Raw genomic sequence first — 55,521 nt, 5'->3', positions numbered from 1 at the left:
CCCGGACCACCGGGTGGTCGTGGCCCAGGATCATGGGACCCCAGGAGCAGACGTAGTCAATATAGGACCTGCCGTCGGCGTCGTAGATGTAAGCGCCCTGGGCCTTGGTGATAAACCGGGGGCACAGGTCCACCGCCCGGAAGGCCCGGACCGGAGAGTTGACCCCGCCGGGGAGGACCTTTTGGGCCCGGTCAAAGAGTATTTCAGAGCGTTCCATCAGCCGATGTCCCCCTTCTTCATGGCCTGGGCCAGTTCCTTGGCATAATAGGTAATGAGCATATCGGCCCCCGCCCGGAAGACGGAGAGGGCGCTTTCGCACATGACCCGGTACTCATCGATGAGCCCTGCCGCCCCGGCGGCCTTTATCATGGCGTACTCCCCGGAGACGGAGTAGGCGCACATGGGCAGGTCGAAGGCGTCGGAGCACTCCCGGATCACATCCAGGTAGCTGAGGGCCGGCTTCACCATGAGGATGTCGGCCCCCTCCTCTACGTCCAGGGCGCACTCCTTCAGGGCTTCCCGGCGGTTGTGGGGGTCCATCTGGTAGCCCTTCCGGTCTCCGAAGGAGGGGGCGGAGCCGGCGGCGGCCCGGAAGGGGCCGTAGAAGGCGGAGGCGTACTTGGCCGAGTAGGACATGATGGGTACGTTCTGAAGGCCGTGCTCGTCCAGGGCGGCCCGGATGGCGGCGATGCGTCCGTCCATCATATCGGAGGGCGCCACCATATCGGCCCCCGCCTGGGCATGGGAGAGGGCGGTTCTGGCCAGGACCTCCAGGGTCTTGTCGTTGTCCACCTCATGGCCGCAGAGGATGCCGCAGTGGCCGTGGTCGGTGTACTCACACATACACACGTCGGTGATGACATAGAAGTCGGGGTACTTGGCCTTGATGGCCCGAATGGCCTCCTGGACCACGCCGTGCTCGTCCCAGGCAGAGGAGCCCACGGCGTCCTTGTGGGCGGGCAGGCCGAAGAGGATACACCGGCCCACCCCCGCCTGGATACATTCCTCCACCGCCTCGCACACGGCGTCCAGCCCGTAGTGGAACTGCCCTTCCAGGGCGTCGATGGGCCGCTTGCCCGTCAGGGTCTCATCCACGAAGATGGGGTAGATAAGGCTGTCCGGGGAGAGGCGGGTCTCCCGGCACAGCCGCCGGATGGAGTCGTTCTGCCGCAGTCTGCGGGGCCGGTTAATGAGTTCCATTTGTCTGACCTTCTTTGACGATGATGTTGACCAGAGCGTCCATGGTGGCCCGCTCCGCCACGACGGTGGGGATGCCGTGCTTTGCCGCCTCGGCGGCCGTCTGCTCCCCGATACACGCCCCGGTGATTTTGGAGAAGTCCATCTCCCCCACCGAGGAGACAAAGCCCTTCACCGTGGAGGCGCTGGTAAAGGTGACCAGGTCCACCTGCCCCGCCCGGACCAGGTCCCGGAGGGCGGCGGCGTGCTCGCTCTCATAGGCGGTGGTATAGCAGGGGATGTCGTCATAGGGAATGTTACTCCCTTCCAGGGCCTCCGTCAAGGCGGGAGAACCCCACTCCGCCCGGAGGAGGAGCACCCTTCCCTTGGCCAAGGCGGCCAGCCCCGCCCCCAGGTGGGCGGCGTCATAGACCTCCGGGATGTAGTCGGCCCGGAGCCCGTGTTCCCGGAGGGCCCGGTCTGTGCCGGCGCCGATGGCGGCCAGCCTGACCCCAGCCAGCACCCGGGCGTCCCAGTTTTTGGCCTGGACCATCCCCCAGAAAGCCTCCACACCGGCGGGGCTTGTAAAGGCCAGCCACTCATAGTCGGCCAGGCGTTCCACCGCCTGCTCCATGGCGGGACAGGGGGCGATGGGCTCTGTCCGGATACAGGGGTACTCAAAGACGTCGGCCCCCAGCTTCCGCAGGCGGTCTGTCAGGGTGCCCACCCGCTCCCTGGGCCGGGTGACCACGATGCGCTTTCCCTTTAGAGGAAGGGCGTCGAACCAGTCAAACTCTCCGGCCAGAGAACAGACCCGGCCCACGATGCTGATGGCCGGGCTCTCCACCTTCCCCTCCGCCGCCGTCTTGGCCAGGGTGGCCACAGTGGCGTCCAGCCGCCGCTGGGCGGGGGTGGTCCCCCGCTCCACGATGGCGGCGGGGGTGTCCGGGTCCATGCCCGCTTTCAGCAGTCCCTCGCAGATGTCGGGGAGACTGCTCACCCCCATGAGGAAGACCAGGGTCCCTTTCGTCCGGACCAGGGCCTCGAAGTCGATGTCCAGGTCCTTGCCCGCCCGGGCGTGGCCGGTGACGATATGGAGGGAGGAGGTAAAGTCCCGGTGGGTCACCGGGATGCCGCCATAGGCGGGCACGGCGATGGCCGAGGTGATGCCGGGCACCTCCTCAAAGGGGACGCCGTGCTCCCGCAGAAGCTCCAGCTCCTCGCCGCCCCTGCCGAAGAGGAAGGGGTCGCCCCCCTTGAGCCGGACCACGTTCTTGCCCTCCAGGGCCTTTTCCAGCAGGATGCGGTTGATCTGCTCCTGGGGGACGGGGTGGCGGCTGGCCTCCTTACCCACATTGATCTGCTCCGCCTCCTCCGGCATCAGCGCCAGGATGGCGGGGCTCACCAGGCGGTCGTAGACCACCACCTGAGCCGCCAGCAGGGCCTCCCGGCCCTTGACGGTGAGGAGTCCCGGGTCTCCGGGCCCCGCCCCCACCAGCGTTACCTTGCCGTACATGCCGTTCCCTCCCTGATCCGGTCAGCCAGCGCAATGCCCAGGGTCTCTCCCTGACTGCGCGGGCCGGTGATGGTGTCAAAAATGGGCTCCCCCGCCGACGTGATGTCCATACCCCGAAGGGTCAGGGTGTCCCCCTCCACCGTGGCGAAGGCCGCCACCGGCGAGGAACAGCCGCCGTCCAGCCGCCGGACGAAGGCCCGCTCCGCCATGGCACAGTCGGCGCCGTCCCGGTCCAGGAAGGCGGAGAGATAGGAGGTGTCCTCCCCCGCCCGCACCTGGACAGCCAGGATGCCCTGACCGGCAGCGGGGATCATCTCATCGGTGGAGAAATAGCGGGTGATCCGCCCCTCCAGGTCCAACCGCTTGAGCCCAGCGGCAGCCAGGACCAGGGCGGCATACTGGCCGCTGTCCAGCTTGGCCAGCCGGGTGAGCACGTTGCCTCGGACCGGAGCCACAGGCTGGCCCGGAAAGAGCGTTTTCAGCTGGAGGGCCCGGCGGGCGCTGGCGCAGCCGATGGGCTTTTGAGGGTCCAGCTCGGTGACCCCCTCGGGCAGCACCAGCACGTCCCGGGGGTCGGCCCGGCGGGAAAAGCCCGCCAGGGGGAGCCGGGGGTCCAGGTCCATGGGCAGGTCCTTGCAGCTGTGGACGGTGAAGTCCACCCGTCCGTCCAGCAGGGCGGCGTCCAGCTCCTTGACAAAGAGCCCCTTGCCCCCCACCTTGTCCAGGGTGCGGTCCAGGATCTTGTCCCCGGTGGTCTTCATGGTGACCAGTTCTATCTCACGCTGGGGGTCCTGGGCCCGGATGGCCGCCATGACCAGTTCGGTCTGGATGACGGCCAGCCAACTCTCCCGGCTCCCTGCTCTCAGCTTCTTCAATCCAATCCCTCCAATGCCTGACGCACCGCCCTGGCGGCCTCCGCCGCCCGGTGGTGATCGGCGCCATTCCGCGAGACAAGCCCCGCGGTCACGCCGCCGCCCTCGCAGACGGCGGGAAAAAAGAAGGTACACTCCTCCCGGCGGTCGGCCACGGTGACTGGGATGCCCAATGCACGGGCCTCCTCCCCCACCTGCCGGTTCACCAACCGGTCATTCGTTGCAGCCACCGCCAGAAAGGCCCCCTTCAGATCGCCAGGGGCATAGGGCCGGGCCTGCCAGTCCACACTGGGGACATCCCCGGTCCAGGCTGGGGCGACGATGGTGACCGCCGCCCCGAAGCGGGCGAGCACCGCCGCCCGGCGCGCGGCGATGGCCCCGCCTCCCACGATGACGCAGCGCCGGCCCGTGAGATCAACAAATAGCGGGAAACGGGATGCGTTTTCGGTCATGACTGCCCTCCCTCTCCCGGCTCTTGACGGCGGTGTGGACCCTGATCTTGCCCACACACCGCTCCAGATCCTCCGGGCTGATGTGTTCCTTGAGCCCGCCAGTGAGCAGGTCCACCGCCCGGCCCACCGCCAGCTCGATGAGCTCCTCCGCATCCAGGTCCTCCCCCACCTCCGGGTAGGTGAGGACCCGCTCGGTGATGGCCGCTTTCAGCTCCTCAATGGCGGGCAGACATTTGCGGTAGTTGTTCCACTCGTAGAACCGGCCCATATAATCGTCCAGGATGTCCAGGGCCTCGGCGGGGATCTCCCCCTGGTGCCGCTCGGCCCCCAGGGTATCCACGTTGTAAAGCCTGACCTCCGGCAGCTCCCCCACGGCGGCGTCCACATCCCGGGGCATGGCCAGGTCCACCACATAGGACGGACGACGGCCCAGGCGGCTCACCTGCTCCGCCGTCACAGTGTAGTGTGGGCTGGTGGTGGCGGAGAGGACAATATCCACCCCTTCCATGGCGGAGAGGCGGTCATCATAGGACACCACGCCGCAGCCGGCGGGGACCACGGTCTCCCCATGGCGGTAGGTCCGCAGGGTGACGGTGACGGCGCAGCCGGCCTCCCGGAGGAGGGTGGCCGACAACCGCCCCATCTCCCCGTTGCCGATGACCAGCACCCGCTTCCCCGCCAGGGAACCCATCTGGCTCGTCAGCACCTCCACCGCCCTGGCGGCGGCAGAGGTGGCCACGCCGGTAAGACGGACCTTGGTCTTGACCTCCTTCCCGGCGGCCACGGCATTGCGGAAGAGGGTCTCCAGCACCGGGTCGGCAGCGCCCTCCTCCCGTGCGATGGCAATGGCCCCCTTGACCTGGGAGAGGATCTGGTCCTCTCCCCAAATCTGGGACTGGAGCCCGCCGGAGACCTCCATGAGGTGGCGGGCGGCATCGCTGCCCCGGCGGGTGACAAAGGCCCGGGCGAAGGGGGCATAGCTCAGGCCCACGGCGGCGCAGAGCACCTCCCCGGGCTGGAGCTCCGCCCCCTTCTCACAGGAGAGGTAGAGCTCGGTCCGGTTGCAGGTGGAGAGGAGGACGCAGCCCAGCACCCCCTCCGTCTCCGCCCGGATGCGCTCCACCAGCGCCCCCACCTGGGCCTTGGTGAAGGAGAGCTGCTCCCGGAGCTCGATGGGGGCCAGACTGTGGTCCAGCCCTGACATCATGATGACCATTGGTCTCACCTCCTTTTTATGGGTCTTATTCCTTGACCAGAACAATGGAGAAGTAGCCGGCGCCGTCGGTCATATCGGCAAAATGGGGACAGACCAGCTCCCCCTCCATGCCGCAGTTGGCCACCAGCGCGGCCCCGTCCAGCATATCCCGCTCCGCCAGCTGCTCCCGGAGCTCTCCGATGGCCTTTCCCGCCTTCATGAAGACCTTGTTGGCCCGGATGTCCAGGCAGTCTGCGGCATCGTGGGAGGCCGGAACAATCAGCAGCCGCTCCGCTCCCTCACACAGGGAGGTGTTGAGCCGCGCAGCCACCGCACAGAAGGAGGGCACCCCAGGGATGAGCTCGGCGGCGTAGCCCCGGGCGAGGACCTTCTTGTGGACATAAATATAGGTGGAGTAGACCGTGGGGTCCCCCAGGGTGATGAAGGCCACATTTTTCCCTTCGTCCAGCCGGGCGCAGATCTCCCCGGCGATCTGCTCATAGCAGCTCTCCAGCACCGTCCGGTCCCGCACCATGGGGGTGGGACAGTAGAGCAGCTCCTTCCCTGCCACGATGTCGGACACGATATGGAGGGCAGTCTTCTCCCCTACCCCCTTGTCGGGCACCGCCACAATGTCGGCCTCCCGCAGGATGCGCTCCGCCTTTTTGGTCACCAGCTCCGGGTCTCCGGGGCCCACGCCCACGCCGTACAGCTTTCCTCGCTCCATATTCTCACTTCTCCTGTAACAGTCGATTGATCTCCCGCCGGGCCGCGCTGATGGTGGCGGCGGTGGGGGTGGTGTCCAGCCCGTCCTGCTCCCGCAGGATCTCCATGAGATGGGCGATCCGCGGCAGACGCAGGTGGTTTTTCCGCAGCTCCTCCGGCTGGGAGAAGAGCTCCTCCGGCGCCCCCTCCAGGATCACCCTGCCCCCGCTGAGGAGGTAGGCATAATCGCAGTAGAGGGGGACGATGTCCATATCGTGGGTGGCGATGAGGATGGTCATGCCCAGGCCGTCCCGCAGCTCCGCCAGCAGGTGCATGATGTCGCTGACTCCCTGGGGGTCCAGACCGGCGGTGGGCTCATCCAAAATCATCACGTCGGGCTCCATCACCAGCACGCCGGCGATGGCCACCCGCTTTTTCTGTCCGAAGGAAAGGGCGTGGGTGGGCTTGTCCCGCAGGGCGCTCACGCCGGTGCGCTCCATGGCCGCCTCCACCCGGCGGCGGACCTCCTCCTCGGGCAGGCCCAGGTTCATCCCGCCGAAGGAGATGTCCCGGTAGACGTCGGCAGAGAAGAGCTGATCGTCCGGGTCCTGGAAGACGATACCCACCTGGCGGCGGATCTCCCGGATGCCCTTGCGGTCATAGACCGCGGGCTTCCCCTTCACCATCACCGTTCCCTCTTTGGGGGTGAGGACGCCGTTGAGGTTGAGGAACAATGTGGATTTCCCCGCCCCATTGGCCCCTAGAATACCGGTGATCTTCCCCGCCCCGGCCCGCAGAGAGATGTGGTCCAGGGCCACCGTCCCGTCCTCATAGGTATAGTAGAGATCCTGGGTCTCTATGGCATAGCTCATGTAAGGAGCCTCCTTTCCACCAGCAGGGCCGCCGCCTGGAGGGCAATGGCCGCCGCACCCCAGGCATACACCCGAGCGCCGCCGGTGTAGGCGGCGGACAGGGTGGTGAGACTGCCGTCATAGCCCCGGGATTCCAGGGCAGTGTAGACCTTGTCCCCCTTCCGCCAGGCCCGGAGAAAGACCAGGGAGACCAGATCCCCCATATGGTCCAGACTCTTGCGGAAGCTGCCGTATCCCAGCCGGGACTCCTGGGCCACCCGGATACGCCCGGCGGCGTCCATCAGGACAAAAATAAAACGATAGATGAGCTCCATGAGCTCCACCAGCAGCTTGGGGACGTGGAGCCGCTCCAGGGCCAGGACGAGGTCGGTCATGGGCGTATTGAGGGCCAGGAAATACATGGCCGAGATGGCCCCCATGGCCTTGCAGAAGACCATCAGGCCCATGCGCAGATACGCCCCGGAGATCCCCCAGCGGAACCGCCCGAAGAGCCAGACCGCCCACAGCGCCGGCTCCTCCGCCCCCAGCGGACGGAGGACGATGGTGAGGCAGCCGATGACCAGGAAGGCCAGAGGCACCTTCATAAAGTGGAGGACGGTCCCGGGCCGCTGCCCGCCCAGGGCCATATTGAGGACACCCATGACCACCAGCGTCACCAGTCCCACGGCGATGCTCTCACTGAAAAGACACAGCAGCAGCACCGCCAGGGCGGTCCACACCTTGGCCACCGGGTCCACCCGCCTCAGGCGGGAGAGATAGGCATACCGGTCCGTCCCCATGGTCACACCTTCTTCTCTCCCTCCGGCTTTTTGGCGGTCAGCCTGCCCAGCACGAAGCAGACGACGCCGGAGCCGATGGCCGCCTGGAGGGCAAAGAGAAGGGATTCCACCTCGCCGCTGGCCGGCTCAAAAATCGGCTGGAACCAGGGCTCATAGTCCGGGTTGGTCTCCTCGATGAGCTCCCCCGCCATACCGTCCGCGCCGCCGAACTCGGCATCCCGGCAGTACCACAGCGGGAAGGCCGCCAACAGGACCACAAGAGCAATGAGAATCAGGTTTTTCTGCCATACCTTCATGTCTGTCCCTCCCTTACAGCACGGAGAGCTCGCGGAGCTCGGCGGCGGAATACTTCTCCAGCACATTGAAGACCACCACGGTGAGCAGACCCTCGGCAATGGCCAGGGGGATCTGGGTCACGGCGAAGATGGTCAGATACTCCGTGATGTTTCCATAGACCACGCCCAGCTGGAAGGAGGTGGTCACATAGGTCAGCAGGTCGCCCAGGGCGGCGGCGCAGAACACGGCCACCGCCGGCTTGGCCCCCGCCTTCTTCAGCCCCCGGTAGACCCCCCAGGAGACCAGAGGGCCCACGATGGCCATGGAGAAGAGGTTGGCGCCCAGGGTGGTGAGACCGCCGTGGGCCAGGAGCAAGGCCTGGAACAGCAGCACAATGAGCCCCAGAACCGTGGTGGCGGTGGGCCCGAAGAGGATGGCGCCCAGGCCCACGCCGGTGGGGTGGGAGCAGGAACCGCTGATCGACGGGAGCTTCAGGGCCGATAGGACGAAGGCGAAGGCCCCGCACATGGCCAGGAGGACCTTGGCCTTGGGGCTGCGCTCCACCTTTTTCCGGATGGACAGGAAGCCGGCTGCCACAAAGGGGATGCACACGGCCATCCAGCCAAAGGCCCAGACCTTGGGCAGATAGCCCTCGGCGATGTGCATGGCCGAGGCGCTGACGGTGCTCAGCCCCAGCACGGCCAGGATGGCCGCCGGGAGCCGGACATGGTTGTGTCTGTTTTGTTTCATATACTTTCTCCTTTTCCCTGTCACTCGCAGGTTGGACTCTGTCAGGGCAGGTCTTCCGGCTCAAGGCTCATGGCCTCCGCGCGCCTTCCCGGACCTCCTTTCTCAGCTCCAGTGGCGTGCTTGCGCGGACGCTCCCCTCTTACGGCAGCGGGACTGCGCGGGATTTTCACCCAGCTTCCCTGTTAGGTCCCGTGGGACACCCTGATCTATCTGAGAACGGGCACAGGCCCGGACTCAACCGTTTTCTTCTGCCGCCGCCAGGGCATGGCGGACAAAGAGGGCCCGGATCTGGGGGTATTCCCCCAGGCCCCGGAGGGAACAGGACACCTGGTAGCCCCGTTCCGTCAGCTGGCTCCTCCAGCTCTCCGGCTCGTCACCGGCCAGGTCGTTTTTGGCATGGTCCCCGGCCACCACCATCAGGGGGTAGAGAACCACGTTTTTCACCGCCTGCCGCTCATCCAGCCGGCGGAGGACCTCCTCCAGGCCGGGATAGCCCTCCACCGTGCCCAGCAGCACGTCGGTCCGGCCCCCGTCGTGGAGCATATACTCCAGCTGGCAGTAGGCGGCGTTGGCATAGTGCTCCGTCCCGTGGCCCATGAAGACATGGGCGGTCCCCGCCTCCGCCTCGGGCAGGAGCTCCGTGAGGGCGGCGGAGAGCGCCCGGTAGTCCTCCAGGGTGGTAAGGAGGGGGCGGCCAAGGGCCATGCGGTCAAACCGCGCCCGCCAGGGCTCGGCCTGGGCACAGAGCTTGTCGAACTCATCCCCGTTCATGATGTGGGTGGGCTGGAGCACCACGTCGGTGCAGCCCTCCTCCGCCAGCCGCTCCAGGGCTTTGGGGACATCGTCGATATCCAGGCCCCGCTCCGACAGCCGGCGCAGGATCATGCCGCTGGTAAAGGCCCGCCGCTGGACCCGTCCGGGCATCTGGCCGGCGATGTCCCACTCAATGGGCTGGATGGTCTTTTCCAGCGTATCCAGATGGGTGGTGCCGAAGGAAACCACCAAAACTGCTTTTTCAGGCATGGCTTCTCCCCTCCTCACTCCCGGACGTTGCCGGAGGCCAGGTACAGCATGGCGTTGCAGATGGCGGCGGCCACGTTGCTGCCGCCCTTCCGCCCACGGGCCACGATGTAGGGCACATCCTCCGTAAGAAGGAGCTCCTTGCTCTCCACCACGTTCACAAAGCCCACCGGGGCGCCGATGATGAGGGCGGGCTTCATGGCCCCCTCCTCCAGCAGCTCGCAGGCCCGGACCAGGGCGGTGGGGGCGTTGCCCAGGGCCAGGATGAGGGCGCCTTCCAGCCCGGCGGCCCGCTCCATGGAGACCGCCGCCCGGGTGACGCCCCGGTCCTTGGCCTCGGCGGCCACGTCAGGGTCGGACATGAAGCACACCGCCTCCCCGCCGAACTTCTCCAGCACCCGCTTGTTGATGCCAGACCGGGCCATCTGGGTATCGGTGACGATGGTGCAGCCCGCCTTTATGGCGGCGATCCCCCGCTCCACCGCGCCGGGAGAGAACACCAGATTGTCGGCGTAGTCAAAATCCGCCGTGGTGTGGATGACCCGCTTCACCACCGGCAGCACCTCCGCCGGGAAGGTCCGGTCCCCCAGCTCCGACTGGATGATCTCCATGCTCCGGGCCTCGATCTCCGCCGGGGCCACCCGCTGCAACTCTACTTTCATATGCTCATTCCTCGCCATTCAAGATCCGGTACACCCGGTCCATATCCAGGCTGGCCCGGACGCCCGCGGCCAGCTTGTCGTACTGCTCCTCCTGATAGGTCGCCCAGTCCACCGCCGCAGCGTCCGGGGTGAGCCCCTTGGCCGACAACAGAACATTGACCAGCCCCTGGGCAAAGGCCCCGGAGTCGAAAATCCCGTGGACGTAGCTGCCCCACACGTTCCCCCGGGCGGCGCCGTCCGGCTTCTCGGCCCCGTCCAGGCAGGTAAGCCGGGAGAGGGGGGCGGCGTCCTCCAGATAGGTGGTCTCCCCCATATGGATCTCATAGCCCTGGAAGGGCACATCATTGAGTTCTGCGAAGAGCCCTTCGCCGCGCCGGAACGCGCCGCTGACCCGGGTTCGCGTCTTCTCGCCCAGGAAGACGGTCTCGGTGGGCAGCAGCCCCATACCCGCCATGGAGCCGCCCCCCTCCACTCCGTCGGGGTCGGAGAGGGTCCGCCCCAGCATCTGGTAGCCGCCGCAGATGCCCAGCACCGCGCCGCCACGGGCGGCGTGCTTGAGCACCAGGGCCTCCAGGCCGTTCTGACGCATCCATTTGAGGTCGTCCATGGTGCTCTTGGTGCCGGGCAGGATGATGAGGTCGGGGCGGCCCAGCTCGCCGGGGGCGGAGACATACCGCACCGTCACTCCCTCCATCCGCTCCAGGGGATTGAAGTCGGTGAAGTTGGAGAGCCGGGGCAGACGGATGACAGCGATGTCCAGTCGTCCCACCCGGTCCCCGCCGGTGAGCCTGGTGGAGAGAGAGTCCTCATCGTCGATGTCCACGTCCAGCATGGGCACCACTCCCAGCACCGGCTTGCCGGTGAGCTCCTCCAGGGTGGCAAGGCCGGGGCGGAGGATCTCCACGTCGCCCCGGAACTTGTTGATGATGAGGCCCTTGATCCTGGCCTGCTCCTCGGGCTCCAGCAGCTTTACCGTGCCGTAAAGGGAGGCGAAGACGCCGCCCCGGTCGATGTCGCCCGCCAGCAGCACCGGAGCGCCCGCCAGCCTGGCCATACCCATATTGACGAAATCGTCCTGCTTCAGGTTGATCTCCGCCGGGCTCCCCGCCCCCTCGATGACGATGACGTCATACTCCGCCGAAAGCCCCTCAAAGGCCGCCATGATGTCGGGGATGAGGGCCTTTTTGTAGCGGAAGTACTCCACCGCCCCCATGGTGCCCCGGGGGACGCCGTTGACGATGACCTGACTTCCGGTGTCGTTGGTGGGCTTTAAGAGGATGGGGTTCATCCGCACATCGGGGGCCACCCCGGCGCAGCCGGCCTGGACCACCTGGGCCCGGCCCATCTCGAAGCCGTCGGCGGTGATAAAGGAATTGAGCGCCATATTCTGGGACTTGAAGGGGGCCACCTTCAGCCCGTCCTGCCGGAAGACCCGGCACAGCCCCGCCGCCAGCAGACTTTTGCCCGCGTTGGAGGCGGTGCCCTGGATCATAATGGCCTTGGTCACTTACAGCACCTCCCGCATGACTTTCACAAGTCGTTCGTTCTCCGGGCGCAGCCGCACCGCCACCCGGTAATAGTCCTCGCCCAGCCCCACATAGTTGGTGCAGGAGCGGATGAGGGCCCCCCGCTCCAGAAGCCGCGCCTTCAGGTCGCCCCGCCCCGGAGCCTGGAAAAGGATGTAATTTGCCAGGCTGGGGAAGGGCCGCAGGCCCATGTCCCGGAGCTGCCCGGTGAGCCAGGCCCGCTCCACGGCGATGAGCTCCCGGGCCAGGACGGGGTGAAGGGGCTCCCGCAGAGCGGCCAGTCCCGCCGCCTGGGCGGGCCCGGAGACGCTCCAGGGCTGGGCGCAGCAGGAGAGCTGGTCCATCAAGGTCTCATCTCCGCTCAGGCAGTAGCCCAGCCGCAAGCCGGGCATGGCGTAGCTCTTGGTAAAGGCCCGCAGCAGCAACAGGTTTGGAAACTCCGCCAGCTTTCCGGCAAAACCGGCCCCCTCCCCTGGGTCGGCCAGGGAGAGAAAGCACTCGTCCACCACCACCCGGATCTTCTTCTCCCGGCAGCGGGACAGGATGCCTTCCATGAGCGTCGGGTCGATGATGCGTCCCGTGGGGTTGTTGGGGGTGCAAAAAAAGGCCATGTCCACCCCCTCATCCAGGTCATCTAGCACGTCCTCGGTGAGGTCAAACTGGTTTTCCGGCGACAGGCGGTGGTAGACCACCTCGCCGCCGGCGGCCTGCACCGCATCCTGGTACTCGGAAAAGGTGGGCGCGGTGACCAGCGCCCGGCGGGGACGCTGGGAAAATGCCAGACGGAAAATCAGGTCGGCAGCGCCGTTGCCGCAGAGGACCTGTTCCGGCGTCACGCCATCACGCCGGGCGATGGCGGCGCTCAGTTCCCGGCACAGTGAATCGGGGTAGTGGACGGCCTCCCGAACCGCCTCCGCCGCCGCCCTCCGCACCGACTCCGGCATGCCCAGGGGGTTGAGGTTGGCGGAAAAGTCCAGCAGCTCCCCCTGCCACACTGCACGGGCGCCCACAAGGTCGCCGCCATGGGTATACGTTTTCAAATGGTCCTCCTCCTTTTCCTGGGGATCACAGCGCCAGGCTCAGCACCAGGGGCAGCCCGCAGAAGAGCAGCATGGCCAGGAAGGTCCCGGCATACATGAGCCGGTTGCACCGCAGGATGTCCGCCGGCTCCACCGGGCGCAGCGGGTCGCCGATGGTGGGTTTCTCCACCAGCTTGCCAAAGTAGTAGCTGCTCCCCGCCAGCTGGATGTCCATGGCCCCCGCCGCCGCCGCCTCGGTGTGGGCCGAGTTGGGGCTTTTGTGGTTCTTCCGGTCCCGCCGGAAGATCTTCCAGGCGTTGGGCCCGTCAAAGCCGGCGGGCCGGGCCGCCAGGCACAGCAGGACCCCGGCCAGCCGGGCGGGAATGAAGTTCACCAGGTCGTCCAGCAGGGCCGCCGCCCGGCCAAAGTAGAGATAGCGGTCATTTTTATATCCCACCATGGAATCCATGGTGTTGATGGACTTGTAGAGGACCCCCAGGGGAGCTCCCCCGATGGCCAGAAACAGAAGCGGGGCGATGACGCCGTCAGAGGCGTTCTCCGCCACCGTCTCCACCGCCGCCTTGGATACCCCGGTCTCGTCCAGCTGGTCGGTGTCCCGACCCACGATCATGGCCACCGCCTTCCGGGCGTCGTCCAGAGTACCGTCCCGGAGGGCCTTGTAGACCTTCACGCTCTCATCCCGGAGGGAGCGGGCCGCCAGGAGCTGATAGCACAGCACGGTCTCCGCAGCAAAGCCCAGAATGGGATGGATGCGGACGCACAGCCACAGCAGGGTAGCCGCCGTACCGGTGGAGAGTCCCGCCGTCAGGAGCACCAGCGCGACGCCGGCGGCCTGTTCTCCCTTGGGACTCTTGGGGAAAACCGCCCGCAGGGGACGCTCCAGCCCGGCGATGAGGGCGCCCATGGCCCGCACCGGATGGGGCATCCAGTGTGGGTCGCCCAGGAGGAGGTCCAGGCAGAACCCCAGGAGCAGGGCAGTAAGCCGCAGGGTAAGGGTCATGCCTTGACCCTCCCCACGGTACCGGTCACCTGGTATTCCAGAGGGTCCAGGGTGAGCACGCCCCGGTAGCCGCCGCAGTTCTGGGGATACCAGTCGTAAAACTTCTCCCGGGCCGGCCTGCCGCAGAGGGTGAGCATGCCCATCAGGAGCCCCCCGTGGGAGACGATGCCCACGTGCTCATAGCCGTGCTCAGCGGCATCCTTCCCCACAAAGGCCAGAGCCTGGACGCCGCGCCGGGCGCAGTCCTCCACCGGCTCCCCCACCACCATCTCGCCGGAGAGCCACCGCTGGTAGGCGGGGTCGTCCTGGAGCTCGGCGTGGTTTTTCCCCTCAAAGATGCCGAAATCGGTCTCCCGCAGGTCCTCCACAAAGGTCCGGGGCACATCGGGCCACAGCAGGTCCGCCGTCTGGCGGCAGCGGAGCATGGGGCTCACATAGAGGTGCTCTACCGGCGGCATCAGGGGGGCCGTCTCCCGTGCCATGGTCTCCCCCTCCGGCGCCAGGGGCACGTCCAGCCGACCCACGAAGCGCTTTTCCTTGTTCCCCTGGGTGATGCCGTGGCGCACCAGGATCACTTCCATGTCCCTTCCCCCTTCAATACCATACTCAATCCACAGAAGATCCGCTCCACCCGGTCAGCCCGTTGGGCCAGGGCGCAGCACAGCCGCCCGGTCTCCTCCCGCCAGGCCCGCTCCGCCGGGTCCACCGGCACCACGCCGCAGCCCACCTCGTCACAGAGGATGACCACGCCGGGGTTGACCTCCAGCAGGTCCCCCAGCCCTTCGCCGGGATGGGTGCGGACCCAGTCCGCCAGCCCGGCAAAGATGGGCTTGTTCCGGGCGGACGCCGGGTCGCGGGCCACGTCTTCGGGCCCGAGCCCTGTTTTTTCCAGGACGTAGGCCAGCTTTCCCTGGCCGGCCCCGCCGATGAGCAGGATCATAACAATGCCTCCAGTCGCTGCGCCAGGACCACAGCAAGGACCATGGCGCACTCGCAGACCTGGAGGAAGAAGCCTGCCAGATCTCCGGTGATGCCGCCGAACTGCCGGCGGGACATGACGAAATAATAGAGGAAGGAGAGCCCGGCCCCCGCAGCCGCGGCCCCGCCGGTGATCGGGTCCAGAACCAGCATGGCGGCAGCGCAGGCCGCCGTCCACACCAGCAGCACCACCCGGGCCCGGACCGCGTCCATGGGCTGGGTGAAGGTGGCCAGAAGGCCGCTCCCCCGGGCGTTGGGCCAGCTCACGGCGGCCAGCCCAGAAAGGCTCCGGGACAGGACAGGCCCCAGCGCCAGCACTAGCAGAGTCCGCCCCTCCGGCACCGCTTCACACCAGACGGCAAAGAAGAAGATGAGGTAGAGACAGCAGCAGATGATGGCGAAGGCTCCGGTGTGGGAGTCCTTCAGGATCTCCAGCTTCTTCTCCCGGCTCTGGTGGGAGCCCAGGGCGTCCGAGGTGTCGCAGAAGCCGTCCAGATGGATGGCCCCGCTCACCGCGATGGGCAGGAGGAGGGCCCCGGCGGCGCGCAGGAAGGGCCCAAAGCCCAGCCAGCCGCACAGTCCCAGCCACACCCCCAGCAGCAGGGAGATGACCACCCCCACCACAGGGAAAAAGCACATGGCCCAGGAGAGACTTTTCTTGTCCCACTCCACCCTGGGGGCGGGGAGCTTGGAGTACATGGCCACAGCGATCCACAACGAGCGGAACATGTCCTTACGCCCCCTTCCAGCACACCGGGATACCGCAGACCACCTCATAGACCTGATCGGCCTCCGCCGCCACGGCCCTGTTGAGCCGGGCCAGGGCGGAGAGGTAGTCCGCCGTCTCACGGTCATAGACGATGCCGTCGGAGAAGAGCTCGTTGGTGACCACCACCGTGCAGGCGCTCTCCGCCTTCAGCCTGCGGATGCCGGAGAGGACCCGCTCCTCGGCCCCTTCCGGCCCCTCCGGCCCAAACCACTCATTGGCGGTCAGGTTGGAGAGGTCCTCCAGCAGCGCCACTGCTCCGGCTGGTATGGGCATCTCAAAGAGGTGGACGGGCCGCTCCTCGGTGCAGAAGCCCTTCCCCGCCCGCATGGCCCGGTGGCGCTCCACCCGGCGGCGGCTCTCCGCATCCCAGACCTGCATGGTGGCCACATAGATCCGCTCCCCCGGCGGACCCTGGACCACCAGGTCTTCCGCATATTTGGATTTTCCACTGGCAGAGCCGCCGGAGACCAGGATCAGCATGGGACCATCCTTCCCTTTCTCTCGCTAAGAATTATGTAAGATGCTCGTAGGCTTCAATATCCGTGGCCGCAAAGGTACACATCTCCCGGTAGACCGCCGCGCCCATCTCCAGCAGGGGCATGACCGCCACCGCGCCGGTGCCCTCCCCCAGGCACATGCCGGCATAGAGGAAGGGGGTGAGACCCAGGGCTTCCAGGACCATATGTCCGGCAGGCTCGTTGGAGGCATGGCTGGCCAGCATATAGTCTTTACACGCCGGGCAGACCGCCGCAGCCACCAGGGCGGCGGCAGAGGAGATGAAGCCGTCCACCAGCACGGGGATGCGGTGGTAGGCGCCCCCCAGGAAGACTCCGGCCAGACCGGCGATGTCCAAACCGCCTACCTTGTGGAGGACGTCCAGTCCATCCGCCGGGTCGGGCCGGTTGACTGCGATGGCGGTCTCAATGGCGCGGATCTTCCGTTCCAGCCCCTCCGAGGTGAGGCCGGCCCCCCGGCCGGTGACCTCTGCTGGGTCCTTTCCCAGCAGCACCGCCACAATGGCGCTGGAGGTAGTGGTATTGCCGATGCCCATCTCACCGGTGGCCAGGAGACGGACCCCCTTCTCCTTCAGCTCACCCACCAGCTCCACGCCGGTCATGACAGCCCTGACGGCCTCCTCCCGGGTCATGGCGGGACCTTTGGTCATGTTGGCGGTACCCCGGCGGATGCAGCACCGGCGGATGCGCTCCCCTTCCACCGGCTGGGCCACCCCGATGTCCACCGGGATGACCTCCGCCCCGGCCACCCGCGCCATACAGCACACAGAGGTGTCCCCCTTGGACATATTCTCAGTGACGATGGCGGTGACCTCCTGACCGGTCTGGGTGACCCCCTCGGCCACCACGCCGTTGTCGGCGCACATGGCCACCACCGCTTTCTTGGAGAGGTCGATATTGGGGTCTCCGGTGATGCCGGCGATCCGAACAATGTCCTGCTCCAGCATGCCCAGACTGTTCAGAGGGTGGGCGATGGAATCCCACCGCCGCTGGGCCTCCTCCATGGCCTTTTGATCCACCGGTCCGATCCCGGCCACGATCTCCTGCAAGTCCATCTCTTATTCCTCCCTTTGATAGCGCGCACACGCCTCCACGAACCGCCGTGCGGCCTGGGGGCAGCCGCTGAAATGCACATGGGGAAAGCCCGCATACAGGGTGGGGGTGTGAAAGGCGCAGTCCCAGCCCCGGTCGCTCAGGGGCTTCTGGGCCCGGAAATCGCACCCCGGCGTGGTGCTGTCCCAGTAGTGGAACTCATGGGCGGGGAGGGTCTCCCCCGCCCTGCACAGCAGCCCGTCGGCACGGGCGGTCATCTCGATGTACCCAAATCGGCCCAGCTTGCCGGTATTGGCGGCCCTTCCGGGGAAGACCCCCGCCAGCTCCCAGTCATCGCGCCCGTCGGCGTCGGTGAGCTGCTTTTGCAGATAGAGAAAACCACCGCACTCGGCCACCGTGGGCAGGCCGCGGTGAATCTTTTCCCGGATCTCTCCCAAAAGGGCGGTGTTCCTGGCCAGCTCTTTGGCATAGATCTCCGGGTAGCCGCCTCCCAGATAGAGCCCCGAGCACCCCTCCGGCAATCTCTCGTCCTCCAGTGGGGAAAACTCTGCCAGCTCCGCCCCCTGGCGCACCAGCTCAGAAAGGCCGTCGGCATAGTAGAAGCAGAACGCCTTGTCCCGGGCCAGGGCGATGACCGGCCTTTCCCGGGAAATGGGAACGTCCGTCCGCTCCGGCGCCTCCAGGGCCGGGGCCGAGGCCGCCAGGGCCAGCAGGCCGCCGATGTCGATGGTCCGCTCCGCCTGCTCCGCCATGCGGTGGAGCTTCTGTCTCAAATCTCCCACCTCGGCGGCGGTGACCAGCCCCAGATGCCGGCTCTCCAGGGCGCACTCCGGCAGGTCAGGGAGATAGCCGTACACCATGACGCCGGTCTCGCGCTCGATGGTCTCCTTCAGCCGGCCATACAGCATGGGGGAGCAGCGGTTGAGGATGACGCCCCGGATGTTGGCGTCAGGCCGGAACGCCGCCATGCCCTGCACCAGGGCGGCGGCGGTGAGGGCCCTGCCCCGTGCGTCGGCCACCAGCACTGCCGGGGTCTCCGTGGTCCGGGCCAGGTCATAGGCGCTGGCCTGGGAGGACATGGCGATGCCGTCATAGTAGCCCATGACCCCCTCGATGACCGCCGTGGACCCGTTTGGCGTGTTCTCCATCAGGCTCCGCCGGACGGCCCCCTCCCCCATGAGGAAGAGGTCCAGGTTGCGGCTTTTGGCCCCGATGACCTCACTGTGAAACATGGGGTCGATGTAGTCGGGGCCGCATTTGTAGGCCACCGGCGCCGCTCCCCGGTCCACCAGGGCCTGGAGAAGGGCGCAGGTGACGGTGGTCTTGCCCCCGCCGCTGGCCGGCGCGCAGAGGAGGAGCCGGGATACCTTACGCGTCATGGCCCTTTCCCTCCCCGCTGAAGATCCAGACCGGGTTCTGGGCGTCCATCAGGTGGTACCGCCCCGCCCTCCGGGTCCGGGTCGCCGCCAGCTGGACCATATCCGCCTCCGCCAGAGCGGCGAAGCGCCGGGCGGCCTCCCCCACCGTCTCCAGAGTGACGGCGGTACACACCACCCGGGCGGCTGGATTTTTCTCAAATACGAGATCCAGGATCTCGTCCATACCGCCCGAGGTGCCCCCCAGGAAGACCCGGTCGGGGGCCGGGAGGTGGGACAGGGCCTCCGGCGCGGTACCGGGGACGACCACGAGGTTGGCCGCCCCGAGGCGGACCTTGTTCTCCTCCAGAAGGGCCACCGCCTCGGGGTTTTTCTCAATGGCATAGACCTGCCCGGCGGGGCAGGCCAGGGCGCACTCCAGGGAGACCGAGCCGGTGCCAGCCCCCACATCCCAAACGATATGATGGGGCTGGAGCCGCAGCTTGCACACGGAGATGGCCCGGACCTCCTCCTTGGTCATGGGGACGGCCCCCCGCTGAAAGGCCCCGTCGGGAAGACCCGGGCTGTTCCAAGGCCGCTCCACGGGCCGGGGGTTCTCAGCCAGCAGCACGGCCAGGTCGGCGAAGGTCTCCTCCGCCAGCTCCGCCGCCGTGCCGGTGACGATACGCTCATCGGGGTAGCTCAGCCGCTCCCCCACCGACACCCGGACCTTCCCCAGGCCCCGGCGGACCAGTTCCCGGCAGATATCCTCCGCCTTGGTGGCCCCGCCGGTGAGGGCAAAGGTCTTGGCGTTTTTCTGGATCTCTCCCGCGGCGTTGTGGCTGCGGCCATGGGCGCTGACGATGCGGGCGTCCTGCCAGGAGGTGTGGAGCCGGGCGCAGAAGTAGGAGAGGGAGGAGATGCCTGGGATGGTCTCCACCTGGCGGCCCTCCAGCAGCTTCCAGAGCTTTTTGGCCCCGCTGTAAAAGCCGGTGTCGCCGGAGAGGAGGACGGCCACGTCCTCCCGCTCCTCCTCAATGCGCCGGGCGATGTCGTCGGCGGCGATGAGGGGAACGCAGGCATGTCCCTCCCTCCAGGGCTCCAGAAGCCGGGGGGCCCCGATGAGCACCGGGCTTTCGTCGATGGCCCTCCGGGCCGCCAGAGTCAGCGTATCCGGATTGCCCATGCCCACGCCGATGAGATAGATCTTCATGTTTGTTCCTCCTCCAGCAGCCGGCCCTGTACTTCCTCCAGGGTAAGCCCCGTCTCGGCCTGGGGGCGCTCCACCACCAACAGGGTGCAGCCCGCCTCCCGGGCGGCCTCCGCCTTGGCCCGGAAGCCGCCGTAGCCCCCGGTGTCCTTGGTCACCAGGGTGCCGATGTGATACTGCCGCAGGGTGGCCACATTCATCTCCCTGGTGAAGGGCCCCTGCATGCAGATGATGTTCCTGGGCGGAAAGCCCAGCTCCAGGCACCGCGCCAGGGAGTCCGCCATGGGCAGCACCCGGGGGAAGCATCGCTCCCGGAGCCCCGGCCGGGCAAAGTGGTCCAGCTCTTTGCTCCCCGTGGTGAGGAGCACATTGCCCGGCAGCTGCTCCAGCATGTCCGCCGCCGTCTCCATATCCTCCGCCTTATGGCACCCATCCTCCCCGTCAGACTGCCGCAGCAGGCGCAGACAGGGCAGGCCGGCGTGCTCGGCAGCGGCGTGGATGTTTCGGGTGACCTCTGCGGCATAGGGGTGGGTGGCGTCAACGACCACCGTATAGCCGTCGGCCATCACGGCCTCCATTTCTGTGGCGTCCAACCGCCCCACGCGGACCTGGGTCCCTTGGGGCAGGAGGGTCTCTCCGTACTCGGTGGCCACGCACACCGTGGCGTCCATCCCACGGGCAAGCATCCACTCAGCCAGCTCCCGTCCCTCGCCGGTGCCGCCGAAGAGCAGGACTTTCATCCTCAGCCCTCCCGCTGGAGGTAGCCTCTGGGGGTCACCATTTTGCCGCCCAGGAGCTTGGTCTGCGTGCTGCCGATAAAGACGGTGGTGAACATGTCCACCTGGGTGTCCCGCAGGGCGCCCAGCGTGGTGATGGTCCCCTGCTCCCCCTCCCGGCCAATGTTCTGCACATAGCCGCAGATGGTATCGGGGGACTTCCCCGCCGCCATCAGGATATCGCAGGCCCGCTTCAGGTGGTCGGGGCGGCTGTGGCTGGCGGGGTTATAGAGACACAGGACGAAATCGCCCTTGGCGGCGCACTCCAGGCGCAGGGCGATCTTGTCCCAGGGGGTGAGCAGATCAGAGAGGGAGACCACGGCAAAATCGTGGGTCAGGGGCGCGCCCAGCACAGCGGCCCCGCCGCAGGCGGCGGTGATGCCGGGCACCACCTCAATGTCGATGGGGGGATACTCCTGGGCCACCTCATAGATGAGTCCCGCCATACCGTAGATGCCGGAGTCCCCGGAACACACCATGGCCACGTCCCGCCCGGACACCGCCGCCTCCACCGCCGCACGGCAGCGGTCCACCTCCCGGCGCATACCGGTGGACATCATCTCTTTTTCGGGGAAATCCTCGCGGATGAGGGCGATATAGGCGGTATAGCCCACGATGAGGTCGGCCCGCTCCAGGGCCTCCCGGGCCCGGCCCGTCAGATCCCGGCCCGCGCCGGGCCCCAGGCCCACAACTGTCACTCGCATGCGTTCAATCTCCTTTTTCAGAAAAGCGGATGGTGAGGGGCAGCCGGCTCACCGCCACGGTGACCCCGTCCCCCGCCTGTTTTGGTACGATCAGGGCGCCGCCCCGCCGGACGGCGGCCCGCTCACACACGTTATCCACCCCAGTGACCCCTTTTACAAAGGGTGAGGGGGTGAAGTCCCCCGGCACCGCCGAGAGTTCTTCGGCGGAATAGGTGGTGAGGGGCAGGCCCAGACTCTGGCAGAAAGCCAAAAGGCCGGGCTCGTCCTTTTTGAGGTCGATGGAGCACACCGCCCCCACCCCTCTGAGGGAGAGGCGATGGGCTGCAAGGGTCCGCTCCACCGCCGCCGCGATGGCTTGAGCCGGCGTCCCCCGGCGGCAGCCGACGCCCACGCAGAGCACCGGCGGAATGAGCCGCACGGTATGGGGAAAGGGCGTCTTTTCCGGGTCCAGAGTGAGGGCGATGCCGGCCTCTGCCGGGCCCTCGGCCACGCCGTCGGGCAGCGCACCCTGGATAGGAAAATCACTTATCAGCCCTACGGAAATCCCTGCAAGCAGGGCGGCTGATACCCGCTTGGCCCCTTCCCTGCCGTCAAGGAAAAAACCTTGCTCCCTGGCCCACTGGTCCACAGCGAAAAAGCCGTTCACATCGGTGGCGGTGGAGACCGCCGCCGTGCCGCCGGTGAGCTGTGCCGTCAGCCGGGCCAGGTCGTTGGCTCCCCCCACATGGCCGGAGAGGAGGGGGACGGCGAAGCGCCCCGCCTCGTCCACCGACACCACTGCGGGGTCGGTAAATTTGTCCTTCACATAGGGGGCGATGGCCCGGACGGCGATGCCGCTGGCCCCCACAAAAAGGAGGGCGTCGGCGGCGGAAAACTGCGCCCCGGTCCAGGTCCCCAGACTCTGATACCCGGGAACTCCCGTCTCCGGCGACAGCCGCTCCGGCACCGCCAGGGTGCAGACGTGTCCCAGCCCCTCCAGATCCCGGACCAGCCCTCCGGCCAGGTCCGCCCCCCTGCAGGTGAAGGCCGTGAGGGCGATCCTCACTTGCTGGCCTCCCGATAGCCGTGGGTAAAGGCGGGATCATAGAGCTTGGAGCGGTCATATTTGTCCCCCAGGAAGCCGCCTACGGTGATGAGGGCTGTCTTGGTGACGTGGTGCTCCTTGGCAGTGGCGGCCAGGGTGGACACGGTGCAGCGGTAGACCGCCTGCTCCGGCCAGGTGGCCTTGTAGACGATGGCGGCGGGGGTATCGGGGGCGTAGCCGCCCTCCATCAGCTCCCGCTCCACCTCCTCCAAAAGGCCCGTGGAGAGGAAGAGGACCATGGTGCAGCTGTGGGAGGCCATCTTGGAGAGCTTCTCTCCCTCGGGCACCGGCGTACGGCCCGCCATGCGGGTGATGATGACGCTCTGGGACACGTCGGGCAGGGTGTATTCGGCCTCCAGGGCGGCGGCGGCTCCGGAGAAGGAGGAGACGCCGGGGGTCACGTCATAGGAAAGGCCCAGCTCGTCCAGCAGGTCCATCTGTTCCCGGATGGCACCGTAGAGGGAGGGGTCGCCGGTGTGGAGGCGGACGGTATCCCAGCCCTTGGCCTCGGCATCCTTCATGACGTCGATGACGGCCTCCAGGGTCATGGAGGCGCTGTCATAGACCACGCAGCCCTCCTTTTTGTAGTCCAGCAGGGCGGGGTTTACCAGACTCCCTGCGTAGATGATGACGTCGGCCTCCCCCAGGAGCCTGGCGCCCCGCACAGTGATGAGGTCAGCGGCCCCGGGGCCCGCGCCGATAAAGTGGATCATGGTCACGACTTCCTTTCAAGATGAGATGGGGTGGCGGGCGGCGAGCCGGTGAGCGCCCGCCGTCTTTCCAAGAATTCCATAGCGGTTGGAGAAGAAGATGGCCTCGATCTCCATCCCCTCCCCCGCCCGGCGTTTGAGCTGTTCGTCCATGGCCCGGGTCAGGGAGACCATGACGGTCTCCCGCAGTCCGGCCCTGTCCAGGAGCTCCACCGCGTCGTCGGTGGTGATGGTCCGGTAGAGCTCCTCCACCGTCTCCCGGTCTCCGCCGCACAGGGCGGCGTGGGTACACAGGGTCTCCCGACGGCTGTCGGCCACTCGGGAGTGGGTATTCATCACGCCGGCGGCCACCTTGCACAGCTTGCCCACATGGCCCACCAGCAGCAGGCTCCGAAAGCCCAGGCCGGCGGCGTGGTCGATGGCCTCGCCGATGTAATTGGAGCAGGTACACCAGTGGTCGAGCCCCAGGCCCAGCACCTCCCGTGCAAAGGTCTCTCCGTAGTTGCCGGGGGTGACCACGATGTCCGCCGCCCCGGCAGCAGCGAGCATGTCCTCCTCCAGCCGGAGGGAGTCGATGAGGGCGGCCTCGCTCATGGGCCGGACGATGCCGGAGGTCCCCAGGATGGAGATGCCCCCCACGATGCCCAGCCGGGGGTTGAAGGTCTTGGCGGCCAGCCGCTCCCCCTCGGGGACCGAGATGACCACCCGCAGCCCGCCGTCGCAGCCGTGGGCGGAAAGGGCCTGGGCGGCCTGGGCCGCGATCATCTGCCGGGGAACGCGGTTGATGGCGGCGGCCCCCACCGGCTGGTCCAGGCCGGGCCGGGTGACCCGGCCCACCCCCTCCCCGCCGTCGATGTCGACGCCCGGAACCTCCCGGCGCTCTGCCCGGGCAAAGATGAGGGTGCCATGGGTGGCGTCGGGGTCATCCCCGCCGTCCTTCCGCACGGCGCAGGCGGCCCAGCCCGGCCCGGAGGAGGGCTGGAGCAGCTCGACCTCCACCGGGATGCCCGCCGGGGTGTCGATGCGCACCGCCGGGGGGAGCTTCCCGGTCAGGAGCAGCTCCGCCGCCCCACGGGCCGCCGCCGCCGCGCAGGTGCCGGTGGTGTAGCCGCACCGCAGCCGGTCCCGCCCCACGGAAATATAGTGTTCCAACGCGCTCAAAACATCCGCCTCCCGGCTCCTGAAACCATAAAATGGGCCCTTTCCTCTGGGGAAAGGGCCCATCAACGGCGCCGGTCTGGTCCTCTCCACCTAAGAGCAACACGATCGCTCCGCACGGCAGGTCTCCTGGCTTGCGCTTCCTCCTCGGGCGTCCCTTCTCAGCCGTCCTCCGGCCAATGGGTGTTCACGCCCTCGTCCACGCTTACAGTAGAGGTAAGACTGCGCCGGTCTTGCACCGGACTTCCCTTTTCAGCAGCTGCGTCGCTGCACCTGTGCGGATGAGTATCAGATTGTATGCAGGCCGCCGCCTTCCCGCAGACCGGCCTAACAGATATATTATAGCAACTTTGCCATAGGAAGTAAAGGAATACTTTCCGTTCCCCCCACGTTCTCCTCAAAATCCCCGGCTCCACTCAGGGCGCATCCCGGCGCCGCTCTCCAGGGCGCGGTCCAGCTGCCTCAGGAATCGCTCCCTGTCCTCCGGCAGGCTCCCCTTCAGCGGCACATAGTTGGAGGCGTGGTCGCAGGTGAAGTGGAGGGGGGCCACCTCCAGCTTTTCCAGGAGAAGACGGACCTCCCGCAGACTCTCCACAGGCGTGATGGGCTGGAATTTCCCCGCCTGGAAGTCGTCATAGAGCTCCGTTCCCGGATAGAGGGTCAGGGTGAGGGCGGAGAGATGCCGGGGCTTCATCTCGTTCATCATGGCGGCGGTGTCCAGGATGTGGCCCTCACTGCCCCCGCTGCCGCCCAGGCCCAGCAGGACCATGACCCACAGGTCCATCCCCGCCTCCCGGAGCCGGACCCCCGCCTCCAGCATCTGACGGGCGTCCACCCCCTTTTTTACCTTCCGCAGGAGGGCGTCGCTCCCGGTCTCCACCCCCAGATAGGCCCGGGCAAGACCGTGCTCCCGCAGGAGCCGCAGCTCCTCCGGCGTCTTGGTCAGGGTGCTCCTGGGGCCGGCGTAGGTGGTCACCTTTTCCAGCGAGGGGAAGGTGGCATAGAGGGTGTCCAAAATGGTGAGCAGATCATCGGTGCGCATAATGATGGCGTCGCCGTCGCAGAGGAAGACCCGCTGCACATCGCCGTAATAGGCTTTGGCCATGCGGATGTCCTCCAGGATATCGGCCATGGGCCGGATATGGAATTTCTTATCCCGGTACATGTTGCAGAAGGTGCAGGTGTTGTTGGAGCAGCCCACCGTGGTCTGGAGCAGATAGCTCTTCCACTCTCCTGGGGGCCGGTAAATATCGCCTTCATATCTCATCGGTATTCCTCCATCAGTTCTTTCATGGCTTTGCAGAGGGCAGTCATCTCTTCATCGGTGCCCACCGTGATGCGCAGGTAGTCGGAGATCCTGGGCCGGTCAAACCAGCGCACCAGGATGCCCCGCTGCCGCAGACCATCCAGCAGGGCCTTGGCGTCAGCCTTGGGGTGATGAACAAACAGAAAGTTCGCCTTGGAGTCGGTGACCTCGAAGCCCAGCGCCCGCAGCTCCGCCGCCGAACGCGCCCGCGTAGCCATCACCTTAGCCGCCTGGGCTTCAAAGTAATCCGCATCGGCGATGGCGGCAGCCGCCGCCGCCTGGGCCGCCCGGTCCACCGTATAGGAGTTGATGGAATCCCGGACGCAGCGGAGGGCGGCCATCAGATCAGGGTGTCCCAGCGCGTAGCCCACCCGCAGGCCGGCCAGGCCGTGGCCCTTGGAGAGGGTGCGCACCACCACCAGGTTGTGATACCGGTCCACCAGGGTGTCGGCAGAGGTCCCGCCAAAGTCGATGTAGGCTTCGTCCACCAGGACCACCGCCTGCGGGTTGGCCTCCAGGATGCGGACCAGGTCTTTCTGCGCCACCTCCAGACCCGTGGGGGCGTTGGGGTTGGCCACCACCACACCGCCGTTGTCCCCGGTGCAGAAGGGGCCCACCGGCAGGGAAAAGTCCGCCTCCAGCGGGATGAGTCTGGCCGTCAGTCCGAAATATTCGGCGTAAACGGCGTAGAACGTGTAGGTGATATCCGCAAAGCAGACCGGCCGGTCCGGGTCAAAGAATGCCTGGAAGCAGAAGGCCAGCACCTCATCGGAGCCGTTGCCCGCAAAGACCTGCTCCGGGGCAAGGCCGTGGGCGGCGGCGATGGCCGTGCGAAGCTGGGTACACTCCGGGTCGGGGTAGAGCCGCAGCCCTTCGTCTGCCGCCTCCCGCAGAGCCGCCAGGGCCGCCGGGGACGGCGGATAGGGGTTCTCATTGGTATTGAGCTTGATAAAGACCCGGTCCCTGGGCTGCTCCCCGGGCACATAGGGGACCATGTCCCGGATGCGGCGGCTCCAATATCTTTTCACGGCTGCCCCTCCTCCCGCAGGATCTTTTTGATGTTCTTCTCCGCCTTGCTCCGGGGCAGCATGACCTCGTGGCCGCAGCCCTGGCAGCGGAGCCGGAAGTCCATCCCCACCCGCAGCACCAGCCACGTCTTACTGCCGCAGGGGTGCTGCTTTTTCATCTCCAAAACGTCTCCAAGACGCACATCCATCGTCGGCCCCTCCTTTTGATTACCCCATTATAAGTTCCCCCGTCCCTTCTGTCAATTCCGGCTTTCCCGGCGCATATAGTGGCATATCCGCAAAAAACGGGACCACAGAAAGGAATGATCGGGATGCTCAGCTATTTTCTTCCCGAGGGCAGGCGTCTGGAGACGCCGGAAAACCGTACCGCCTGCGCCTCCTTGCGCGGGCTGCTCTCCGCCCTGGACCGGAACCAGATCCTGGAGGGCATGGCCCTCTCCTGCTCCCCGGAGCACGACCTCACGGTCTCCCTGGGGCCTTTTCTCGGCGTTATTCCCCGGGCGGAGACGGCGCTCGGCGTGTCCGAGGGGACCGTCCGGGACATTGCTATCCTCTCCCGGGTGGGAAAGCCAGTGTGCTTCCTGGTGGACCGGGTCACGGAAGGACCTGACGGTCCCCGGCTCCTTCTCTCCCGCCGCCGGGCTCAGCTCCTGGCCCGGGAGGGCCTCCTGTCCCGGCTCCGCCCCGGCATGGTCATTCCCTGCACCGTCACCCACCTGGAGCCCTTCGGGGCCTTTGTGGACATGGGCTGCGGTCTGGTGTCCATGATCGGAATCGAACAGATTTCGGTCTCCCGCATCCCCCACCCCGCCTGCCGCTTCTCCGCAGGGCAGGAGATCTTCGCCGCCGTGGTGGACACCGACCCCGCCCTGGGTCGGGTGCGGCTCACCCACCGGGAGCTGCTGGGCACCTGGGAGGAAAACGCCCGCCGTCTCTCCCCCGGTATGACGGTAACGGGCTGGGTCCGCGGCATCAAGGACTACGGCGTCTTCGTGGAGCTCTTTCCCAATCTGTCCGGCCTGGCCGAGCCCCGGGAAGACCTGCAGGAGGGGGACCGGGTCTCCGTCTACCTCAAGGCCATCCTCCCGGAGCGCATGAAGATCAAGCTCCTGGTCATTGACCGGCTGCCCCCGGAGTCTGCGCCGCCGCCCCTCACCTACTTCGTCACCGACGGCCGTCTGGGCCACTGGCGCTACGCCCCGGAGGGCTGCCGCAAAACCGGGCTGGAGACAGATTTTCTCTAAGGACTTTACGCCGACTCGAACATCTGTTAGAATAGAGGGGACACTTCTATCCTCTCTATTCTTTCTTTTTGGGAGGTCTTTTTATGGCGTACCGGCCTTTGGCGGACGAAATCCGCCCCACCAGCCTGGACGAGGTGGTGGGCCAGCGGCACATTCTGGGCCCGGATGGACTGCTGCGGCGGATCATCGAGAGCGGGAACATCCCCAACCTGGTCTTCTACGGCCCCTCCGGCACCGGCAAGACCACCGTGGCTAACCTCATCGCCGCCCGGACCAACCGGACCCTGCGGCGGATCAACGCCACCACCGGTTCCCTTTCCGACGTGAAGGATGTGCTCTCCGACGTGGGCACCATGCTGGCCCCCAACGGCATTCTCCTCTACCTGGACGAGATCCAGTACTTCAACAAGAAGCAGCAGCAGTCCCTGCTGGAGGTCATTGAGAAGGGGGACGTCACCCTCATCGCCTCCACTACGGAGAACCCCTACTTTTACGTCTACAACGCCGTGCTCAGCCGGTCCACTGTCTTTGAGTTCAAGCCGGTGGAGCCCGCCGACATCCTTCCCGCCATTGATCGGGGCATGGCCATCATGGCGGACCGGCTGGGGGCGGAGCTCTCCTGTGAGGACGGGGTCCGGGAGTCCATCGCCTCGGCCTGTGGCGGCGACGTGCGCAAAGCCATGAACGCGGTGGAGCTCCTGATGAACACCGCACGGCGGGAGAATGGCGTGCTGCGGGTGACCCTGTCCGACGCCCAGGTGGTGGCCCAGCGCTCCGCCATGCGGTATGACCGGGAGGGCGAGGACCACTACGACATCCTCTCCGCCCTGCAAAAATCCATCCGGGGCTCTGACCCCGACGCCGCCTGCCACTACCTGGCCCGGCTGCTGGAGGCGGGCGACCTGATCTCTGCCTGCCGGCGGCTCATGGTCATCGCCTGTGAGGATATCGGTCTGGCCTACCCCCAGATCATCCCCATCGTCAAGGCCTGTGTGGACGCCGCCAACATGCTGGGACTCCCCGAGGCCCGCATCCCCCTGGGGGATGCGGCGGTGCTCATGGCCACCAGCCCCAAGTCCAACTCCGCCCACATCGCCTTTGACGCCGCCCTGGCCGATGTCCGGGCGGGCAAGACCGGGGACTACCCCCGGCACCTCCAGAACAAGCATGCCGACTCTGCCGGTATGGAGCGGGAGCAGGGCTATCTCTACCCCCACGACTTCCCCCACCACTGGGTCCGTCAGCAGTATCTCCCCGACCGCCTCCTGGGCACCCGGTACTACACCTACGCGGAGAACAAGGCGGAGCAGGCCGCCCGCCGCTACTGGGAGGAGATCAAGGGGCCCGATTTCTGAGCGACTGACGCAAGAAGCGCCGTTCCTGTCACAGACAGGAACGGCGCTTTTGTCGTTCAGGCGCTTATTTGGAGCGATAGACCGCCTTCATGGCCGCGTAGGTCATATAGCAGTCCAGCTTGGACACGGTCTCGAAGGGGGCGTGCATGCTCAGCACCGGCACGCCGGCATCCAGGGTGTCGATGTCCCGGTTGGCCATATAGCAGGCCACGGTGCCGCCGCCGCCGGCGTCCACCTTGCCCAGCTCAGCCATCTGCCACACGACCTCGGCCCCATCCAGCACGGACCGGATCTTGGCCACCACCTCGGCAGAGGCGTCGGAGGAACCGGACTTGCCCCGGGCGCCGGTGTACTTGGCCAGGCCGATGCCGTAGTTGACCATGGCGCTGTTGCGCTTTTCATAGACCTCGGGGAAGTTGGGGTCATAGGCGGCGGTAACGTCGGCGGAGAGGCAGAAGGACTTCTCATAGCAAGCCTTCAGGGGCACCTTCTGGCTGTCGCACAGGTCGGACATAAAGGTGTCGAAGGCGGCGGACTGCATGCCGCTGACGCCCTCGGAGCCGATCTCCTCCTTGTCCGCCAGCATGCACACGGCGGTCTTGGCGGGGGTCTCCTCCAGGTCCAGCAGGCCGGCCAGGGCGGCGTAGCCGCAGACCCGGTCGTCGTGGCCGTAAGCGCCGATGAGGGAGCGGTCAAAGCCCACGTCGGAGGCGCGGAAGGCGGGAACCACCTCCAGCTCGGCGGAGATGAAGTCCTCCTCCACGATGCCGTACTTCTGGTTGAGGATGTCCATGACGGCCAGCTTCACCCGGTCAGAGCCCTCGTCGCCGGCAAAGGGACGGCTGCCGATGAGGACATTGAGGTTCTCACCGGAGATGGCCTCGCCCATGCTCTTCTTGGACTGCTCAGCGCCCAGGTGGGGCAGCAGGTCGTCGATGGTGAAGATGGGATCGCCGGCGGCGGGACCCACCACCACCTTCACGGTGGAGCCGTCCTTCAGGGCCACCACGCCGTGGAGCTCCAGGGGGATGGTCACCCACTGGTACTTCTTGATGCCACCGTAGTAGTGGGTCTTGAGGAAGGCCAGTTCGGCCTCCTCATAGAGGGGGTTGGGCTTCAGGTCCAGGCGGGGAGAGTCGATGTGGGCGGCGCAGATGTTGGCGCCCTGGTCCAGGGACTCGGTCCCCACCACGGCCAGCATGATGGCCTTGCCCCGGTTGGAGCGGTAGACCTTGTCGCCAGCCTTGAGCTCCATGCCCCGGACGAAGGGCTTGAAGCCCTTGGCCTCGGCCATGGCGATGGCGCTCTCCACCGCCTCCCGCTCGGTCATGCTCGCGTCCAGAAACTTCTTATAGTCCTCACAGTAGCTTTTCAGCTCCGCCTCCTGGGCGGCGCTGATCCGGTCCCAGCCGTTCTTGGGCCGGTACAGGAGCGCATCCCGGCGCTGATCGCCGGCAGTCTTTTTCTCTTCCATGGGAATGACCTCCTATTTATCGATCTAAAATTTCGGTAAAGAGGACCAGGGCCCGGGCCCCGAAGGTCTCGGGCGTATCGTCCTCTGTATTTTCCAGGATATAGCCGCAGTTGGCCCGGAAGAAGTCCTCCCCCTTCTGGGCGCTCACCCGTTTGCGGGCGTATGCTTCGGAAATGCCTTCCCGGGCCATGATGCGCCGGACGCGCACCTCTGCCGGGGCGATGATCCCCACGATGGTGTCGCACCGCGTCCCCAGACCGCTCTCAATGAGGGCGATGGCGTCGATGGCGGCGGCGGGGCAGCCGGAATCCTCCGCACCGGCGAGCAGCTGGCCGATGGCCTCCCCCACGAAGCGGTGGGTGATGGCGTTGAGCTCAGCCAGGGCGGCAGGATCGGTGAAGACCACCTCTCCCAGCTTTTTGCGGTCGATCCCGCCGTCGGCGTCGCAGATGTCCCCAAACCGGGCCGTCAGGGCCCCGCGCAGAGGGGCGCTCTCCGTCAGCAGCCGGTGGTACACCGCGTCGGCGTCGATGATGCAGGCCCCCAGGGACGTGAGGGCGTTGAGCGCCGTGGTCTTGCCCGCCCCGGTGGGGCCGGTGATGCCAATGATCTTCATGCCGGGACCTCCTTGGCGGACACCTCCGCCTGTTTCAATATGCAGCGTAGCCGAATGGCCAGCACCAGGTTGACCACTGGCATGAAGCTGAGCAGGATATGGACCACCAAGGCGCCACCGCTCTTTTTTGCCAGCAGACAGCCCCGGAGCATACCGTGGGCCAGATAGAGCGCCTGCACAACCCACAGCAGGCCGATGAGCATAGCGCACAGCAGGATGAGGGGGTCAATGACGATGGCTGCGATGGCCACATGGAACACCAGGTGCATCATGGGCCACAGGACGACCAGCACCAGAGGGTAGAAGGGCAGCATCCATGCCGGCCCTTGAAACATGCTTTGGAGTCCCACCGCAGCCAGCACATAGCCGCCTACCACCACCATCTGAAGGGGCAGGCCCACGATCAGGCCGTCATCCAGTAGTCGGACTGCCCGCCGGGCCGGTGAAACGTTCCTTCGGTGCATGGGGGTGAGGTTGGACCGGAGCAGCACATAGAGCCCAAACAGGGTCCCGGGCAGCGTGGACAAAGCCACCTTCCCCCACACCAGCAGAGAACCGCCCTCCAAAGTCTCCATGAGGGCCAGCAAGGCCAGGGCCACCGTCCACACCACGGAGCAGAAATAGCCCAGTGCGGTCAGCAGCACACAAATTGGATGCCCCAAATCCATCTTTTTCCGGACATCCAACACCACCAAAAGGATGAGGACCAGACAGACTACCAGTACCGCCATGGAATTTTTCCCCCCTCCACCGGTATCATACACCATTTTTTCCGTTCCGTCTACAACCTCAGCTCAGATCAACGATATGGAAGCCCGCCGCCTTGTTGAGGCGGTTGGAGACGGCCAGACCGATCCCTCCCTCGTCGGGGCATTGGGACCAGATGGCGGTGACATCGGTGCCGTCGAAGGCCCGGAGGGCATCGAAGACATTGCGGGCCTGGGCGGCCTTGTCGGCCGCCGGACCCAGCCGCTCCACGGTGTGGCCGGCGTAGAGACCGGCATACTCGTCAAAGCAGACCACGCCCTCCCCCTCGCCCAGGTGGGCCTGGATGTAGGCGGCAGTGGCCGCCGCCTCCCCCTTCACCACGGTGACGGGGGCCTTGGGGGCGTAGTGGCGGTATTTCATGCCGGGGGCGCGGGGGTGCTCCCCCGCCCCCATGAGCCGGGTGACCGCCGGGTCCACATCCACCTCCCCCAGGGCCTCCCGCAGGGATTCCAGGGTGACGCCGCCGGGCCGCAGGAGCCTGGGCGGCGCAGCGGTGAGGTCGATGATGGTGGACTCCACCCCCACGGCGCAGGGGCCGCCGTCCACGATGCCGTCGATCTTCCCCTCCATGTCCTCCAGCATGTCGGCCATGTTGGTGGGACTGGGGCGTCCGGAAGTGTTCCCCGACGGAGCCGCCACCGGCACGCCGGCGGCGGCGATGACGGCCCGGCACACCGGGTGGGCGGGACAGCGCATGCCCACGGTGTCCAGTCCGGCGGTGACCGCATCTGGCACCACCGGCCTGCGCCGCAGGATCATGGTGAGGGGGCCCGGCCAGAACCGCTCCGCCAGAATGTAGGCGGCCTCCGGGATGTCCGCACAGTACCGCTCCAGCCAGTCTGCCGACGGGATGTGGAGGATGAGAGGATTGTCCTGGGGCCGGCCCTTGGCCTCGAAAATATGGGCCACCGCCGCCGGGTCCAGGCCGTTGGCCCCCAGGCCGTACACCGTCTCGGTGGGGATGCCCAGCAGTCCCCCCCGCCGCAGGATGGCCGCGGCCTCCTCTATCTGGACGCCGGTCATTTTCTCTGTCTTCATGCTCTCTTCGCCTCGTTCCCCGTGCTCAGCGCCACTGCTCCCGGCCCCGCTCCCGGCAGGTGAGCACCAGACCCACCACGCCGGCGGCGATGAGAACCGCACCGAACACGATATTGATGATGGAAATGGCTGTTTTCATCCGGTACTCCCTCCTCACTCGTAGATGCCAACCGGCACCCCCGCCAGCTCAATGGTGGTGTCCGGGGCGAACTCAGCCTTTTGCAGATAGCCCTTCACCGTTAGAATACCGTACTTGGGGTTGACCTTCTCATCCTCCAGCTCCAGCTCAATGTGGTCCGGGCCAGAGCCGGTGAGCCAGCCGTCGTCCTCCAGCAGGAGGGCCAGGTCGGATTTGACAGCCTCCAGGGTCAGACCCTGGGGCAGGGTATTGAAATGGATCAGCAGTTCCATGGTCTTCGCACTCCTTTTATTCCTCTTGGCCGGCCTTCATGCGCTCGGCCTGGTCGGCGGTGACAAGGCCGTCGATGACCTCGTCCAGGTCCCCGTCCATAATGGCGTCGATCTGGTAGAGCGTCAGGCCGATGCGGTGGTCGGTGACCCGTCCCTGGGGAAAATTATAGGTACGGATGCGCTCGTTGCGCATGCCGGTGCCCACCTGGCTGCGCCGCTCCGCCGTCACCGACGCCTCCTGCTCCCGGACCTTCTCCTCATAGAGCCGGGATCGCAGCAGCTGCATGGCCTTGTCCCGGTTCTGGAACTGACTGCGCTCCTGCTGGCACTCCACCACCGTGCCTGTGGGCTTGTGGATGAGCCGGACGGCGGAGGAAGTCTTGTTCACATGCTGTCCCCCAGCTCCGGAGGAGCGGAAGACCTGCATCTCAATGTCGGCGGGGTCAAGCTCAAAATCCACCTCATCCACCTCGGGCAGCACCGCCACTGTGGCGGTGGAGGTGTGGATACGCCCTCCCGACTCGGTCTCAGGCACCCGCTGGACCCGATGGACGCCGCTTTCAAATTTCAGGCGGCTGTACGCCCCCTCCCCGTCAATGGTAAAGCAGATCTCCTTCACGCCGCCCAGCTCGGTCTCGCTGGACGAGTCCACCTCCACATGCCAGCGCCGGGACTCGGCGTACATGGTATACATGCGGTAGAGGGAGTGGGCAAAGAGGGCCGCCTCCTCGCCCCCCACGCCGGCCCGGATCTCCACAATGACGTTTTTTCCGTCGTTGGGATCCCGGGGCAGCAGCAGGAGCTTGAGCTTCTCCTCCAGTTCGGCCAGGTCGGCCTTGGCGGCGGCATACTCCTCCTGGGCCAGCTCCTTCATGTCCGGGTCGGACAGTAGGGACTCTGCTTCCTGGAGGTCCTGCCGCCGCCTGACACAGGCCCGGTAGGTCGTGACCACCGGCTCCAGCTCCCGCTGCTCCCGGTTGAGCCGGGCCACCCGGTCCGGGTCGCCGTAGGTCTCCGGCGCCGCCAGGCGGGCCTCCACCTCGGCGTATTGATTTTCCAATACCTTGAGCTTTTCTTCCAGCATAGTGTGCTCCTCAAAATGGGTTTTGATGTCTACCGATCCAGCAACCAGGACTTGACCAGGGCAAAAGGCTCCCGAAGATACATGGACAGCCGGGAGGGCAAATGACTGGAGGGGGCCGCCAGGGTGGAAAGGGCGCCCGTCCCCTCCCACGCCCGGCCCCACAGCAGCCGGATGCGGGCAAGGTGGAACCCGTTGGACACCGCCAGGACCTTCCCTGCGGGCTCCACCGCGCCGTCCCGGAACAGCTCCATGGTATACCGAACATTCTCCCAGGTGTTTCCGGATTGGTCCTCCAGCACGATGTTCTTCCCATTCACGCCGTGTTCCACCAGATAATCGTACATACACTGGGCCTCGCTCATGGGCTCGTCAGGGCCCTGGCCCCCGGAAACCACCACCGTCATGTCCGGATGATCCTCCAGATAGGTGAGGGCGGCGTCCAGCCGGTCCCGGAGGAGCTCCGACGGTCCCCAGGGCTTCACCTGGCAGCCGAAGATGACCATGACCTCCGGCTCCTCCTCCCCCTGGGCGATCTCGGTCCGGGCACCGGTGAGCACCACCCCCTCCAGGGCGGCAAAGGCGATGAGAGCCAGGGCCAGAAGGGCCAGAAGGATGCGCCGCAGCACCCGCCCTGTGGTGACCGGGCACCGTGCCGTGAGACCGTAGAGCACCAGGTATCCGCCCCCCGCCGCCGGGAAGGCGGCGAACTTCCGCAGGCTGAAGGGGGCGAGCAGGAACATCCCCAGCCCAAAGGCCAGCAGAAGCACGCCCAGCCCCAGCAGGATGCCGCCCCAGCGGCCATTCCCCTGATAAGGCCGGTAGGCTCTCCTGTTCACTCCGCCTTCACCTCCTCCAGCTCGGCGCTCAGCCGCTCCCAGACGGCATAGAGATGGGCGATCTCCTCCTCCAGGGCGTCCCGCTGCTCGTAGAGCTCGGTGAGCTTCAAATAGTCGCTGCTGGCCGCCTCGATCTCCTGGGTGAGGTCGTACATCCGCTCCTCGGCCCGGGTGACCTCCCGCTCGGCGGCGGCCACCTCCTTCTCCAGCAGCTTGGTGCCGCCGGTGCGCTTGGGCTTCTCCTTTTTGGGGGGCGCCTCCTCCCGCTTTGGCGGCGGGACGGGCAGTTTCTTGTCCTTCCAGGCCCGGTATTCGGCAAAGGTGCCGTCAAAATCGGTGATCCCGCCGTCCTCCAGCATCCAGATCCGGGTGGCAAACTGGTTGATGAAGTACCGGTCATGGGAGACAAAGAGGAGGTTGCCCGTATAGTCGGCCACCGCCTCCTCGATCCACTCCCGGGAGTTGAGGTCCAGGTGGTTGGTGGGCTCGTCCAGGATGAGGAGGTTGATCTTGCTGTCCATGAGCATGCACAGCCGCAGACGGGACTGCTCGCCACCGGAGAGGGCGGAGACGCTTTTGAAGACGTCCTCCCCCCGGAAGTCAAAGGCGGCCAGCCGGTCCCGGGCCTCCTGGGTGGAACAGTTCTGGGCGTAAAGCATGGTGTCCACCAGATTCCGGTCAGGCCGGTCAAAGTGGATGATCTGGGGCAGGTAGCCGATCTTCACCGTGGGGCCCAGGCGGATCTTGCCCTCATCCGGGGTCTCCTCCCCCATGATGAGCTTGATGAGGGTGGACTTTCCGGTCCCGTTGTCCCCCAGCAGGGCGATGCGCTCGCCCCCCACCACCTCCAGGTCCACATGGTCGAAGAGGGTCCGGTCTCCGAAGGATTTTTTCAGGTCCTTCACCACCATGACCTCATCGCCCCGGAACTCCCGCTCGCCGAACTTGATCTCCAGCTTTCGGTCCTTGCGGGGCTTGTCGGTCTTGCGCAGGCGCTCGATCCGCTTTTCCATGGAGAAGGCCCGCTTGAATACCTTGTCGTTGCCCGAGTAGGCCCAGACCCGCAGCCGCTCGGCCGCCGTCTGGAGCTGCTCGATCTTGGCCTGCTCCTTTTCGTACTGCCGGAGCTGTTCCTGGTAGCGGCGCTCCTTCTCCTCCACATAGTAGCTGTAATTGCCGGCATAGAACTCGGCTTTGCCGTTTTCCAGCTCGATGACCCGGCTGACCACCTTGTCCAGGAACCAGCGGTCATGGGAGATGGTGAGCACGGTGCCCTTGAAGCGGGAGAGATAGTCCTCCAGCCACTCGGTGCAGCGCAGATCCAGGTGGTTGGTGGGCTCGTCCAGCAGCAGCACATCGGTGTCCTCCAGGATGAGCCGCCCCAGGTTGACCCGGGTCTTCTCGCCGCCGGAGAGGTCGGCAAAGGGCCGCTGACGCATGTCCGGGGAGATGTCCAGGCCGTTGCAGACCTTGTTGAGGGGGGTCTCCACGTCGTAGCCGCCCCCCGACTCGTAGGCGGCGGACAGGGCGTCGTACCGCCGCAGGAGGGCAGGGTCGCTCTCCCCCGCCGCCATTCGGGCGGTGAGGGACTCCATTTCCACCTCCATGGCGCTCAGCCGCTGGAAGGCCGCCCGCAGCACCATCTCCACGGTGTAGCCGGCGGGATAGACGGGGATCTGGGAGATGAGTCCCACCCGCTTGCCGGAGGCCACCGATACCTGGCCCTCGTCCGACTCCAGCTCCCCGGTGAGGATACGGAACAGGGTGGTCTTCCCCGCTCCGTTTTTGCCCAGCAGGCCCACCCGTTCCCCGGTGTCCACCTGGAAGGTCACCCCATCCAGGATCTTCCGGCCCACTTCAAATTCTTTGCTGACGTTTGACACAGATATGTCTATCATTCGTTTACTCCCGCTCCACGATGTGGTATGATATGAACATCAAATCTCAACTGTAAGGAGGTATGTCCCATGGACGCCATCCGCTGGCTGGGGGAATCCCTTGCCCTTCTCGATCAGACCCGGCTCCCCACGGAAGAGATCTGGGACGACTACACCGACTATCGAAGGGTGGCCGAAGCCATCCGCCGCCTGGTGGTCCGGGGGGCGCCGGCCATTGGCATTGCCGCCGCCTACGCCGTGTGCCTGGCCGCCATGGAGTTCCGGAACCGGGCCCCCGGGGCGTTCCGCTCCGGCATGGACCAGGCCCTGGAGACCCTGGCCGCCAGCCGGCCCACCGCAGTCAATCTCTTCTGGGCCCTGGACCGGATGAAGCGCATCCTCGCCGCTGGCGTCGGTCCGGAGGTCATCCCTGCCCTCCTTCAGGAGGCCGAGGCCATCCATCGGGAGGACATCGCCATGAACCGGAAGATCGGCCGCTTCGGCGCAGAGCTGGTGCCCCACGGCGCCCGCATCCTCACCCACTGCAACGCCGGGGCCATCGCCACCGGCGGCTTCGGCACCGCCCTGGGGGTGGTGCGGGCCGCCCACGCCAGAGGGAATGTGGAGATGGTCTACTGTGACGAGACCCGCCCCCTCCTCCAGGGGGCTCGGCTCACCGCCTGGGAGCTGGTGAAGGACGGCATTCCCGCCACCCTCATCACCGACAACATGGCGGCCTCCCTCATGGCCCAGGGCAAGATCGACATGGTCTTCCTGGGCTGTGACCGCATGGCCCGCAACGGCGACTTCGCCAACAAAATCGGCACCTACGGCGTGGCGGTGCTGGCCGCCTACCACGGCATTCCCTTCTACACCGTCCTGCCCTCCTCCACCATCGACATGTCCATCCCCGACGGGAAGCACATCGTCATTGAGGAGCGTGACCCCGCCGAGGTCACCCATTTCGCCGGGGTACAGACGGCGCCGGAGGGCGTCGGGGTCTGTAATCCCGCTTTTGATGTAACGCCCCACCGGCTCCTCACCGGGATCGTCACCGAAAAGGGCGTCATCCATCCGCCTTTCGACGAACGTCTGGCCGCCCTGTTCGGCTGAATCTATCCTCCAAAAGCCGTGCCGCGATTGCGGCACGGCTTTTTCCTTTTACAGCTTTTATGGCTCCGCCGTGATGGATTTGAGGTAGTCCACAAATTCCTCAAAGGCCATACCACGGGATGCCTTGACCAGGATGGTGGCGTCCGGGCGCACCAGCTGCCCCAGGATGGGCTCGGCCTCCTCCTTGGTCCGGCACCAGTAGGCGTCGGCCAGACCGGCCTCCTGGGCCGCCTGATAGATGTGCTGGGCCAGCTCGCCCACCGCCAGCAGGCAATCCACCCCCGCCTTGGCCAGGTAGGTGCCAACGCCGGCGTGGAGGGTGGGGGCGAAGGGCCCCAGCTCGAACATATCCCCCAGCACGGCAATCTTATACCCTCCGCCGGTTTTGGCCAGCACCTCCACCGCCGCCCGCATGGACTGAGGGTTGGCGTTGTAGGTGTCGTTGAGGACTGTGATGCCCTCCCCCCGCTTGAGGATGTTCATACGCATCTTGGTAGGGGCAAACCGGAGGATGCCCCGGGCGATCTCCTCCCCCGTCATACCGAAGTGTTCCGCCACGGCGGCCGCAGTGAGGGTGGGATAGAGCATGTGGCTGCCCAGGGCGGGGATCCGGGCGTCAAAAGCGGCCCCAGGGGTGGTCACATGGCAGCAGACGCACTTCTCCCCGTCCGCCGATACGTCCGTGGCCCGGTACTCCAGGCCCTCTGCCGCGCCCACTGACACCGTCTCAAAGGGCAGAGTGGGGCGCAGGCCGGTGAGGAGGGGGTCATCCCCGTTGAGGATCACAAAGCCCTTTGCCGGGTCCATGTGGGTGAAGATCTCGCACTTGGCCTTGAGGATGTTTTCCCGGGAGCCCAGATTTTCGATGTGGGAGTCCCCGATGTTGGTGATGACGGCCACGTCGGGCTCCACAATGGCGCTGAGGTACTCAATCTCCCCAAAATGGTTCATTCCCATCTCCAGCACACAGACCTCGTGGTCGCGGTTCAGGCGCAGCAGGGTGAGGGGAAGCCCCACCTCATTGTTGAAGTTGCCCTCCGTCTTGAGGACCCTGAACCGCTCCCCCAGCACCGCCGCCACCATGTCCTTGGTGGTGGTCTTCCCCACGCTGCCGGTGATGGCCACAAAGGGGATGGAGAAACGCTTTTTGTACCACCGGGCCAGATCTCTCAGGGCCTTCTGGGTGCTGCTCACCTTGATATAAAATTTTCCGGGCAGATAGCTCTCCCGCTCCCGCTGGGTAAAACAGCCGGCGGCCCCGCCCTCCAGGGCGTCGTTGATGAAAGCATGGCCGTCAAATCGCTCCCCCACCAGGGGAATGAACAGCGCGCCGGGGTCCGGCTTCCGGCTGTCGGTGAACACATGGGTCACGGTCTGGTCCAGCTGGTCGAAGCCGCCCAGCAGACTGCCGTCCACAGCGCCGACGATCTCTCGTATGGTAATGGGCTCCATAGTATGACCTTCTCCTTTTCCGCGTCTCTCAGCGCCCGGCCCTTCTGGCCTCCAGAGAAGCCAGAAGGATGCGCTCGCAAAGGGTCGGATAATCGATGCCCACCGCCGCTGCCTCTTGGGGCAGGAGGCTGGTGGGCGTCATGCCGGGCAGGGTATTGATCTCCAGAAACCAGGGCTTCCCCTGGGCATCCACAATGAAATCACTGCGGGAGTAGACCGCCAGACCCACCAGGGCATGGACCTTCCGGGCCGTCTCCTCCAACAGGGCCTCCAGGCCGGCGTCCACCGGCGCCGGGCAGACCTCTACCGCCGCTCCGGGCTGATATTTGTTCTCATAGTCGTAGAAGCCCTCCCGGGGAATGATCTCAATGGAGGGCAGGGCCTCTTCCTCCAGTACGCCCACCTGGATCTCCCGGCCCGAGACATACTGCTCCACGATGACCCGGCCTCCGAAGTTCAGCCCTTCGGTGAGGGCGGCGGCCAGCTGGTCGCAGGTATGGGCGATGGAGACGCCGATGGAGGAGCCCGAGTCCATGGGCTTTACCACCAGGGGGAGGGTCAGGCTCCGGCTCAGGGCGGAGATCTCCTCCGCGCCGTATTCCAGCAGCTTCCACTGGGGAGTGGCGATGCCGGCTTGGGCGCACAGCCGCTTGGTCAGGTCCTTATCCATGGCGACGGCGCTGCCCAGGTGGCCCGAGCCGGTGTAGGGGATACCCATGAGGTCCAGGGCGGCCTGGACCCGCCCGTCTTCGCCGCAGGCGCCGTGAAGGGCCAGGAAAACGGCGTCGGCCCCGGCGCACAGTTCCAGCACCCCGGGCCCGAGCTGGCTTGCGCCCTTCCACTTCCGGCGGGCCTTCACCGCCTCCAGGTCGGGGGCGGCGTGATCCACTCTCCGCCATTTCTCCGGGGCCGGGGCGTCATAGACCTCCTCCGGCGTCCCCTCCCAGTTCTCCAGTCCAAAATACAGGTCCACCAGGGCCACCCGGTGGCCGCGGCTCCGCAGGGCCTCCGCCACCATGACCCCCGAGGACAGGGATACGTTCCGCTCCGGACTCAGCCCGCCCGCCAGAACCACGATCTTCATGCACACAAAACTCCTCTCAGGGATGGATGCTCACTGCCAGCATATGCCGAATCGCCGAAAAAGGCGCTCAGTTTCCAGTGTTTCTCTCACGTAATTTATTATTTTACCATATAGACATAAAAATCTCAACAGAAATGTCCGCCCCTGGGCGCAAAGGCGCGGCGCAGATGGTCCCCATCTGCGCCGTTTCTCTCCGTTTTCCCGGTTTTTCGGTTCCCGGTCAGCTGGCCGGGTCTTCCTCCCCGGACCAGAGCTCCCGGCGAAGGACCATGTGTATGTGGTCCTCCCACATGCCGTTGATCTTCAGGTATTTGAGGGCCAGTCCCTCGTGGTAGAAACCGGCCTTCTCCGCCACCCGGAGCGAGGCGCGGTTCCGGGGCATGATATTGGCCTCGATACGGTGGAGCCCCAGGTCGGCAAAGGCAATGTCCGCGGCGGCCTTCACCCCCTCGGTCATATACCCCTGACAGAGGAGGGCCCCATCCAGCTTATAGCCCAGGTGACAGGACTGAAAGGCCCCCCGGACCAGGTTGCTGAGCCCCACCATGCCCACGATCCGCTCCGGCTCCTCCCGCAGAGAGAGGTAAAATCGATAGCCCCGGTCCTCCTCCGCCAGGCGCGCGTCCTGCTCCAGGGAGGCCCGCTGGCGCTCCAGCGTGAAGAAGTCCTCCCCCCGCTCCGGGTCAAAGGCAGAGAAAAAAGTCCGGTTCCGGCAGTAGTAGTCGGTCAAGGCAGGGGCAAAGGACGGCGCGGCCAGCCGAAGGGCCAGCCGCGCCGTCTCATAGACAGGCTTACACCTCATTATTTGGTGCCGAAGATCCGGTCTCCGGCGTCGCCCAGGCCGGGAACGATGTAGCCGTGGTCATTGAGCTTCTCGTCCAGGGCGGCGCAGTAGATCTCCACGTCGGGGTGGTCCTTGCGGACCCGCTCCACGCCCTCGGGGGCGGCGATGATGTTCATGAGCTTGATGTGCTTGACGTCATAGTTCTTGATGAACTGGATGGCGGCGGAGGCGGAGCCGCCGGTGGCCAGCATGGGGTCCAGGATGATGACGTCCCGCTCGGAGATGTCGTTGGGCATCTTGCAGTAGTACTCCACCGGCTCCAGGGTGTCGGGATCCCGGTACAGGCCGATGTGGCCCACCTTGGCGGAGGGGATCAGGGTCAGGATGCCGTCCACCATGCCCAGGCCGGCCCGGAGCACGGGGACGATGGCCAGCTTCTTGCCCGCCAGGGCCCGGAAGGTGCCGGTGGCCACAGGCGTCTTGATGGTGACCTCCTCGGTGGGCAGGTCCCGGGTGGCCTCATAGCACATAAGGGTGGCGATCTCGGAGACGATCTCACGGAACTCCTTGACGCCGGTCTTCTCATCCCGGAGAATGGACAGCTTGTGTTGGATCAGAGGGTGGTCGAAAATGTGTACCATATTATCCATGTCATTCTTCCCCTTTATCGTTTTTCATGGTCATTTCTTTTTCTCTGGCCAGCCGCTCCCGCTCCGCCTGGGAGAGCCGGTGGTAGACGGGCGAAAGGGCCGCAGCGGACACCAGTCCGTCGTTCCGGGCCAGCTCCAGAGCCCCACGGGCCACTCCCCACGCGCTCTGCATACGCAGATGGGGCGGCGCCAGCTCCACCGGCAGGCCGCGCCTGGTCAATTCATTATAGCACAGCAAAGCGCCGTCTCCAACCAGTATTTGCGTTTTTTTGCACGCCTCCAGCTCCGCCGCCAGATCCTCAATGGAGATGGCCCGGTCAGGACACAGCCGGGTGAGGGCGCCGCCCCCGGCCTGGAACCGGGCGTTGTAGACCTGAGACCGACGGGCGTCCATGACGGGGCAGATCTCTCCCTCCACATGGGCCAGGCTCCAGGCCATGGCCTCCAGGGTGGAGACGCCGGCACAGGGCTTGTCTCCGGGCCAGGCCAGACCCTTGGCCGCCGCCACGCCGATGCGCAACCCGGTGAAGGAGCCGGGCCCCGCCGCCACGGCGATGACTTCCATCTCTTCCAGGGTAAGGCCGCAGTTTTTCAGCAGGTCGGCGCACATGGGCAGGAGGGTGCGGCTGTGGGTGAGGCCGCTGTGCTGGAAGGACTGGGCGATGAGCCGCTCGTCCTCGCACACCGCCGCAGAGCAGGCCACCGCAGAGGACTCCAAAGCCAGGATCTTCAATCCAACCTTCCTCCTCCCACAGTAATGATCCGCTGACTGTCGTCCCCGCCCCGGCGGATGTCCACCCGGAGGCAGTCGCCGTCCAGCGCGTCGGAGACGTTCTCGCTCCACTCCACGGCGCACACGCCGCCCCGGGCCAGGTAGTCCTCCCAGCCGATGTCGAAGAGCTCGTCAGCCGAGCCCAGGCGGTACATGTCGAAGTGGAACAGGGGCAGTCTGCCCCCCTCATACTCATTGACGATGGTGAAGGTGGGGCTGGTCACCCGCTCCCGGACGCCCAGGCCCCGGGCCAGGCCCCGGACAAAAGCCGTCTTCCCCGCGCCCAGGTCCCCGGTGAAGGCGATGACAGTCCCCGGCGTCAGCCGTCCGGCCAGGGCCTCCCCCAGGGCCTCAGTCTCCTCCGGGCTGTTGGTCACATGCTCCAACGAGCTCCCTCCTCTTTTTTACCATCCAGTATACGATATCTGATTTATTATAGCATAAAAAAACACCGCTGTAAAACCTGTTTACGAAATCCGCCCAAAGTGGTACAATATCATCTATCCTTTCATGTCTTATCCCTTCCGGCCGGACTGCCGCCGGAATGTAAAAAAGGAGTGTTCACCGCCCGTGTGGCTCACTGACTGGGTCAAAGAATTTTTCCGCAAGGCGGACATGGTCCTCCTTGCCCTCATCCTGGCCGCCTCCCTCTTCGGGGTGGCCCTCATTTACAGCGCCACCCGCTACCTCTACCCCAACAACACCCGCTACGTCCCCATTCAGCTCGTGGCCATCGCCCTGGGAGTGGTGGCCTACTTTGTCATGTCCTTCGTAGATGTGGAGCTCTTCACCGAAAAGAGCTGGAAGTGGATGTTCGGCTTTAATGTCTTCATCATCCTTCTGCTCAAGACCCCCTTCGGTACCGGGGCGGAGAGCACCGGCAACAACTCCTGGCTGGCCTTTCCCTTCCTGCCCATCAACATCCAGCCCGCCGAGGTGGCCAAGGTCTTTTTCGTCCTCCTCCTCGCCCTCCAATGCCGCAAGCTCCAGGACTGGGGCATCAGCCGCTTCACCTCCGTGGTCCAGCTGGCGGGGCACACCCTCTTCATGGCCGGGCTCATTGCCATGGTCTCCGGGGACTTCGGCATGGTGCTGGTCTACCTGGGACTCTTTGTCGTCATCGCCTGGACGGCGGGGGTCAAAAAGCGTTGGTTCCTCCTGGGGGCCGCTTCGGTGGTGGGGGCCTTCCTCCTGGTCTGGGACCACATCCCCGCCTACATCCAGGGCCGGTTCACCGTGGTGGTGGACCACATCCTGGGCAATCCGGATACCCTCCACAACCAGACCCAGGGGGACGGCTGGCAGCAGACCCGCAGCATCCTGGCCATCGGCAGCGGCGGGGTCTTCGGCCAGGGCTATCTCCAGGGCACCCAGACCCAGAGCACATCCAAGTCGGCCCTCCCCGCCCGGCACACCGACGAGATCTTCGCCGTGTGCGGCGAGGAGCTGGGGCTCATCGGCTGTGTGGCGGTGATGCTCCTGCTCACCGCCATCATCCTGCGCTGCATCTGGGTGGCCCGCCGGGCGGCCAGCCCCATGGCGGCCTACATCGCCATGGGCTACGCCGCCATGCTCCTTCTCCAGACCGGCATCAACATCGGCATGTGTCTCTACGTCTTCCCGGTGGTGGGTCTCACCCTCCCCTTTTTTAGCTACGGCGGGTCCTCCATCATCACACTCTACGCCTGCATGGGCATCGTCTCCGGCATCAAGATGCGCTCCCTGCCAAGCTGGCTGCGGGACCGGAGCCAGCTGAGCTAGCTTCGGGGCAATTTCTGCCTTCCGGACTGGAATAATCTCTCGGCAAGCGTCCAAACTAAGACCACATCCTGACCCTGTGTCATTGAAGGAGGTCTTTGTTTTGAACTCTCCCCATTCCCTGCGCCGGGGCGTGCTGCTGCTTCTGATGGCCGCGCTCTCCGTGCTCATGGCCCTTCCCGTCTCCGCCCAGCTGCTCAGTCCTGAGCCGGAGGCCCCCGCCGTGGCCACCTTTGCCAAAAACGGTACGCCCCGGGAGGTCTTCACCTTCTCCGCCGACGACTTTCTGGTGGAGAACAGCGACGTGGGCCTGGACTCCATCGTGCTCGCTTCCCTGCCCGACTCCAACGCCGGCGTGCTCACCCTGGGCGGCATAGATCTGGCCGCCGGCGAGGCGGTGGCTCTGGAGGCCGTCTCCGGCATGACCTTTACCCCCAATTCCGCCCCCACGGTGGCCACCACCAGCTTCTCCTTCACCCCCGTCTTTGCCGACGGCTCCGCCGGCGCGGACGTCACGGTGGACCTCTACCTGCTCACCGCCGAAAACTCCACCCCCATCGCCCGGGATCTGGCGCTGAGCACCTACAAAAATGTGGCCGTACAGGGTCAGTTCTCCGCCGTGGACCCGGAGGGCGAGCTACTCACCTTCCGTCTGGCGGACAAGCCCGCCCGGGGCGCTGTCACCCTGTCCGAGGACGGCTCCGCCTTCTTCACCTATACTCCCTATGAGAACAAAACCGGCAAGGACTCCTTCACCTACGTGGCCGTGGACGCCGTGGGCAATGTCTCCGAGCCCGCCACCGTGAAGGTGAAGATCGAAAAGGCCAACACCAAGGTGACCTACGCCGACATGGAGGGGCAGAGCGCCCACTGCTCCGCCCTGCGGCTGGCCGAGGAGGGCATCCTCATCGGCGAGTGCATGGGCGGCGCCCACTTCTTCCAGCCCGACCTGCCTGTGAGCCGGGAGGAGTTCGTGGCCCTGGCCATGCACACCATCGGGCTTTCCTCTCTGGAAGGCGTCACCCGCACCGGCTTTGCCGACGACGACGTCATCCCCACCTGGGCCAAGGGCTACGTGTCCTCCGCCCTGAAGGCGGGCTACGTCCAGGGCGTGGTCAGCGCCGACGGTGTGGTCTTCGACCCCCAGCGTACCATCACCCGGGCGGAGGCCGCGGTGCTCCTGGACCGGATGCTCCAGGTCACCGACACCGCTGTCACCACCCTGTATACCGACTACGACGCGGCCCCTGCCTGGGCCTGTCAGGCGGCGGCCAACCTGGAGACCGCCGGTGTCCTCCAGGCCAATGCCGACGGCGCCCTCGCCCTCTCCGACTCCCTCACCCGGGCCGACGCCGCCGAATTGCTGTGCGGAGGCCTGGACGTGCTGGAGAGCCGGAAAGACCAGGGCTGGTCCCTCTGGTGAGCGCCGCCCTCTCCCTGTACCTGCCGTTTTCGCGACGCTGATCTTCTCAGAAATGCAGACCGCGTGTCCCCCGGAGAAGGGGGACACGCGGTCTTTTTGAATCAATAGCTGTTGAGTGGGACGGAGCCGTCGTCTCCCGCCTTTTCGATGCGCTGGATGACCATTTCGTAGCTGAATGCCTCATTGACCTGGACGAGGACCCGGTCCCCCACCTTTTTGCCCAGCAGGGCCCTCCCCACCGGAGACTCCTTGCTGATGAGACCGTGGAGGGCGTCCTGCCGCATGGTGGTGACCACCTGATAGGTCTCAGTCTCGTCATCCTCTTCCAGATAGACCGTCACCTTGTCGTAGAGGCCCACGGCATCCTCCGCGGAGGCGTCCGACACCACCACCGCCGTGCGGATCATGTTTTCCAGAAAGCGGATGCGGCCCTCGTTGCGGTTTTTCTCCTGCTTGGCGGCCTTATACTCAAAGTTCTCGCTCAGGTCGCCAAAGGCGCGGGCCTCCTTCACCGCCTCCAGCAGCTTGGGCCGCAGGGTGATCCGGCGGTAGTCCAGCTCCTCCTGCATCATCTGGATATCCTTTTGCGTCAGTTCATTGTGCATGTGTCTGCCGCCTCACTTCTTGAGTTCCCTGCGCACCGCCTGGGCGATGACGGCCTGCCCCTCCGGGGACCGGAGCACATCCAGCACCATGCCCCGCAGCAGCTCCTGCACGCCCTTGCTGGCCAGCATGGCGTCCAGCATACCGCCCTGGGCCGGCTCCGCCGCCTTGGATTTTGGGGGCTTGGGGGCGGGCTTGGGCACAAAGACCGGCGCCTCGTCGGTAAAGGCGGCGGCGTCCATCCAGTCCTCCTGCCGGGTACGGTCGCTGCTCTCCCCCCGGAGATAGAAGAGGGAGACCCCGAAATAGGACGCGATCTTCTCCTGCTGCTCCTTGGTGGGGGTCTGACGACCCGTCTCAAATTTTTCAACGGCGCTCTTGGGGAGCCCCAAAGCGGCGGAGAGAGCGGGGCGGCTCATGCCCCGTTCCTCCCGCAGCCCCTCCAGGCGCTGGGCCAGTGTGACCATAAAATGACCTCCTTGGTGTGCTTTTCGATGCTATGATTATACCATATCCGTCAAGGGCGCCCCCTTTTGCCCGCGTGCACCGAACTGTCCTCTCGCCAAACCGGTACAGCCGTGGTATAATGGATGCGCCGGCCATGCCGGCCCATACAGCCCGCTATGGGCAGAGATAGGAGCGAACCACATATGGACCACTGGATCAACAGCGCCGTCTTTTATCATATCTATCCCCTGGGCTTCTGCGGCTGCCCGGAATACAACCCCGGCGGAGCCCCCGTCCACAGCCTGGACAAGCTGAGGGACTGGGTCCCCCACCTCAAAGAATTGGGGGTGAACGCCCTCTATCTGGGGCCGGTCTGCCAGTCGGTGAAGCACGGCTACGACACCACCGACTACTACCAGATCGACTGCCGCCTGGGGGACGTGGACTCCTTCGCCGCACTCTGTGATACCCTCCACGAAAACGGCATCCGTGTGGTGCTGGACGGCGTCTTCAACCATGTGGGCCGGGAGTTCTGGGCCTTCCGGGACGTGCGGGAAAAGGGGCAAGCCTCCCCCTACTGCGGCTGGTTCCAGAACCTCAACTTCGGCGGCGGCTCCCCCATGGGGGACCCCTTCTGGTATGAGTCCTGGGGCGGCCACTACGAGCTGGTCAAGCTCAACCTGAAAAACCCCGAGGTCCGGGACCACCTGCTGGGGGCCGTAGGCATGTGGATGGACCGCTTCCACATCGACGGGCTCCGGCTGGACGCCGCCGACTGCGTAGACTTCGACTTCTTCCGGGCCCTCAAGCACTACACCAAGTCCCGTGACCCGGAATTCTGGCTCATGGGCGAGATCATCCACGGGGATTACGCCCGCTGGGCCAACCCGGAAATGCTGGACTCGGTGACCAACTACGAGTGCTGGAAGGGCAACTGGTCGGCCCACAATACCAAGAACTACTTTGAGATCGCCCACTCTCTGGGGCGTCAGTTCGGCCCCGGCGGCATCTACCGGGGGCTGCGGCTCTACAACTTCACCGAAAACCATGACGTGGACCGGCTCTCCAGCACCCTCACCGACCCCGCGCTGCTGGAGAACGTCTACACCCTTCTCTATACCATGCCCGGCGTGCCCTCCATCTACTACGGCGGCGAGTGGGCCGTGGAGGGAAAGCGCACCCCCCACTCCGACGTGGCGCTGCGGCCCTCCCTGGACCTCGCCGACATGGAACGGCGGGACCAGGGCCTGTGCCGCCACCTCTCCGCCCTCTCCCGCATCCGCCGGGCCTTCCCCGCTCTGGCCGTGGGGGACTATGAGAACGTGGTCATCAAAAATGAGCAGCTGGTCTTCCGCCGCGCCACCCCGGAGCAGCGGATCTATGTTCTCTTCAACCTCTCCCATCAGGAGGCCCCCCTGGAGTTCCCCCACAATGAGCCGGTGCTCCAGGACGTGCTGGGCGGCGACGCGCTCTTCCGCAATGACGGTGGCCGGACCTGGCTGGTCATGCCCCCCTGTTCGGCCAAGATCCTGGTGGGAGCCCTGGACCGCTTCACCTGGCAGGCGGAGGAGCCCCAGGCTGTGACCGCCCCCGTGAAGGCGCAGGCCGAGCCTGAGCCCTCTGCCACCCCTATCCCGGAGGTCACGCCGGACCCCGTCCCTGAGCCCCGGACTGAGCGCCCCGAGTCTCAGCCGGCTCCGAAGGCAGAACAGCCGGAGCCCGGGACGGACGCCGGACAGGTGCTCCTCCTGTTGGCCCACCCCAGCGGGGACAGCCTGAATGCCGCCCTGGCCCAGTCCGCCGCCGACGCCCTCCGGGCCAACGGCTACGGCGTGTGGCTCCACAACCTGTGCGCCGAGGGCTTTGACCCGGTGATGACAGCCGACGAGGCTGCGGGCGGCCCATCCGCCGACCCTCTGGTCCTCCAGTACCAGGAGGAGCTGAAGCAGGCGGATGGCATTGTAGTGGTCCACCCCAACTGGTGGGGGCAGCCCCCCGCCATCCTCACCGGCTGGCTGGACCGGGTGCTGCGGGAGGGCGAAGCCTATTCCCTGCCTGTGGACGGCGCAGCCCCCGCTCCCCTGCTGAAGGCCAGGGCCGCTCTGGTCTTCAACACCTCCAACACCCCGGCGCCGGTGGAGGACGCCGTCTTCGGCGACCCCCTCCAGCGCATCTGGCAGGACTGCGTCTTCGGACTGCTGGCCCTACCCGCCTTTGACCGCTGTCTCTTCCGCCCGGTGGCCGGGAGCACCCCGGACCAGCGGAAGCAGTGGCTGGAGGAGACCGCCGCCATGGTATCCGCCTACTTCCCCAAAAAGCGCCGCTGAGAAAGGAGAACCGCCGTGAACAACAGCGCCAAGCAAGGCTCTATCAGCTTTTTCGGACTGGTGGCCATGGGGGTGGGGTGCATGTTGGGCACCTCCTGGCTCCTCCTCACCGGCACCTGGCTGGAGACCGCACGGGGACCCCTCAATCTGGCGGTGGCTTTTCTGCTGTGCATGGCGGTGGAATTCCCCTTCGCCTTTGCCTATATGGAGGCCATCCCCATGCTCCCCCTTCCCGGCGGAGAGGTGGTCTACGCCACCGCCGCCTTCGGCTGCCGGGGCGGCTTTCTGGTGGGCTGGGCCGGGGTCATGATGAACACCATCGTCTTCTGCTGGGTGGACCTGGCCGCCGTGTCTCTGCTGGATGAGCTCTTCCCCGTCCTGGGCCAGACCGGACTTCTCTATACCGCCGGGGGCTATGCCGTCACCCTGCCCAACGTCCTCATCCAGTTCCTCCTGGCCGCTGTCATTCTCTACATCCAGTACCGGGGCGCCAACGTGTGCGCCGCCCTGGCCAAGATCGCCACGGTGGTCCTGCTCTTCATGTGTCTGGCGGGACTCATCGCCGCCTTTGCCCACTTTGACCCAGCCGTCTACGCCTCCGGCGGCGGTCTGGACTTCGACTTTACCGGCTCCATGTCCCTCCTCTCCCTGTTGGTCTTCTCGGTGGCCGGATGGGAGACGGTGGCCAAGGCGGCCTCCGACGCCGAGGGCAAGGCCGCCCGGAAGGCGGGGCTGGCCCTTGTGGTCTGCCTGGTGCTGGTCACGGGCCTTTTGTGCCTGGTCTCCACCGCCGTGGCCGGCAACATGCCCTGGCGGGAGGCCGTGACCTCCACCGCCCCCTTTGCGGACATTCTGGTGGACATCACCGGGGCCCCGGTGGTGCGGGTCCTGCTGCTGCTCACCGCCTTCGTGGGGGCCGTGGGCGTCATGAACTCCACCCTCTACTCCGCCGCCCGGATGCTCTACGGCCTGGCCGGCTCCGACCTGATGAGCCGGTGGTTCTGCCGTCTCCACCCCAAATACGGCACCCCCACCCGCTGCATCTGGGCCTCGGCGGCCCTGGTCCTCCTCGCCCCCTTCCTGGGGAAGCTCTTCTTCCTCCCCCTCATCAACACCGCCTCTCTGGCCACCATCGTCATGTGGGTGACCACCCTCTTCTCTGTACTGCGGCTGCGCCGGACCCATCCGGAGCTCCGGCGGCCCGTCTCCATGCCCGGCGGCAGGGTGACGGCAGTTCTTGGGATCATCGCCTCCCTCTTTCTGACCCTCAATCTCATCCTCCCCTTCTCCCCCGGCGGCATGGGCGGGCTGGACTACCTGCTCTCCGGCGTGCTGGCGGCGGCGGGCGTCCTCCTTTACCGCACCCGGGACCGCTCCGTTACCGATGCTGACCGCCGCCGGCGGATGTTCGGCGGACTTCTGAATGAAATGTAAAATCAGCAGCGCCTCCGGCTTTTGCCGGAGGCGCTGCTGATTTACACCCGCTTTACCTTCACCTGGAGCTCGGTGAGATATTCCTCCTCCAGGTCGGTGTCGTGGGCGTCGATGCGATAGAGCTCCAGGGGCGCTCCGTCCACGGCAAGGTCCAGCTCCTCCGCCCCCCGGAACAGCGTCTCACAGTGTTCCTCCAGCCGCTCATAGGAGCCGCGGTAAAAAAGACTGGCGTACTCTCCCGCCGGCAGTACCGCATCCCACTCCTGGTCCGGTCCGGTGAGGAAAAAGACGAAGGCGAAATGCTTGTAATCCCCCGGGCACATGGCCTTCCGGTCCAGGAGGGCCCCCATGGTCTGTTTGCCCATGATCCGGATGGTATTGCTGTGGCGTTTTTCCAGCTTTTTGAGGAGGAAGTCGATCTCCTTTTCCAGGATCACATCCTCCTGGAGGATGACACAGGGCCGCTCCGGCATGGTGCGGCAGGTCACCACGCCGGTCTCTACGTCCCGGAAGCGGAGCAGACGGTCCCGGCGGTCCCGGCTCTCCCCCTGCATTTCCGTCAGCTCTGCGATCTTTCGCTCCAGCAGTCCCTCCTGCCGCTCCAGAAAGGCCAGGGTCTCTGCCACGCTCCGCCGGTCCAGGTAGGCCCGGATGTCCTCCACCGGCACCCCCAGCTCCCGCTGGGCCCGTACGATGTTCAGGGTGCAGATGTCCCGGATGTGGTAGACCCGGTACCCGTTCTCCTGCCGCTCCGGGTGCAAAAGCCCCTTTTCCTCATAATAGCGCAGGGTGTCCGGGTGGAGCCCAAAGAGCTTGGCCAGCTCGTGGATCTGATAAAGGTCTTTCATCTTTTTTCCTCCTGGCCCTTGACCTTCGTACGGTCCGAGGGTTTATCCTATACTTGCAGACGCCGATCAAATCTGGGAGGTCATCGTATTATGGACCTAATGAAGCGGTTTTTCAAGTTCGTCGTCCCCTCCATCATCTCCATGTGGATCTTTTCCCTCTACACGATGGTGGACGGGGTCTTCGTCTCCCGCGGGGTGGGCGAGATCGCCCTGCGTGCAGTGAATCTCTCCATGCCCTTCACGTCCTTCATCTTCATGCTGGGCATCCTGCTGGCCACCGGTACCTCCACCATCATCTCCATCGCCCTGGGGCAGGGGGATCTGGAGCGGGCCAGGGGCTACTTCAATCAGAATCTGGTGGTGACGGGGGCGGCCAGTCTCCTGCTGACCCTGTTGGTCCTCCTCAACCTGGACGCCGTGGCCCGCTTCCTGGGTGCCACTCCGGACACCCTGGTCTATGTGAAGGAATATGTGGGCACCATCGCCGTCTTTGCCGTCTTTTTCACCGTCTCCTACAATCTGGAGGTACAGGTGAAGGCCAACGGCGCCCCCCACATCAGCACCGTGGGCGTCATCTCCTGCGCCCTCATGAACGTGGTGCTGGACGCCGTCTTTGTCCTGGTCTTCCACTGGGGGGTGTGGGGCGCCGCCTTTGCCACCGGCCTTGCCCAGGTGACCTCCACGGCGGTCTTTTCCGGGTATTTCTTCACCCACCGGCAGCGGCTGCGGTTCCAGCCCTTCCGATGGGAGCTGTCCGCCTATCGGCGCATCCTCCCCCTGGGTCTCTCCGAAGGGCTCAACGAGCTCTCCAACGGCCTGGTCATCTTCTTGTTCAACCACATCATCCTCCGGGTCATCGGGGAGAACGGACTCACCCCCTACACCATCATCAGCTATGTCAACACCCTGGTCCTCATGACCATGACCGGCATCGGCCAAGGCATCCAGCCCCTGGTGAGCTTCCACCTGGGGGCCGGGGAGCGCCCTGTCTGCCACCGCCTCCTCCGGTATGGCGTCACCCTGGCCCTCACCCTCTCTGTGCTCTTCTTCCTCCTGGTAGAGGTGGGGGACAACCTCATCGTGGGCTTCTTCCTGGACCATGAGAGCCCCATGTTCGACTACTCCATCTCCGCCCTGGGGCTGTACGCCTTCTCCTTCCTCCCCCTCGGACTCAATGTGGTGACCGCCGCCTTCTTCACCGCCGTGGAGCGCCCCGCCTTTGCCCTGTCCATCTCCTTCGGCAGGAGTCTGGTGCTGATGGCCGGCTCTCTGCTGGTCCTCTCCACCCTCTTCGGTGACACCGGCATCTGGCTTTCCACCCTCTGCTCCGAGCTGCTGTGCCTGTGTCTCACCGCCTTCTGCGCCCTGCGATACCGCCAGGGCCTGCGCAGAGTCTCGCAATTATAAAGCACAAGCCAAGTCCCCGCGGCCATTGGCTGCGGGGACTTAGCATTTCTACGGGCTCTGCCTCAGCTCCATTTCACTGCGCGTTCTTCTGGAAAAAGGCGCACCAGGGCCGCAGGGTGCAGTTCTGGCAGTCGGGCTTCCGGGCGGTGCACACCGCCCGGCCGTGGAGCACCAGCCGGTGACAGAAGTCGTTGGACTCCTCCGGCGGCAGGATCTTCCGCAGCTGGGTCTCCACCTTGGCCGGGTCCTTGGTGCCGTCGGTGAGGCCCAGCTTGCCCGAAATGCGGATGCAGTGGGTGTCAGCCACCACCACGCCCGGAGTGTGGTAGACGTCCCCCAGGATCAGATTGGCCGTCTTCCGGCCCACGCCCGGGAGCTTCAGCAGATCCTCCATATTGTCCGGCACCTGTCCGCCAAAGCACTCCAGCATCATCTGGGAAGCGGCCACGATGTCCCTGGCCTTGGCCCGGAAAAAGCCGGTGGAGTGGATGTAGGTCTCCACCTCGGAGACGTCGGCCTGGGCCAGGGCCTCCAGGGTGGGGAACCGGGCAAAGAGGGCCGGCGTCACCATATTCACCCGCTCGTCGGTACACTGGGCCGCCAGGCGGACGGAAAACAGCAGCTCATAGGGCTTGGGGTAGTTGAGGGAACAGATCCCCTCCGGATAGAGGGCCTTGAGTTCCTCCACGATGGCTCCGGCCCGTTCTTTCTTTGTCATGTCGGCCATTCCTTTCCATGCCGTACTGTCGGCGGTCTGCCGCCGTTCCCCGTTATCATACCATAAATGAGGACAAGATGCGACCGTGTTTTTCCAAGAATGACAGTTGTATTTCTACGGCAGTTGCGCTATAATGCTTACATGTCACTTTGACACATTACATCCTTGATGAGAGGTGTTACGGCAATGGTACAAGAAATCATCGACTTTCTCACGGTCTCCGATCCCGAGGTAGGCGGCACCATCGCGGCCGAGCTGGCCCGGCAGCGGCGGAACATCGAGCTCATCGCCTCCGAGAACATCGTCAGCGAGGCGGTACTGGCAGCCATGGGCACAGTCCTCACCAATAAATACGCCGAGGGCTATCCCGGCAAGCGTTACTACGGCGGCTGCCAGGAGGTGGACGTCACCGAGAACATCGCCCGGGACCGGGCCTGCAAGCTCTTCGGCGCCGACCACGCCAACGTCCAGCCCCACTCCGGCGCCCAGGCCAACTACGCCGTCTATCAGGCCCTTTGCGACCACGGCGACACCGTGCTGGGCATGGACCTGGGCAACGGCGGGCACCTCACCCACGGCTCGCCGGTGAACTTCTCCGGCAAGAACTACCACATGGTCTCCTACGGGCTCAACGACCAGGGCTACATCGACTACGATCAGGTCCGGGACCTGGCCCGGCAGCATCGGCCCAAAATGATGATCGCCGGCGCCTCCGCCTATCCCCGCATCATCGACTTCAAAGCCTTCGCCGACATCGCCCATGAGGTGGGCGCCTATCTCTTCGTGGATATGGCCCACATTGCCGGACTGGTGGCCGCCGGGCTCCACCCCTCTCCCGTCCCCTATGCCGATGTGGTCACCACCACCACCCACAAGACCCTCCGGGGTCCCCGGGGCGGCATGATCCTCTGCAAGGAGGAGCTGGCCAAGAAGATCGACTCCGCCATCTTCCCCGGCTCCCAGGGCGGTCCCCTCCTCCACATCATCGCCGCCAAGGCGGTGGCCTTCGGCGAGGCCCTCAAGCCCGAGTTCAAGGACTACCAGGGCCGCATCGTGGAAAATGCCGCCGCTCTGGCCGGCTCCCTCACCGAAGCCGGCTTCGACCTGGTCTCCGGCGGCACCGACAACCACCTGATGCTGGTGGACCTGCGAAAGGCCCACATCACCGGCAAGGAGTTGGAAAAGCGGCTGGACGAGGTCCACATCACCGTCAACAAAAACGCCATCCCCAACGACCCCGAGAAGCCCTTTGTCACCAGCGGCATCCGGGTGGGCACCCCCGCCGTCACCACCCGCGGCTTCGGCGTGGAGGAGATGAAGGTCATCGGCTCCCTCATCTGGCAGGCCGCCACTGATTTCGACGCCAAGGCCGACGCCATCCGGGAGACCGTGGCCGGCATGTGTGCCAAGTATCCGCTTTACCAGTAAGCGCTCGGGCCGCAGCCGCCGGGAAGACGGCTCCCCCAGACGAAACCATATACCATGATAGAAAGCCTGTGCCCGGCCGCTCG

General features: G+C 65.7%; 58 protein-coding genes and 2 riboswitches (1 of these 60 only partly in view). Of the genes, 9 read left to right on the top strand and 49 right to left on the bottom strand.

The window, feature by feature from the left end; all coding sequences use genetic code 11:
• The 31 genes from hemL to Q0Y09_RS00370 all read right to left on the bottom strand — a co-directional run.
• On the bottom strand, nt 1-217 hold the start of the coding sequence (gene hemL / locus Q0Y09_RS00520; RefSeq protein ID WP_297716415.1) for a glutamate-1-semialdehyde 2,1-aminomutase. 1,064 nt of this gene lie to the left of the window's left edge; the window shows 217 of its 1,281 coding nt (coding positions 1-217); it begins with the start codon at nt 215-217; the stop codon falls past the left edge of the window.
• Entirely contained in the window at nt 217-1,200 is a 984-nt protein-coding gene (hemB, locus tag Q0Y09_RS00515; RefSeq protein WP_297716414.1) for a porphobilinogen synthase, read from the bottom strand. The genes hemL and hemB overlap by 1 nt, the downstream gene beginning before the upstream one ends.
• Nucleotides 1,187-2,692: a uroporphyrinogen-III C-methyltransferase gene (cobA, locus tag Q0Y09_RS00510; RefSeq protein WP_297716413.1), complete on the bottom strand. Its 1,506-nt coding sequence runs from the start codon at nt 2,690-2,692 to the stop codon at nt 1,187-1,189. The genes hemB and cobA overlap by 14 nt, the downstream gene beginning before the upstream one ends.
• Nucleotides 2,677-3,567: a hydroxymethylbilane synthase gene (gene hemC, locus Q0Y09_RS00505; protein WP_297716412.1), complete on the bottom strand. Its 891-nt coding sequence runs from the start codon at nt 3,565-3,567 to the stop codon at nt 2,677-2,679. Before hemC ends, cobA begins: the two co-directional genes overlap by 16 nt.
• Nucleotides 3,564-4,016 carry a bifunctional precorrin-2 dehydrogenase/sirohydrochlorin ferrochelatase gene (locus tag Q0Y09_RS00500; RefSeq protein WP_297716411.1) on the bottom strand — a complete coding sequence of 151 codons (453 nt, stop codon included), beginning with the start codon at nt 4,014-4,016 and terminating at the stop codon, nt 3,564-3,566. The genes hemC and Q0Y09_RS00500 overlap by 4 nt, the downstream gene beginning before the upstream one ends.
• Nucleotides 3,979-5,232, bottom strand: coding sequence for a glutamyl-tRNA reductase (hemA, locus tag Q0Y09_RS00495; RefSeq protein ID WP_297716410.1), 1,254 nt, complete (start codon nt 5,230-5,232; stop codon nt 3,979-3,981). The genes Q0Y09_RS00500 and hemA overlap by 38 nt, the downstream gene beginning before the upstream one ends.
• Before the next feature lie 25 nt (nt 5,233-5,257).
• Nucleotides 5,258-5,938, bottom strand: coding sequence for a precorrin-2 C(20)-methyltransferase (gene cobI, locus Q0Y09_RS00490; RefSeq protein WP_297716409.1), 681 nt, complete (start codon nt 5,936-5,938; stop codon nt 5,258-5,260).
• 4 nt (nt 5,939-5,942) lie between these two features.
• Nucleotides 5,943-6,788 carry an ATP-binding cassette domain-containing protein gene (locus tag Q0Y09_RS00485; RefSeq protein WP_297716408.1) on the bottom strand — a complete coding sequence of 282 codons (846 nt, stop codon included), beginning with the start codon at nt 6,786-6,788 and terminating at the stop codon, nt 5,943-5,945.
• Nucleotides 6,785-7,567: a cobalt ECF transporter T component CbiQ gene (gene cbiQ, locus Q0Y09_RS00480; protein WP_297716419.1), complete on the bottom strand. Its 783-nt coding sequence runs from the start codon at nt 7,565-7,567 to the stop codon at nt 6,785-6,787. The genes Q0Y09_RS00485 and cbiQ overlap by 4 nt, the downstream gene beginning before the upstream one ends.
• 2 nt (nt 7,568-7,569) lie before the next feature.
• Nucleotides 7,570-7,863, bottom strand: coding sequence for an energy-coupling factor ABC transporter substrate-binding protein (locus Q0Y09_RS00475; RefSeq protein ID WP_297716407.1), 294 nt, complete (start codon nt 7,861-7,863; stop codon nt 7,570-7,572).
• Between the two features lie 13 nt (nt 7,864-7,876).
• Complete coding sequence (locus Q0Y09_RS00470; protein WP_297716406.1) at nt 7,877-8,593, bottom strand: energy-coupling factor ABC transporter permease; 717 nt, start codon at nt 8,591-8,593, stop codon at nt 7,877-7,879.
• A 27-nt stretch (nt 8,594-8,620) separates the two neighbouring features.
• Nucleotides 8,621-8,812: riboswitch (cobalamin riboswitch) on the bottom strand.
• Between the two features lie 15 nt (nt 8,813-8,827).
• Nucleotides 8,828-9,616 (bottom strand): sirohydrochlorin cobaltochelatase, encoded by a 789-nt coding sequence (locus Q0Y09_RS00465; RefSeq protein WP_297716405.1) that lies wholly within the window; start codon nt 9,614-9,616, stop codon nt 8,828-8,830.
• 14 nt (nt 9,617-9,630) lie between these two features.
• Nucleotides 9,631-10,275, bottom strand: coding sequence for a precorrin-8X methylmutase (locus Q0Y09_RS00460; RefSeq protein WP_297716404.1), 645 nt, complete (start codon nt 10,273-10,275; stop codon nt 9,631-9,633).
• A gap of 4 nt (nt 10,276-10,279) precedes the next feature.
• Nucleotides 10,280-11,782 carry a cobyric acid synthase gene (locus Q0Y09_RS00455; protein ID WP_297716403.1) on the bottom strand — a complete coding sequence of 501 codons (1,503 nt, stop codon included), beginning with the start codon at nt 11,780-11,782 and terminating at the stop codon, nt 10,280-10,282.
• Nucleotides 11,783-12,841, bottom strand: coding sequence for a histidinol-phosphate transaminase (locus Q0Y09_RS00450; protein WP_297716402.1), 1,059 nt, complete (start codon nt 12,839-12,841; stop codon nt 11,783-11,785).
• Between the two features lie 25 nt (nt 12,842-12,866).
• Nucleotides 12,867-13,841 (bottom strand): adenosylcobinamide-phosphate synthase CbiB, encoded by a 975-nt coding sequence (gene cbiB, locus Q0Y09_RS00445; protein WP_297716401.1) that lies wholly within the window; start codon nt 13,839-13,841, stop codon nt 12,867-12,869.
• Nucleotides 13,838-14,422: a histidine phosphatase family protein gene (locus tag Q0Y09_RS00440; protein WP_297716400.1), complete on the bottom strand. Its 585-nt coding sequence runs from the start codon at nt 14,420-14,422 to the stop codon at nt 13,838-13,840. Before Q0Y09_RS00440 ends, cbiB begins: the two co-directional genes overlap by 4 nt.
• Entirely contained in the window at nt 14,413-14,781 is a 369-nt protein-coding gene (locus Q0Y09_RS00435) for a bifunctional adenosylcobinamide kinase/adenosylcobinamide-phosphate guanylyltransferase (protein WP_297716399.1), read from the bottom strand. Before Q0Y09_RS00435 ends, Q0Y09_RS00440 begins: the two co-directional genes overlap by 10 nt.
• Nucleotides 14,778-15,548, bottom strand: a complete 771-nt coding sequence (locus Q0Y09_RS00430; RefSeq protein WP_297716398.1) for an adenosylcobinamide-GDP ribazoletransferase — start codon at nt 15,546-15,548, stop codon at nt 14,778-14,780. The genes Q0Y09_RS00435 and Q0Y09_RS00430 overlap by 4 nt, the downstream gene beginning before the upstream one ends.
• 4 nt (nt 15,549-15,552) lie before the next feature.
• On the bottom strand, nt 15,553-16,068 hold the full coding sequence (locus tag Q0Y09_RS00425) for a bifunctional adenosylcobinamide kinase/adenosylcobinamide-phosphate guanylyltransferase (protein WP_297716397.1): 516 nt from the start codon (nt 16,066-16,068) through the stop codon (nt 15,553-15,555).
• Nucleotides 16,069-16,099: 31 nt separating this feature from the next.
• Complete coding sequence (gene cobT, locus Q0Y09_RS00420; RefSeq protein WP_297716396.1) at nt 16,100-17,158, bottom strand: nicotinate-nucleotide--dimethylbenzimidazole phosphoribosyltransferase; 1,059 nt, start codon at nt 17,156-17,158, stop codon at nt 16,100-16,102.
• 3 nt (nt 17,159-17,161) lie between these two features.
• Nucleotides 17,162-18,535 (bottom strand): cobyrinate a,c-diamide synthase, encoded by a 1,374-nt coding sequence (locus Q0Y09_RS00415; RefSeq protein ID WP_297716395.1) that lies wholly within the window; start codon nt 18,533-18,535, stop codon nt 17,162-17,164.
• Nucleotides 18,525-19,724 (bottom strand): precorrin-6y C5,15-methyltransferase (decarboxylating) subunit CbiE, encoded by a 1,200-nt coding sequence (gene cbiE / locus Q0Y09_RS00410; protein ID WP_297716394.1) that lies wholly within the window; start codon nt 19,722-19,724, stop codon nt 18,525-18,527. The genes Q0Y09_RS00415 and cbiE overlap by 11 nt, the downstream gene beginning before the upstream one ends.
• A complete protein-coding gene (cobK, locus tag Q0Y09_RS00405) occupies nt 19,721-20,461 on the bottom strand; it encodes a precorrin-6A reductase (RefSeq protein ID WP_297716393.1) in 741 nt (246 codons plus the stop codon). The genes cbiE and cobK overlap by 4 nt, the downstream gene beginning before the upstream one ends.
• 2 nt (nt 20,462-20,463) lie before the next feature.
• Complete coding sequence (gene cobJ, locus Q0Y09_RS00400; protein WP_297716392.1) at nt 20,464-21,201, bottom strand: precorrin-3B C(17)-methyltransferase; 738 nt, start codon at nt 21,199-21,201, stop codon at nt 20,464-20,466.
• A gap of 4 nt (nt 21,202-21,205) precedes the next feature.
• Nucleotides 21,206-22,246 carry a cobalt-precorrin 5A hydrolase gene (locus Q0Y09_RS00395; RefSeq protein WP_297716391.1) on the bottom strand — a complete coding sequence of 347 codons (1,041 nt, stop codon included), beginning with the start codon at nt 22,244-22,246 and terminating at the stop codon, nt 21,206-21,208.
• A complete protein-coding gene (gene cobM, locus Q0Y09_RS00390; RefSeq protein ID WP_297716390.1) occupies nt 22,243-22,998 on the bottom strand; it encodes a precorrin-4 C(11)-methyltransferase in 756 nt (251 codons plus the stop codon). The genes Q0Y09_RS00395 and cobM overlap by 4 nt, the downstream gene beginning before the upstream one ends.
• 15 nt (nt 22,999-23,013) lie before the next feature.
• The gene (gene cbiD / locus Q0Y09_RS00385) at nt 23,014-24,156 is read right to left on the bottom strand and encodes a cobalt-precorrin-5B (C(1))-methyltransferase CbiD (RefSeq protein WP_297716389.1); all 1,143 of its coding nucleotides are present in this window, start codon (nt 24,154-24,156) and stop codon (nt 23,014-23,016) included.
• A gap of 98 nt (nt 24,157-24,254) precedes the next feature.
• Nucleotides 24,255-24,446, bottom strand: a riboswitch (cobalamin riboswitch).
• Nucleotides 24,447-24,550: 104 nt separating this feature from the next.
• Complete coding sequence (locus Q0Y09_RS00380) at nt 24,551-25,420, bottom strand: radical SAM protein (RefSeq protein WP_297716388.1); 870 nt, start codon at nt 25,418-25,420, stop codon at nt 24,551-24,553.
• Complete coding sequence (gene hisC, locus Q0Y09_RS00375) at nt 25,417-26,487, bottom strand: histidinol-phosphate transaminase (RefSeq protein ID WP_297716387.1); 1,071 nt, start codon at nt 26,485-26,487, stop codon at nt 25,417-25,419. Before hisC ends, Q0Y09_RS00380 begins: the two co-directional genes overlap by 4 nt.
• Nucleotides 26,484-26,675, bottom strand: coding sequence for a DUF951 domain-containing protein (locus tag Q0Y09_RS00370; RefSeq protein ID WP_297716386.1), 192 nt, complete (start codon nt 26,673-26,675; stop codon nt 26,484-26,486). The genes hisC and Q0Y09_RS00370 overlap by 4 nt, the downstream gene beginning before the upstream one ends.
• A 123-nt stretch (nt 26,676-26,798) precedes the next feature.
• Between Q0Y09_RS00370 and Q0Y09_RS00365 the strand changes: the two genes are divergently transcribed.
• Both Q0Y09_RS00365 and Q0Y09_RS00360 read left to right on the top strand, forming a co-directional pair.
• On the top strand, nt 26,799-27,731 hold the full coding sequence (locus tag Q0Y09_RS00365; RefSeq protein WP_297716385.1) for a S1 RNA-binding domain-containing protein: 933 nt from the start codon (nt 26,799-26,801) through the stop codon (nt 27,729-27,731).
• Between the two features lie 83 nt (nt 27,732-27,814).
• On the top strand, nt 27,815-29,086 hold the full coding sequence (locus Q0Y09_RS00360) for a replication-associated recombination protein A (RefSeq protein ID WP_297716384.1): 1,272 nt from the start codon (nt 27,815-27,817) through the stop codon (nt 29,084-29,086).
• Nucleotides 29,087-29,150: 64 nt separating this feature from the next.
• On the opposite strand, the gene Q0Y09_RS00355 is transcribed toward Q0Y09_RS00360, so the two are convergent.
• From Q0Y09_RS00355 to abc-f, 8 genes are all read right to left on the bottom strand, one after another.
• Nucleotides 29,151-30,560, bottom strand: coding sequence for an aminopeptidase (locus Q0Y09_RS00355; RefSeq protein ID WP_297716383.1), 1,410 nt, complete (start codon nt 30,558-30,560; stop codon nt 29,151-29,153).
• Between the two features lie 16 nt (nt 30,561-30,576).
• Complete coding sequence (gene coaE, locus Q0Y09_RS00350; protein WP_297716382.1) at nt 30,577-31,176, bottom strand: dephospho-CoA kinase; 600 nt, start codon at nt 31,174-31,176, stop codon at nt 30,577-30,579.
• Entirely contained in the window at nt 31,173-31,907 is a 735-nt protein-coding gene (locus Q0Y09_RS00345; RefSeq protein ID WP_297716381.1) for a hypothetical protein, read from the bottom strand. Before Q0Y09_RS00345 ends, coaE begins: the two co-directional genes overlap by 4 nt.
• A 58-nt stretch (nt 31,908-31,965) precedes the next feature.
• Nucleotides 31,966-32,982: an L-threonylcarbamoyladenylate synthase gene (locus tag Q0Y09_RS00340; protein WP_297716380.1), complete on the bottom strand. Its 1,017-nt coding sequence runs from the start codon at nt 32,980-32,982 to the stop codon at nt 31,966-31,968.
• A gap of 153 nt (nt 32,983-33,135) precedes the next feature.
• Nucleotides 33,136-33,393, bottom strand: a complete 258-nt coding sequence (locus Q0Y09_RS00335; RefSeq protein ID WP_297716379.1) for a hypothetical protein — start codon at nt 33,391-33,393, stop codon at nt 33,136-33,138.
• 16 nt (nt 33,394-33,409) lie between these two features.
• Nucleotides 33,410-34,474 carry a peptide chain release factor 1 gene (prfA, locus tag Q0Y09_RS00330; protein WP_297716418.1) on the bottom strand — a complete coding sequence of 355 codons (1,065 nt, stop codon included), beginning with the start codon at nt 34,472-34,474 and terminating at the stop codon, nt 33,410-33,412.
• 32 nt (nt 34,475-34,506) lie between these two features.
• Nucleotides 34,507-35,313, bottom strand: coding sequence for a YdcF family protein (locus tag Q0Y09_RS00325; protein WP_297716378.1), 807 nt, complete (start codon nt 35,311-35,313; stop codon nt 34,507-34,509).
• Entirely contained in the window at nt 35,310-37,196 is a 1,887-nt protein-coding gene (gene abc-f, locus Q0Y09_RS00320) for a ribosomal protection-like ABC-F family protein (protein WP_317380318.1), read from the bottom strand. The genes Q0Y09_RS00325 and abc-f overlap by 4 nt, the downstream gene beginning before the upstream one ends.
• A gap of 84 nt (nt 37,197-37,280) precedes the next feature.
• Here abc-f and mtnA point away from each other — a divergent pair, with 84 nt between their 5' ends.
• Nucleotides 37,281-38,303 (top strand): S-methyl-5-thioribose-1-phosphate isomerase, encoded by a 1,023-nt coding sequence (gene mtnA, locus Q0Y09_RS00315; RefSeq protein WP_297716376.1) that lies wholly within the window; start codon nt 37,281-37,283, stop codon nt 38,301-38,303.
• Nucleotides 38,304-38,360: 57 nt separating this feature from the next.
• Here the strand turns inward: mtnA and murF are convergent, their stop codons facing one another.
• The 6 genes from murF to tsaE form a co-directional block, all read right to left on the bottom strand.
• Nucleotides 38,361-39,755, bottom strand: coding sequence for a UDP-N-acetylmuramoyl-tripeptide--D-alanyl-D-alanine ligase (murF, locus tag Q0Y09_RS00310; protein WP_297716375.1), 1,395 nt, complete (start codon nt 39,753-39,755; stop codon nt 38,361-38,363).
• A gap of 28 nt (nt 39,756-39,783) precedes the next feature.
• Nucleotides 39,784-40,839, bottom strand: a complete 1,056-nt coding sequence (locus Q0Y09_RS00305) for a D-alanine--D-alanine ligase (protein ID WP_297716374.1) — start codon at nt 40,837-40,839, stop codon at nt 39,784-39,786.
• Between the two features lie 220 nt (nt 40,840-41,059).
• Nucleotides 41,060-41,641 carry a GNAT family protein gene (locus Q0Y09_RS00300; protein WP_297716373.1) on the bottom strand — a complete coding sequence of 194 codons (582 nt, stop codon included), beginning with the start codon at nt 41,639-41,641 and terminating at the stop codon, nt 41,060-41,062.
• Nucleotides 41,641-42,273, bottom strand: coding sequence for a uracil phosphoribosyltransferase (upp, locus tag Q0Y09_RS00295; protein WP_297716372.1), 633 nt, complete (start codon nt 42,271-42,273; stop codon nt 41,641-41,643). The genes Q0Y09_RS00300 and upp overlap by 1 nt, the downstream gene beginning before the upstream one ends.
• A gap of 1 nt (nt 42,274) precedes the next feature.
• On the bottom strand, nt 42,275-43,006 hold the full coding sequence (gene tsaB, locus Q0Y09_RS00290; protein ID WP_297716371.1) for a tRNA (adenosine(37)-N6)-threonylcarbamoyltransferase complex dimerization subunit type 1 TsaB: 732 nt from the start codon (nt 43,004-43,006) through the stop codon (nt 42,275-42,277).
• Complete coding sequence (gene tsaE / locus Q0Y09_RS00285) at nt 43,003-43,431, bottom strand: tRNA (adenosine(37)-N6)-threonylcarbamoyltransferase complex ATPase subunit type 1 TsaE (RefSeq protein WP_297716370.1); 429 nt, start codon at nt 43,429-43,431, stop codon at nt 43,003-43,005. The genes tsaB and tsaE overlap by 4 nt, the downstream gene beginning before the upstream one ends.
• A 184-nt stretch (nt 43,432-43,615) precedes the next feature.
• Here tsaE and Q0Y09_RS00280 point away from each other — a divergent pair, with 184 nt between their 5' ends.
• Both Q0Y09_RS00280 and Q0Y09_RS00275 read left to right on the top strand, forming a co-directional pair.
• Nucleotides 43,616-44,806, top strand: a complete 1,191-nt coding sequence (locus Q0Y09_RS00280; RefSeq protein WP_297716369.1) for an FtsW/RodA/SpoVE family cell cycle protein — start codon at nt 43,616-43,618, stop codon at nt 44,804-44,806.
• Between the two features lie 100 nt (nt 44,807-44,906).
• The gene (locus tag Q0Y09_RS00275; protein ID WP_297716368.1) at nt 44,907-46,226 is read left to right on the top strand and encodes an S-layer homology domain-containing protein; all 1,320 of its coding nucleotides are present in this window, start codon (nt 44,907-44,909) and stop codon (nt 46,224-46,226) included.
• 101 nt (nt 46,227-46,327) lie between these two features.
• Here the strand turns inward: Q0Y09_RS00275 and Q0Y09_RS00270 are convergent, their stop codons facing one another.
• Together Q0Y09_RS00270 and Q0Y09_RS00265 are read right to left on the bottom strand one after the other, a co-directional pair.
• Complete coding sequence (locus tag Q0Y09_RS00270) at nt 46,328-46,831, bottom strand: GreA/GreB family elongation factor (RefSeq protein WP_297716367.1); 504 nt, start codon at nt 46,829-46,831, stop codon at nt 46,328-46,330.
• Nucleotides 46,832-46,843: 12 nt separating this feature from the next.
• Entirely contained in the window at nt 46,844-47,296 is a 453-nt protein-coding gene (locus Q0Y09_RS00265; protein ID WP_297716366.1) for a helix-turn-helix transcriptional regulator, read from the bottom strand.
• Between the two features lie 183 nt (nt 47,297-47,479).
• On the opposite strand from Q0Y09_RS00265, the gene Q0Y09_RS00260 reads away from it, so the two are divergent.
• Both Q0Y09_RS00260 and Q0Y09_RS00255 read left to right on the top strand, forming a co-directional pair.
• Entirely contained in the window at nt 47,480-49,603 is a 2,124-nt protein-coding gene (locus tag Q0Y09_RS00260; RefSeq protein ID WP_297716365.1) for an alpha-amylase family glycosyl hydrolase, read from the top strand.
• A 15-nt stretch (nt 49,604-49,618) separates the two neighbouring features.
• Nucleotides 49,619-51,037, top strand: coding sequence for an APC family permease (locus Q0Y09_RS00255; protein ID WP_297716364.1), 1,419 nt, complete (start codon nt 49,619-49,621; stop codon nt 51,035-51,037).
• Nucleotides 51,038-51,078: 41 nt separating this feature from the next.
• Here the strand turns inward: Q0Y09_RS00255 and Q0Y09_RS00250 are convergent, their stop codons facing one another.
• Nucleotides 51,079-51,885 carry a MerR family transcriptional regulator gene (locus Q0Y09_RS00250; RefSeq protein ID WP_297716363.1) on the bottom strand — a complete coding sequence of 269 codons (807 nt, stop codon included), beginning with the start codon at nt 51,883-51,885 and terminating at the stop codon, nt 51,079-51,081.
• Between the two features lie 90 nt (nt 51,886-51,975).
• On the opposite strand from Q0Y09_RS00250, the gene Q0Y09_RS00245 reads away from it, so the two are divergent.
• A complete protein-coding gene (locus Q0Y09_RS00245; protein WP_297716362.1) occupies nt 51,976-53,292 on the top strand; it encodes an MATE family efflux transporter in 1,317 nt (438 codons plus the stop codon).
• Nucleotides 53,293-53,365: 73 nt separating this feature from the next.
• Here Q0Y09_RS00245 and nth read toward each other — a convergent pair whose 3' ends face one another.
• Complete coding sequence (gene nth / locus Q0Y09_RS00240) at nt 53,366-54,010, bottom strand: endonuclease III (protein ID WP_297716361.1); 645 nt, start codon at nt 54,008-54,010, stop codon at nt 53,366-53,368.
• 186 nt (nt 54,011-54,196) lie between these two features.
• Between nth and glyA the strand changes: the two genes are divergently transcribed.
• Entirely contained in the window at nt 54,197-55,438 is a 1,242-nt protein-coding gene (glyA, locus tag Q0Y09_RS00235) for a serine hydroxymethyltransferase (protein WP_297716360.1), read from the top strand.
• Nucleotides 55,439-55,521 lie beyond the last annotated feature (83 nt).

The sequence above is a fragment of the Intestinimonas sp. genome, assembly GCF_026169115.1.
In the GTDB taxonomy this organism is placed as follows: Bacteria; Bacillota; Clostridia; order Oscillospirales; family Oscillospiraceae; genus Intestinimonas.
Note: the sequence above shows the minus strand (reverse complement) of the source record. Positions and strands in the feature narration are given on the sequence as shown.

Coding starts and splice junctions, on each gene's coding strand:
- hemB (WP_297716414.1), bottom strand. CDS start 1,200: ATGGAACTCATTAACCGGCCCCGCAGACTGCGGCAGAACGACTCCATC.
- cobA (WP_297716413.1), bottom strand. CDS start 2,692: ATGTACGGCAAGGTAACGCTGGTGGGGGCGGGGCCCGGAGACCCGGGA.
- Q0Y09_RS00500 (WP_297716411.1), bottom strand. CDS start 4,016: ATGACCGAAAACGCATCCCGTTTCCCGCTATTTGTTGATCTCACGGGC.
- hemA (WP_297716410.1), bottom strand. CDS start 5,232: ATGGTCATCATGATGTCAGGGCTGGACCACAGTCTGGCCCCCATCGAG.
- cobI (WP_297716409.1), bottom strand. CDS start 5,938: ATGGAGCGAGGAAAGCTGTACGGCGTGGGCGTGGGCCCCGGAGACCCG.
- Q0Y09_RS00485 (WP_297716408.1), bottom strand. CDS start 6,788: ATGAGCTATGCCATAGAGACCCAGGATCTCTACTATACCTATGAGGAC.
- cbiQ (WP_297716419.1), bottom strand. CDS start 7,567: ATGGGGACGGACCGGTATGCCTATCTCTCCCGCCTGAGGCGGGTGGAC.
- Q0Y09_RS00475 (WP_297716407.1), bottom strand. CDS start 7,863: ATGAAGGTATGGCAGAAAAACCTGATTCTCATTGCTCTTGTGGTCCTG.
- Q0Y09_RS00470 (WP_297716406.1), bottom strand. CDS start 8,593: ATGAAACAAAACAGACACAACCATGTCCGGCTCCCGGCGGCCATCCTG.
- Q0Y09_RS00465 (WP_297716405.1), bottom strand. CDS start 9,616: ATGCCTGAAAAAGCAGTTTTGGTGGTTTCCTTCGGCACCACCCATCTG.
- Q0Y09_RS00460 (WP_297716404.1), bottom strand. CDS start 10,275: ATGAAAGTAGAGTTGCAGCGGGTGGCCCCGGCGGAGATCGAGGCCCGG.
- cbiB (WP_297716401.1), bottom strand. CDS start 13,841: ATGACCCTTACCCTGCGGCTTACTGCCCTGCTCCTGGGGTTCTGCCTG.
- Q0Y09_RS00440 (WP_297716400.1), bottom strand. CDS start 14,422: ATGGAAGTGATCCTGGTGCGCCACGGCATCACCCAGGGGAACAAGGAA.
- Q0Y09_RS00435 (WP_297716399.1), bottom strand. CDS start 14,781: ATGATCCTGCTCATCGGCGGGGCCGGCCAGGGAAAGCTGGCCTACGTC.
- Q0Y09_RS00430 (WP_297716398.1), bottom strand. CDS start 15,548: ATGTTCCGCTCGTTGTGGATCGCTGTGGCCATGTACTCCAAGCTCCCC.
- Q0Y09_RS00425 (WP_297716397.1), bottom strand. CDS start 16,068: ATGCTGATCCTGGTCTCCGGCGGCTCTGCCAGTGGAAAATCCAAATAT.
- cobT (WP_297716396.1), bottom strand. CDS start 17,158: ATGGACTTGCAGGAGATCGTGGCCGGGATCGGACCGGTGGATCAAAAG.
- Q0Y09_RS00415 (WP_297716395.1), bottom strand. CDS start 18,535: ATGACGCGTAAGGTATCCCGGCTCCTCCTCTGCGCGCCGGCCAGCGGC.
- cbiE (WP_297716394.1), bottom strand. CDS start 19,724: ATGAAGATCTATCTCATCGGCGTGGGCATGGGCAATCCGGATACGCTG.
- cobK (WP_297716393.1), bottom strand. CDS start 20,461: ATGAAAGTCCTGCTCTTCGGCGGCACCGGCGAGGGACGGGAGCTGGCT.
- cobJ (WP_297716392.1), bottom strand. CDS start 21,201: ATGCGAGTGACAGTTGTGGGCCTGGGGCCCGGCGCGGGCCGGGATCTG.
- cobM (WP_297716390.1), bottom strand. CDS start 22,998: ATGATCCACTTTATCGGCGCGGGCCCCGGGGCCGCTGACCTCATCACT.
- Q0Y09_RS00380 (WP_297716388.1), bottom strand. CDS start 25,420: ATGAGATATGAAGGCGATATTTACCGGCCCCCAGGAGAGTGGAAGAGC.
- Q0Y09_RS00370 (WP_297716386.1), bottom strand. CDS start 26,675: ATGGATGTGCGTCTTGGAGACGTTTTGGAGATGAAAAAGCAGCACCCC.
- Q0Y09_RS00365 (WP_297716385.1), top strand. CDS start 26,799: ATGCTCAGCTATTTTCTTCCCGAGGGCAGGCGTCTGGAGACGCCGGAA.
- Q0Y09_RS00360 (WP_297716384.1), top strand. CDS start 27,815: ATGGCGTACCGGCCTTTGGCGGACGAAATCCGCCCCACCAGCCTGGAC.
- Q0Y09_RS00355 (WP_297716383.1), bottom strand. CDS start 30,560: ATGGAAGAGAAAAAGACTGCCGGCGATCAGCGCCGGGATGCGCTCCTG.
- coaE (WP_297716382.1), bottom strand. CDS start 31,176: ATGAAGATCATTGGCATCACCGGCCCCACCGGGGCGGGCAAGACCACG.
- Q0Y09_RS00345 (WP_297716381.1), bottom strand. CDS start 31,907: ATGGCGGTACTGGTAGTCTGTCTGGTCCTCATCCTTTTGGTGGTGTTG.
- Q0Y09_RS00340 (WP_297716380.1), bottom strand. CDS start 32,982: ATGAAGACAGAGAAAATGACCGGCGTCCAGATAGAGGAGGCCGCGGCC.
- Q0Y09_RS00335 (WP_297716379.1), bottom strand. CDS start 33,393: ATGGAACTGCTGATCCATTTCAATACCCTGCCCCAGGGTCTGACCCTG.
- mtnA (WP_297716376.1), top strand. CDS start 37,281: ATGGACGCCATCCGCTGGCTGGGGGAATCCCTTGCCCTTCTCGATCAG.
- murF (WP_297716375.1), bottom strand. CDS start 39,755: ATGGAGCCCATTACCATACGAGAGATCGTCGGCGCTGTGGACGGCAGT.
- Q0Y09_RS00305 (WP_297716374.1), bottom strand. CDS start 40,839: ATGAAGATCGTGGTTCTGGCGGGCGGGCTGAGTCCGGAGCGGAACGTA.
- Q0Y09_RS00300 (WP_297716373.1), bottom strand. CDS start 41,641: ATGAGGTGTAAGCCTGTCTATGAGACGGCGCGGCTGGCCCTTCGGCTG.
- upp (WP_297716372.1), bottom strand. CDS start 42,273: ATGGATAATATGGTACACATTTTCGACCACCCTCTGATCCAACACAAG.
- Q0Y09_RS00270 (WP_297716367.1), bottom strand. CDS start 46,831: ATGCACAATGAACTGACGCAAAAGGATATCCAGATGATGCAGGAGGAG.
- Q0Y09_RS00265 (WP_297716366.1), bottom strand. CDS start 47,296: ATGGTCACACTGGCCCAGCGCCTGGAGGGGCTGCGGGAGGAACGGGGC.
- Q0Y09_RS00260 (WP_297716365.1), top strand. CDS start 47,480: ATGGACCACTGGATCAACAGCGCCGTCTTTTATCATATCTATCCCCTG.
- Q0Y09_RS00250 (WP_297716363.1), bottom strand. CDS start 51,885: ATGAAAGACCTTTATCAGATCCACGAGCTGGCCAAGCTCTTTGGGCTC.
- Q0Y09_RS00245 (WP_297716362.1), top strand. CDS start 51,976: ATGGACCTAATGAAGCGGTTTTTCAAGTTCGTCGTCCCCTCCATCATC.
- nth (WP_297716361.1), bottom strand. CDS start 54,010: ATGACAAAGAAAGAACGGGCCGGAGCCATCGTGGAGGAACTCAAGGCC.
- glyA (WP_297716360.1), top strand. CDS start 54,197: ATGGTACAAGAAATCATCGACTTTCTCACGGTCTCCGATCCCGAGGTA.